Raw genomic sequence first — 57102 nt, forward strand, 5'->3', positions numbered from 1 at the left:
CACACGCTGGTCGGCCGGAAGCTCGCTGGCCAGCTGGATCGAGATGATCGGCGTGCGCTCGGCGGCATTCTCGTAGAAGCCCATCGGATCCGGGCCGCGGGTGATGGTGCTCAACAGCTCCATGCCCTTGAGCACGCGCCCGACCACGGTGATGTTGCGGTCCAGCTGGCGCGGCGATTGCCCGGTGACCACGTACAGCTCCGCGCCGACGCTGCTGTCGTCGTCATTGTTGCGGCCGGCACCCAGCGCACCATAGCAATGGGCCAGCCATGCCTTCTCGCCATCGCTGCCGACCGCGAAGTCACCGACGAAGCCGGTCTTCGCTGCCCAGCCGTCGCGGTCGGGCAGGGCGGTCAACGCCAGCCCCTGCGCCGGGCGCTGGAACTCGGCCGGCAGGTGCGGCTTGGCGCTGCCCATCGACTTGGCCTTGGCGGTGTCATCGGCATCGGCATCGCCGAACTGGACCACGAAGTTGTCCTGCGAACGGTAGATGCTGAGCCCGTCCCAGAAATGCTCGCGTGCCAGGGTGCGGATGTTGCCGGCATGTTCCGGGGCGAACGCCGGCGCCAGTTCGATGATGACCCGGCCACCGGCCAGGTTCATGTACAGCAGGTTCTCCGCGGCCGGGGTGTGCCAGTCGCTGGCAGGCGAGGCGTCGATGATCTCCTGCGCGCTGCGGTACTTGGCGGGGGCATCGGCGGCCAGCAGCGGCAGCGGGGACAACATCAGGGCCAGGGCCAACAGCGAGGGGCGAAGCGTCATCGGGCGCATTCCGGATTGGGTGTGGGCCGATTCTGCGCGATTGCCCGCGCCGCCGGCCAGCGGCATGACGCAAGGTGGGATGACTACCGGCACATTCGCTATACCGAACTCAGCACTAGTATTCGATTCAGGCTAGTTGGAAGGAGTGGGGCGATGAGTGACCTGGATGCCCAGCTACGCAAGTTCCAGAAGGAACTGAGCTCCGGCACGGTCTCGCTGGCGCTGCTGGCGGTGTTGGCCAAGGCTTCGGAGCCGCTGTACGGCTACCTGATCGCCAAGGAGCTGGAGCGCGTCGGGGAGGGCGTGCTCAGTGGCAAGCAGAGCGCCCTGTACCCGGTGCTGCGCAACCTGGAAGGCGCCGGGCTGTTGGAAAGCCATGTCGAGCCCTCGGTGTCCGGGCCGCCGCGACGTTACTACCGTATCAACGATGACGGCCGCGCCGCGCTGCGGCAGTGGATCGCCGCCTGGGATGCCACTCGCAACTCTTTGCAGTACGTACTGGAGGGAATCCACTGATGAACGCTGACAACCACGCAAGGCCGCTTCCCACCACCATCCCCGAGTACCTGGAGCAACTGCGCGCGGCGCTGGCCGGTGCCGATCCGGCGATGATCCAGGACGCGCTGTACGACGCGGAGGAGTACCTGCGCTCGGAACTGGCCGAGCAGGCCGGCAAGACCGAGGCGGAGGTCATCGCCGGTGTCGCCGGCAGCTACGGCGCGCCGGAGGAAGTGGCCGAGATCTACCGCGAGACCGAAGTGACGGTGAACCGCGCGCTGCGTGCGCCGGGCATGCGGATCACGCCGGCGGCGGTGGCCGCCGCAGCGGCCGCTGGCGGCGCGCTTCTTCGGCGTCGTGCTCGACCCGCATACCTACGGCGCGCTGTTCTACATGCTGCTGTCGCTGGCCACCGGCACGTTCTTCTTCACCTGGGTGGTGACCGGCCTGTCGCTGTCGGTATCGCTGCTGATCCTGATCGTCGGTATCCCGATCCTGCTGCTGTTCCTGGGGTCGGTGCGGGTGCTGTCGCTGGTGGAGGGCCGCATCATCGAGACCATGCTCGGGGTGCGCATGCCGCGTCGCCCGGCCTACACGGACAAGAGCCAAGGCTGGCTGGCGCGCATCGGGGCGATGTTCGCCGACGGGCGCACCTGGCTGACGATGCTGTACTTCCTGCTGATGCTGCCCTTGGGCGTGGCCTACTTCACCATTGCAACGACCTTGTTGTCGCTGTCGTTGGCACTGATGTTCGCGCCGCTGGGTGACCTGTTGTTCGACCATCCGGCCGGCATCTGGATCGATGGCGTGAACGTGGCCACCGCCTTCTGGGTGTGGCCGGTATCGGTGGCGGTGGGTGCATTGCTGCTGTTCGGCACGCTGCACCTGGCACGGGGCATCGGCAAGCTGCATGGCGCGATGGCCAAGCATCTGCTGGTGCGCCTGTAAGCCACATGCCAGCCGGAACAAACGAACGGGGCGCCCTTGGCGCCCCGTTCGTTTGTGGCATGACGGTGGAGCCCTGCGCGGATGCTCAGGGCGAGCGCACCAATGCGGCGGTTGCCCGGCGCACCACCGGCAGGAGCAACAACAGCACGGGGAAGGCGATCAGCCAGGAAACGCCCCAAGCGCCCAGCCACTTGGACGTGAGCTGCGGCGACAGGCCGATGCTTTTCAGGGTGCTGATCAACGACACGATGCTGGTCATCAGCAGGGACAGCAGCAACGGCATGACCAGGGCGCCGTAACGCACGGGAAGCTTGGGAATGCCGAGGAAAATGGTGGGTTTGTGTGAAGCGTTCAAGAGCGATCTCCAGGATCCGGTCAAGCAAAGGCGCCTATCGCCCGCGAGCGGGCAAACAGCCCCGGCAGGGCCGGAGTTGATGGGCGCGTTGGTTGACGTGAACGCTTACGGTCGCCACGAGAACCGGGACGACGGCGCGCATGTTAGGGGCCGCGCCGGCCGCTGGCAAGCGATCTTGTCTGGTGGAGCCGGGTGTTCCTTCCGGAACGCGGGCAAGGGGTTTTTCTAAATCGTGGTTCAGCCCCGGCGCGGGTCCGGGTTGACCTTGCGGAGCGGACGCCTAAAATGACTGACAGTCAGTCAGTTGAGTTCGCCATGGACAAGCGCGCCGCCATCATCGATGCCGCCATCGCCGTGTTCGCCGAAAAGGGCGTCGAAAAGGCAACGGTATCGGACATCGTCAAGCGCGCCGGCATCGCCCAGGGCACGTACTACCTGTACTTCCCGTCGCGGTTGGCGGTGATGGGCGGCATCGCCGAGCGCGTGCTGACCCAGCTGCTGGCGCGGTTGCATGCGCAGCTCGATGGCCTGCCGGCCGGCGCGCAGTTGGACCGGTTGGCGGCGGTGATCTTCACCGAGGTCGGCGCGCAGCACCAGGAGGTCGCACTGCTGTACAGCGGCATGACCCAGACCGACCAGATGCGGCGTTGGGAGCAGATCTACGCGCCGCTGTACGCGTGGCTGCAGCAACTGCTGGAACAGGCGCGCGCGGACGGTGCGATCGCCGCCGGCGTGCAGCCGCGGCATGCCGCGCGGGTGCTGGTCGGTGCCATCGAGGCCGCCGCCGAGCAGGTGCACCTGTATGCCGATACGTCGGCCGACGAGGCGCGGGCGCATCTGGCCGAACTGGAGCGTTTCATCGGCGCCGGACTGGGGCGCGCGCCGGCGGTCTGATCACGGCGGTGCCGATGCGCACCGCACACAACAACGAGAAGCAAGGAGAACGACATGGCCGGGAAAGGCTGGCTGTTTGTTGCCCTGACCTGCGTGTTCGAGCTGGTCTGGGTGTATGGGTTCAACGTGGCCTCGGCCTGGTGGCACTGGATACCGATCATCGCGGTCATTCTGGTCGACTTCCAATGGCTGGCCCGCGCCTGCGAAACCTTGCCGACCGGCACCGTGTACGCGGTGTTCGCGGCAGTGGGTACGGTGGGCGCTGCATTGATGGACATCTTCCTGTTCGGTGGCAGCTTCAGCGTCGCCAAGGGTGCCTTCATGGCGCTGCTGGTGGCGGGCGTGATCGCGCTCAAGCTGGCCGATGGCAAGGAAGCAGAAACTGCCGGTGCGACCGGCAAGGACGGTTGAGATGGGTTGGTTCCTGGTGGTGATCGCCGCGCTGATGGAAACGCTGGGCGTGGTTGGCCTGAAGCGTTACAGCCAGCGCAGGAATGCGCTCAATGCGCTGCTGTTCTTCGGCGGCTTCGGTGCCTCGTTCGTGCTGCTGTACCAGTCGTTCCGCTACCTGCAGCTGAGCGTGGCCTATGCGGTATGGATCGGCCTGGGCACCGCGGCGGCGGTGCTGGTGAATATGCTGTTCTTCGGTGAGTCACGCAGCACCGCGCGCCTGCTGAGCCTGGGCGTGATCGTGGCCGGTGTGGTCGGGTTGAAGGCAGTGTCGTAAACGCAGAAGGCCCCGGTGATTGCCGGGGCCTTTGTATTGAATGAGGCAGGCGCTGATTGCCTCCCTTCTCCCGCGAGAGGGAGGCGGTGCCCCGCCAGGGGCGGATGAGGGGATTCTGAGCACTTGAGCATTTGAGGCTTCTGCCTTGGCCCTGACAGCGGGTTCTGGGCAGTACGCTGCCAAGCGCATTGCCATCGTTTCGATCTGCACTCACCCCAACCCCTCTCCAGCAGGCGGGAGAGGGGCTGCAAAGGTCCAAATGTACTTAGCGCTGCGCGCGACGGCGCAGCGGCGTGACGTTGCTCGCCGCTGCCTTGCGGCTCTTCTTCGCCGCGGCCGGCTGCGACTGCGCGCTGAAGAAGTCGCGCATCTTCGGGTAGACCACTTCGCGCCAGCGGCGACCACTGAAGATGCCGTAATGGCCGGCACCCTCGACGATGAAGTGGTTGCGGCGCGACGCCGGGATGCCGGTGCACAGTGCCTGCGCCGCTTCGGTCTGGCCCAGGCCGGCGATGTCGTCCAGCTCGCCCTCGATGCTCAGCAGCGCGGTGTCGCGGATCGCCGACGGGTCCACGCGCTCACCGCGTACGTACCATTCACCGCGCGGCAGCAGGAACTCCTGGAACACCACGCGGATGGTGTCCAGGTAGAACTGTGCCGGCATGTCCAGCACCGCGTTGTACTCGTCGTAGAAATGACGGTGCGCGTTGGCATCGTCCAGGTCGCCCTTGACCAGGTCGGTGTAGAAATCCCAGTGCGACATCAGGTGCCGGCTGGGGTTCATGGCGACGAAGCCGGCGTGCTGCAGGAAGCCCGGGTAGACCCGGCGGCCCTGGCCCGGGTACGGGGCAGGCACGGTGTGGATGACGTTGTTCTCGAACCACGACAACGGGTTGCGCGTGGCCAGGTTGTTGACCGCGGTGGGGCTGTGGCGGGCATCGATCGGGCCGCCCATCATCACCAGCGAGCGCGGCGTGGCCTCGCCACGGCTGGCCATCAGCGACACCGCCGCCAGCACCGGCACGGTCGGCTGGCACACGCTGACCACGTGCACGTTGTCGGCGCCGAGGTGGCGGATGAATTCCTGCACGTACTCGATGTAGTCGTCCAGGCCGAACTCGCCCTGTTCGACCGGCACCATGCGCGCATCCACCCAGTCGGTGACGTAGACGCGGTGGTCGCGCAGCAGCGTGCGCACGGTGTCGCGCAGCAGGGTGGCGTGGTGGCCTGACAAGGGCGCCACCACCAGCACGATCGGCTGGGCCAGCAGGGCTTCGACCTTGGACGTCTCGTTGCTGTGGCGCTTGAAGCGCAGCAGCTTGCAGAACGGCTTCTCGACCTCGGTGAGCTGGGCGATCGGCACGATCTCGCCGTCCAGCTCCAGCTCGTGGATGCCCCATTCCGGCTTTTCGTAATCCTTGCCGAGGCGATGGAACAGCTCGTTCATCGCGGCCAGGCGGTCGGCGCCGGGCATGGACGACCACCAGTGCCCGCCGTTGTTGAAGAACGCCGCGTTGGCCTGGGCCTGGTGAACCCACGGGGCAAGCAGGTTGCGGGTCAATTCATGCAGTTGATAAAGCATGACGTCCAAATATGTATGGTCATATGGTGCTGCGCAGCATACTCCAGTCTGGCGGCGATGGCGTTAAGGCCGGCCGGACTGGCTCAGCGGGGGCTTTCGAGCGCGGCGACGTCGTCGCTGAATGCGGGGCCGAGCCAACAGTGCGAGCCCACCGCGCGGAAGCCGGCCTCCTGCAGCTGCCGCCGGTACCAGCGCGCCGGGCGCTTCTGGAAGCCGTCATGGTCGCCGTGGAAGTCGTCCTCGGCGGTGAAGGTCTCCAGGAAGGCGACCCCGCCGCACAGCTCGGCCAGGCCTTCCAGCCCGGCCTTGAGCTCGCGGCTGGGCACGTAGTGCATCACGTCCGAGCAGACCAGCAGGTCCACCGGCGCGCACGGGCGCAGCCACTGGAAGTCGCCGAAACGCGCCAGGTGCAGATCGCGGGTGCGGCCATAGCGACGTACCGCGTATTCGCTGCCGTCAAAGCCCATGTACTGCAGCTTCGGGCGCAGCTTGAGCAGAGGCGCGCGCCAGGCGCCTTCACCGGCGCCGATGTCCAGCACGCTGCGGATCGGCCGTTCCAGGTAGTACTCGGCGCTGGCCACCGCCAGTTGCACCTTGCGCGCCAGGCGTGCGGCGCCACCGATATCACCACGGCGGTACCAACGCTGGAAGTAGGCGGCGTCGTACTGTTTTTCCTGCATGTGCGTGTCTTGTGCGGATGGGCGAAAATGGCGCACATCCTACGCCGCCGCCGGAGCCAGTGCATGCAGTCCTATTTTTGGGTCAAGACCTTCCACCTTGTTTTCGTGGTGGCGTGGATGGCGGCGGTGTTCTACCTGCCGCGGATCCTGGTCAACCTGACCGAGACCGCCGGGCAGGCGCCCGTGCAGCAGCGCCTGCAGTTGATGGGCATGCGCCTGTACCGCTTCGGCCATATGATGTTCGGCATCGCTTTCCTGCTGGGGCTGGTGTTGTGGCTGGGCTACAAGGTGCTGCCGGACTTCCCGACCATGGTGGCTCCCGGCGGGGCGGGCTGGTTGCACGCCAAGCTCGGGCTGGTGGTGCTGCTGATGGTCTATTACACCGTGACCGGTCGCTGGTTGAAGGGCGTGGCCAAGGGCAGGGGGCTGCCGTCCTCGCGCGCGCTGCGTTGGTTCAACGAACTGCCGCTGGTGCTGTTCATCGCCATCGTGTACTTCGTGATCGCCAAGCCGTTCTGATGCACGGGGGTATCAAGCAGAAAGGCCGGCAATGCCGGCCTTTTTTGTACCCGCGATGCCATTGCGGCGTCCGCGCGCATGAAAACCGCCCGCCAGTGGGCTGCCATGGCGGGCATTCTTGCGAGGGGAGGGGTTCCCTGTTTCGCGGCCGAGGCCGCTGCTACGCGGTGAGCTGGCGCAGTTCCTTGCGGGCCAGGTCGGTCCATTCGCGCTGGGCGCGCTGGTAGTACTTCGGTGAGAGCTCGGCACGGTCCAGCAGCTTGCGCAACTGTGCGGCCGCCTCGTCGGGGCGGCCGGCGCGCTTGAGCAGCAGGGCATAGCGCAGGCGTGCTTCCTCGCCGGCGAAGCCGTCGACCATGGCCTCGTACTCGTGCAGGGCGGCATCGACATCGCCGCTGTCCTCCACGGCGCGGGCATACAACAGATGACCATCCTGCGAGCGGAAGGACGGATTGGCGGCGATCAGCGCGTCCAGTGTCTGCCGGGCCTGTGCTGCCTGGCCGAGCCCGTACTGGGCCTTGGCCAGGCCCAGCATCAGGTCGGGGTCTTCGCGGTGGATGCCACGCAGGGCGCTTTCGAACAGCGTGGCGGCCTCGGCGTACTCGCCATGGTCCAGGTGCTGCTGCGCCAGTTGCCGGCGGTTCTCGGCGGTGTCGGACACGCGCAGGCGCTGGTCGGCCTGGCGCTTGCCACGGGACGGATCAAGCTGGTCACGCACCTGGCGCAGGCCGCGCCGCGCGCTGGGGTTGTTGCGCAACCCCGGCAGGATCTCGGCGATGAAATAGATCAGCACCGCCAGGTACGAGAACATCAGGATGATGACGATCCAGTACAGCGGCCGCCCGTTGCGCACGACGTGCACGCAGCAGGCAACCTGCAATACCAGCGAAAGCAGAATGATCGGGCTCATCCCTGTGTCCCCGTGGCGGCGTTGGCTCAGGCGGCCTCGTAGGCACCGTAGCTGCGCAGGCGCTTGTAGCGCTGCTCCAGCAATGCTTCCACGCTCAGCTTGTCCAGCGCGTCCAGTTCATTGAGCAGCACGGCCTTCAGGCGGGTGCCCATCTGCTTCGGGTTGCGGTGGGCGCCGCCGATCGGCTCGCGGATCACCTTGTCGACCAGGCCCAGGCTCTTCAGGCGCGGGGCGGTCATGCCCAGCTGCTCGGCGGCGTCCTTGGCCTTGCTGGCGTCCTTCCACAGGATCGAGGCACAGCCTTCCGGGCTGATGGTCGAGTACACGCTGTACTCCAGCATCAGGGTGCGGTCGCCCACGCCCAGTGCCAGCGCGCCGCCGGAGCCGCCTTCACCGATCACGGTGCAGATCACCGGCACCTTCAGCTCCGCCATTTCCATCAGGTTGCGGGCGATGGCCTCGGACTGGCCGCGCTCTTCGGCGTCGATGCCCGGCCATGCGCCGGCGGTGTCGATCAGGGTCAGCACCGGCAGCTTGAAGCGCTCGGCCATCTTCATCAGGCGCAGCGCCTTGCGGTAGCCCTCCGGCTTGGGCATGCCGAAGTTGCGCTTGACCTTTTCCTTGGTGTCGCGGCCCTTCTGGTGGCCGATCAGCATCACTGCGCGGCCGCCGATGCGGGCCAGGCCGCCGACGATGGCCTTGTCATCGGCGAAGGCGCGGTCGCCGGCCAGTTCCTGGAACTCGTCGCAGAAGATGCGGATGTAGTCCAGCGGGTACGGGCGCGACGGGTGGCGGGCCACCTGCAGCACCTGCCAGGGGGTCAGGTTGCGGAAGATCTGTGCGGTACGCAGGCGCAGCTTGTCTTCCAGCGCCTTCACCTCTGCATCGACATTGACCGCCGGCCCGGCGCTGGCGCTGCGCAGATCCTTGATCTTGGTTTCCAGATCAGCGATGGGTTGCTCGAAGTCGAGGTAGTTCGGATTCATCGGAAACCGTCATGAATTAAAGGGGGGAAGTGTAGCCGAACGCGTCGAATGAACCCGTACGCGTCCGTCCGGTTCAGTTCGCCCAAGGCGGGCTGTACTTGACCTTGACCCGGCGCACGGCCGGGTCCTCGCGCAGGGTATCGAGCAGCTGCGGGCTGACCCGCACCGCCCCCTGGCCGCCCAGGTCGAGCATGCCGGCCACGCTGCCGTTGGGCTTGCCGTTGAGCAGAAGGTCCAGGCGCAGCGGGGTGCGGCCGGGCCGGCTGCCGGCCAGCAGGGCGTCGATGCGCTGCCAGATCGGGCCGCCGCGGCCATCCACGCGCAGGAACATGCCGGTGGCATGGTCGGCGCTGAGCTGTTCATAGTCCCAGCACTGGCGGATGCGCAGGGCATAGCCGCCGTTGAATTCGTCCTCGCGCAGGCCGCCCTTGACCACCAGGATGCGGTCCTTGGTCATCAGGTGCCCGAATTCGGCCAGGCCGTCGGAGAAGGCGCTGCACTCGACCCGGCCCTTGCCGTCCTCCAGCGTCACGAACACCTGGCTGTCGCCCTTGCGGCGCACGCCGATGACCATGCCGGCCAGGATCACCTGCGCCTCCTGCCGCCAGGCGCGCTTTTCGCCGTCCTTGGACGGCAACGCCGGGGTGACCATCTTGTCCAGGCCGCCCAGGTCGGTGCCGACCAGTTCCTTGACGTCCTCGGCGTAGGGGTCGAACGGGTGGCCACTGAGGTAGAAGCCCAGCGTCTCGCGCTCGCCGCCGAGCAACTGCGCCAGCGGCCATTCCTTGCTTTCGGGCAGGTCCAGCTGGTTGGCGGTGCTGACCGGGTCCGGCGCGCCGAACAGCGAGTTCTGCCCGGAGGCCTTCTCGCGCGCCATCTGGTCGGTGGCCTTGAGCACTTCCGGCAACTGCAGCATCAGCGTGGCGCGGTTCTTGCCCAGCCCGTCAAGCGCGCCGCAGTTGATCATCGCTTCCAGCGTGCGGCGGTTGAGCTTGCCGGACTCCACGCGGGTGCAGAAGTCCAGCAGCGAAACGTACTCGCCGCTGCGCAGGCGCTCGTCCACCACGGCCTCGCAGGCCCCCTGGCCGACGCCCTTGATCGCACCCAGCCCGTAGCGGATGGTGTCGGCGTTGGCGGCCTCGAACATGTAGGCCGAGTCGTTCACGCGCGGCGGCAGCACGGTCAGGTTGAGGTTGCGCACCTCGGCCAGGAAGCCGACCACCTTGTCGGTGTTGTCCATGTCCGAGGACAGCGTGGCCGCCATGAACTCGGCCGGGTAATGACGCTTGAGCCACGCGGTCTGGTAACTGACCAAGGCATAGGCCGCGGCGTGCGACTTGTTGAAACCGTAGCCGGCGAACTTCTCCATCAGGTCGAAGATTTCATCGGCCTTGGGGCCGTCCACGCCGCCCTTGGCCGCACCCTCGCGGAAGATCTCGCGGTGCTTGGCCATTTCCGCCGGCACCTTCTTGCCCATCGCGCGGCGCAGCAGGTCGGCGCCGCCCAGCGAGTAGCCGCCGACGATCTGCGCCATCTGCATCACCTGCTCCTGGTACACCATGATGCCGTAGGTGTCCTTGAGGATGGCTTCGGTGCGCGGGTCGGGATAGATGATTTCTTCCTGGCCGTGCTTGCGCGCGTTGAAGGACGGAATCAGGTCCATCGGGCCGGGGCGGTACAGCGACACCAGTGCGATCAGGTCTTCGAAGCGGTCCGGGCGCGCGTCCTTCAGCAGGCGGCGCATGCCCGAGGATTCGAACTGGAACACCGCGCCGGTGTTGCCGTTGGCGAAGATGTCCTTGTAGGTCGGGGCGTCGTCGAGCGGGATCTGGGTGATGTCCACCGGCGGGATGCCGGCGCGTTCGTGGCGCTTGTTGATCGCCTTCACCGCCCAATCGATGATGGTCAACGTGCGCAGGCCGAGGAAGTCGAACTTCACCAGGCCCACTTCTTCCACGTCGTTCTTGTCGAACTGGGTGACCGGGTTCTTGCCGATGCCGCCTTCGTCGTGTTCGGCGTACAGCGGGCAGAACTCGCTCAGCGGCTCGGGGCCGATCACCACGCCACCGGCATGCTTGCCGGCGTTGCGGGTGAGGTCTTCCAGCTGCAGCGCCAGGTCGATCAGGTCGCGGACGTCGTCCTCGGTCTCGTAGCGCTGGATCAGCTCGGCCGAGGCCATTTCCGAATCCACGCCTTCTTTGCCCTTGCCCAGCGCATCCTTCAGGTGGATGCCCAGGATGTTCGGGATCAGCTTGGACACGCCGTCGACCAGGCCGTACGGGAAGCCCAGCACGCGGCCGGTATCGCGCACGACCGCCTTGGCCGCCATGGTGCCGTAGGTGATGATCTGGCTGACGCGCTCGCGGCCGTACTTGCGCGCGACGTAGTCGATCACCTCGTCGCGGCGGTCCATGCAGAAGTCGATGTCGAAGTCGGGCATCGACACGCGTTCGGGGTTGAGGAAGCGCTCGAACAGCAGGTTGTACGGCAGCGGGTCCAGGTCGGTGATCTTCAGCGCCCAGGCCACCAGCGAGCCGGCACCCGAGCCACGGCCCGGACCGATCGGGATGCCCTGGTTCTTGCCCCACTGGATGAAGTCGGCAACGATCAGGAAGTACCCCGGGAACCCCATCTTGATGATGGTGTTGAGCTCGAACTCCAGCCGCTCGAAGTAGTCCTCGCGGCTCATGCCCGGCGCCAGCGGGTTCTTCTCCAGGCGCTCGGCCAGGCCGTCGCGCGACATCTTCTGGATCCAGGTATCCAGGGTCTCGTCGTCGGGCACCGGGTAATTGGGCAGGAAGTAGGTGCCCAACCGCATCTCCACGTTGCAGCGCTGCGCCAGCGCCAGCGTGTTGTCGATCGCGTCGGGGATGTCGGCGAACAGCTCGCACATCTGCTCGGGCGTCTTCAGGTACTGCTCGCGGCTGTACTCGCGCGGACGCTTGGGGTCATCGAGCACGCGCCCGGTGGAGATGCACACGCGCGCTTCGTGTGCGTCGAAATCCTCCGGCGACAGGAAGCGCACGTCATTGGTGGCGACCACCGGCAGGCCACGCTGGCCGGCGGCCATCAGCGCGAACTGGTTGAAGGCTTCCTCGCCCTCGCGCTGGGTGCGGGTCAGCTCCAGGTGCAGGCCGTCGCCGAACACGCGCTGCCAGTCGGCCAGCTGCTGCTCGGCCAGGTCGTGGCGGCCTTCGGCGGCCAGGCGGCCGGCCAGGCTGTGGCGGCCGGCCAACGCGAACAGGTGCTGGCCGCCGTCCTTGAGCCATTGCGGGTGCACCGCCACGCCGCCTTCGTTGCGGTGGCCTTCCATCCAGGCGCGGGTGAGCAACCGCGACAGGCTCAGGTAGCCCTCGCGGTCACGGCACAGCAGCGTCATCCGCCACGGGTCCTGGTTCTCCTCGGCGATCAGCAGGTCGGCACCGGCGATCGGCTTGATGCCCACGCCTTCGGCGGCCTTGTAGAACTTCACCAGCGCGAACATGTTGTTCAAGTCGGTGACGGCCAGCGCGGGGGCCTGCATCTCCACCGAACGGCTGAGGATGTTGGCCTGCTTGGCCTTCTTCGGGTCCGCCTGGTCCGGCTTGGCCGGCACGCGGATGGTGGAGTCCACCATCGAGAACTCGGTGTGGACGTGGAGATGGACGAATCGGGAAGAAGTAGACATGCCGGGCCAGAAGTGTGCCGAAGCAGGGTAGCGACGGGGGAACGGGGGAACAAGGGCTCAGGGGTGAACAGGGGGCGGGGCGGCTGCCGGCACGGTTTCGCTCCCCCTTGCAGGAACGAAGGCCAGGAGCAGGAGCGCGGCCAGGTTGCGCCGTTGTCCTGCCGTTGCCGCCTTGCGCAGCCCTCCGGCGCTAGCCGAGGGCGTCCCGGACCGGCGCGAACGACCTTCGGTGTTCGGCGCAGGGCCCGTGGGCTTTCAACGCGGCCAGGTGGAACGGCGTGCCGTAGCCCTTGTGCTGGTCGAAGCCGTATTCAGGGTGTCGCTGGTGCAGCTCCAGCATGTAGCGGTCGCGGCTGACCTTGGCCAGGATCGAGGCGGCCATGATCGCGCGGTCGATGGCGTCGCCGCCGACCAGCGCTTCGGCCGGGCAGGGCAGCCCCTTGGGGATCTTGTTGCCGTCGATGCGGGCGAACTGGGCCACGTGGCCGACGCCTTCCACCGCGCGGCGCATGCCCTGCATGGTGGCCTGGAAGATGTTCAGGCTGTCGATCTCGGCCACGTCGACGAAGATGATCGAATAGGCCAGGGCGCGCTCGACGATGCGGTCGTACAGCAGTTCGCGCTTGCCGGCGGTCAGGGCCTTGGAATCATCCAGTCCGTTGATGCGCGGGCGTGCCGGGTCGAACACCACCGCGGCGACGGCCACCGGGCCGGCCAGCGGGCCGCGGCCGGCTTCGTCCACGCCGGCGACCAGGCGCGGGCCCTGGCGTTGCGCCAGCGCGGCATCGTCGAACAGGGACAGCGAAAGGTCCGCTGTCCTGGCAGGAACACGGCGGGCGTTCACGGCTGGGCTTGCCGGGCCGGTGCATCCAGCAGGCCGGCCACCGCATCGGCGGCGCGGGCGGAAGCGTCCTGGCGCAGTTGCTGGTGCAGGCGCAGGTAGTCGTCCTGCAGTCCGGCCACGCGGGCCGGGTCGTCGAACCAGTCACGCACGGCGCCGGCCAGGTTGTCGGGCGTGCAGTCGTGCTGGATCAGCTCCGGTGCCAGGTCCTTGCCGGCCAGCACGTTGGGCAGTGCATAGCGGTTGACCTTGATCAGCCCCAGGCTGCTGACGATGCGGTAGGTCAGCTCGGACACCCGGTAGCCGACCACCATCGGTCGCTTGACCAGCATGGTTTCCAGCGTGGCGGTGCCGGAGGCCAGCATCACCACGTCGGCGGCGGTCATGGCCTCGCGGGCGCGGCCATCGAGCAGGTGCACGCGCGCGCTGGGCAGCGCCGCGGCGCGGATCTGCTCGACCAGCATCGCCTTGCATTTGGCATTGGCGGCCGGCACCACCAGGTGCAGGTCATGCCGGTCCTCGCACAGCTGCCAGGCGGCGGCGAAGAACGGCGGGCCGAGGCGGCTGACCTCGCCCAGCCGGCTGCCGGGCAGCACCGCAAGCACCGGTGCCTGCGCGGGGATGTCCAGTGCGTGGCGTGCCTGCAGGCGGTCGCTCTGCAGCGGGATGTCATCGGCCATGGGATGGCCGACGAAGCGCGCGTCGATGCCGTGCCGGGCATAGATCGGCGGCTCCATCGGGAACAGGCACAGCACCAGGTCGGCGCTGGCACCGATCTTCTCGGCGCGCTTCTCGCGCCATGCCCAGACCGACGGGCTGACGTAGTGCACGGTGCGGATGCCGCGTTGCTTGAGCCACTTCTCCACGGCCAGGTTGAAGTCCGGCGCATCGATGCCGATGAACACGTCCGGCTGCCATTCCAGCACGCGCTGGCGGAACGCCTTGCGCAGCTTCAGCAGGCGCGGCAGATGGCGCAGGATCTCGGCCAGTCCCATCAACGCCAGTTCACTGGCATCGAACCAGGTTTCGCAGCCGGCGTTGCGCATGGCATCGCCGCCGATACCGGCGAACTCGGCGTCCGGATAGCGCGTGCGCAGCGCCTTGATCAGGCCGGCGCCGAGGCCGTCGCCGGACGCCTCGCCCGCGACCAGCGCGATGCGGACCCTGCGGCGGGAAACAGGGAGCAGGGAGGCGGGAAGGGCCGTTGGCTGCGCCGTGGGTGGCGCACTTGCTGCCGCCAGCTCCCCGTTCCCCGGGCGGTTCCCCATGCTCATCGCTGCAACGGACGCTCGCCGCTTTCGATGAAGTCCAGCAGCTGCTTCACGTCGTCGCTGTCGCGCGCCTGTTCGGCCAGTTGTTGCTTGGCCTCGGCCAGCGGCAGGCCGGCGACGTAGATGGTGCGGTAGGCGCGCTTGATCGCGCTGATGCGCTCGGCATCGAACCCGCGGCGCTTGAGGCCCTCGCTGTTGATGCCGCGCGGGCGGCCATGGCCATCGATGCCGACCATGGTGAACGGCGGGATGTCACCGGTCACCAGCGAGCCCATGCCCAGGAAGGCGTGGTCGCCGATGCGGCAGAACTGGTGGGCACCGGCAAAGCCGCTGATGATCACCCAGCTGCCGACGCTGACATGCCCGGCCAGCGTGGTGTTGTTGGAGAACACGCAGTGGTCGGCCACATGGCAGTCGTGGGCGATGTGGGTGTAGGCCAGCATCCAGTTGTCGCTGCCGATGGTGGTCACGCCACCACCGCCGGCGGTGCCACGGCTGAGCGTGACGAACTCGCGGAACACGTTGCGGTCACCGATGACCAGCTCGGTGCGTTCGCCGGCGAACTTCTTGTCCTGCGGCTCGCCGCCGACGGCGACGTGGCCGATGAAGCGGTTGTCGCGGCCGATGCGGGTCGGGCCGTGGACGCTGCAGTGCGGGCCGATCTCGGTGCCGTCGCCGATCTCCACTTCCGGCCCGATCAGGGTGAACGCGCCCACGCGCACGCCGCTACCCAGCTTGGCGGAAGGGTCGATGACCGCGGTCGGATGGATCAGGGGGGCGCTGTCACTCATGCAAAGACTCCGGCTGGATTACTCGCGGGTGCCGGCGCACAGCACTTCGGCGTGCGCGACCACTTCACCGTCGACCTTGGCTTCGCCGTAGTACACGGCCATGTTGCGGATCACGCGCTTGACCTGCACATGCAGCTCCAGCACGTCGCCCGGCACCACCTGCTTCATGAAGCGCACGTTGTCGACCTTGACCAGGTAGAACAGCTTGGACTGCGCATCACGGCCCAGGCTCAGCTGGGTCAGCACGCCACCGGCCTGCGCCAGTGCCTCGATGATCAGCACGCCCGGCATGATCGGCTGGCCGGGGAAGTGGCCCTGGAAGAACGGCTCGTTGATGGTCACGTTCTTGTGCGCAACGATGCGCTTTCCTTCCACGTCCAGCTCGACGACCTTGTCGACCAGCAGGAAGGGGTAGCGGTGCGGGATCAACGTCTGGATGGTGTTGACGTCGACGGGCAGCTGCAGCGGTGCGTTCATTCCTTCTCCTTGCTCACAGCCAGGATGCGCCGCGCGAGCGCATCGAGCTGCTTGAAGCGCGCGGCGTTCTTGCGCCACGTGCGGTTATCGGTCAATGGGGTGCCGGACGAGTACTCGCCCGGTTCGGTAATGGAGTTGCGGACCACCGACTTGCCGGTGATCACCACGTGGTCGCAGATTTCCAGGTGGCCGACCACGCCGACCGCACCGCCGAGCAGGCAGTAACGGCCGATCTTGGCGCTGCCGGCGATGCCGGTGGAACCGGCGATGGCGCTGTGCGCGCCGATCTGCACGTTGTGGGCGATCTGCACCAGGTTGTCCACGCGCACGTCTTCGTCGAGCACGGTGTCTTCCAGCGCGCCGCGGTCCACGCAGCTGTTGGCGCCGATCTCGCAATCGTCGCCGATGCGTACGCCGCCCAGCTGCGGCACCTTGATCCAGTGGCCGTTGTCCATCGCCAGGCCGAAGCCCTCGGCGCCAAGCACCGCGCCGGGATGGATACGCACGCGCTTGCCCAGCTTGACCCGGGCGACCAGGGTGACGCGGGCCAGCAGTTCGCTGCCGGCCTCCACGATGCAGTCATCGCCGATCACGCAGCCCGGGCCGATGATGGCGGCCTCACCGATCACCGAGCGTGCGCCGATGCAGACGTGGGGGCCGATGTGCGCGCTGTCCGCCACCGTCGCGCTGGGATCAATCACCGCGCTGGGATGGATGCCGGGCTCGCGGACCGGCACGGTTTCGAACAGCGCACCGATCTTGGCGAAGGTGGTGTAAGGATCCTTGGCGATCAGCGCGGTGCCGGGTGCGGCCTCGGCATCATCGGCGCGCAGCACCACGATCGACGCCTTGCTGTCGGCCAACTGCGCGCGATAGCGGGGATTGGCGAGGAAGGTCAGCTGGCCGGGGCCGGCATGGGCGAGCGTGGCCACGCCGGAGATGGCGGCAGCCGGATCGCCGTGCACCTGCAGGCCGAAGCGGTCGGCAAGTTCCTGTGCGGTATGGGTAGGAATATTCACGTGGCGAGTTTACAGCCTGTGCAGGTGGTGGTCATGCGAGCGGCCCGGCCGACGTGGCGCGAGCCAGACGGACGTGGACCGGCCAACAGCGGTCAAGGCGTGGACCGGAAAGGAAGCCAGCGCCCGCCACCGCCCATGCTGGCCGGGAAGGGGGCAGTAAACCGGAAACCTTAAACGACCAGAACCGCACGTCGGCGGTTCTGGAGGAAAGCCCCTTTGGTAAGGGCGCGCGGGGATCTGGAAGTCCCGGAGCGCGCCCCGGCAGCGCGCCCATGGCGTGATGCCGGGTACCCCGGGTCGCCCCGGGGTCAGCGCGGCAGTTGCTTAGAACTGCCCACCGAAGGTGAACTGCAGGCGTTCGATCTCGTCGCCGTCTTCCTTCTTCAGCGGGATCGCGTAGCTGATCGAGATCGGGCCGACCGGGGCGCGCCACAACAGGGCGACACCGGCCGAGGCACGCAGCTCGTTGGCCTTGAAGTTGTCCACGCCGTTGTAGACGTTGCCGAAGTCGACGAAGGCCGACACGCGCGCGGACGGGCTGTCGAACAGCTTCGGGAAGTAGGCTTCGATCGAGCCGACGGTCTTCACCGAGCCACCCAGCGGCTGGCCGTTGTAGTAGCCGGCCATGACTTCCGAGCGCGGGCCCAGGGTGTTGTCCTCGAAGCCGCGCACCGAGTTGGTGCCGCCGGCGTAGAAGTTCTCGAAGAACGGCAGGCCGGTGGCCTTCACCTGACGGTGGTTGGCGGTCGGGTTGGTGGCGCAGTCGACGACCTGGGTGGTGTCCGGGGTGCCCGGGACCGCCGGCGTGCTGCCGTTGGCCGGCGTGCCCGGCGTACCGGGGATCACGTTCCAGCAGATGTCACGGACCTTGTCGCTGCCGTACGAATCACCGTAGCCCAGTTCCAGGCGGGTGTTGATGACCAGCGACGGGATGATCGGCCAGTACTTGGAGAACTGGTAGCTGAGCTTGTAGTACTCCACGGTCGAACCCGGCAGCGTGGCTTCCAGGCCCACGCGCTGGTAGGTACCGGCGGTCGGCATGAAGTAATCGTTGCGGGTGTCGCGCGCCCAGCCCAGCTCGGTACGCCAGGAGTGGAACGTCTTGGCGCCGACGGCCTCGATGTAGTTGATGATCGCCGCCGGCGTGTAGCCCGGGTAGGTCGTGATCTGGTTGCTGTCGATGCCGAACATCAGCGAGAACGCATCGTTCTCGGTGATCGGCACGCCGAACACCACCTGCGCCGCACCGTTGGTGCTGTTGTACTGGGCGGTGTTGAAGTCGGAGTAGTCCAGCTCGCGCCAGGACAGGTTGTAGCCCAGCGACACGCCGTCATCGGTGAAGTACGGGTTGGTGTAGGAGAAGCCATAACGCTGCAGGTAGCTGCTGCGCGAAGCCTCGACCGACACGCGGTTGCCGCCGCCCAGGAAGTTGTTCTGCGACAGCTGCACCGAGGTGGTCATGCCGTAGGACTGCGAATAGCCCAGGCCGAACACGAAGGAGCCGGAGGTGGTTTCCTTGACGTTGTAGACCACGTCGACCTGGTCGTTGCTGCCGGTGACCGGGGTGGTTTCCACGTCCACCGACTCGAAGTAACCCAGGCGCTGCAGGCGGATCTTGGAGCGGTCGATGGCGGCCTGCGAGTACCAGCTGTTCTCGAACTGGCGCATCTCGCGGCGCAGCACCTCGTCGGCGGTGCGCGAGTTGCCCTTGAACACGATGCGGCGCACGGACACGCGCGGGCCCGGCACGACCTGCATGTTCACCGCCACGGTGCGGTCACCGCGGTTGCTGGTCGGGATCGGGTTGACCTTGGCGAAGGCGTAGCCGATGTTGGACAGGCTGTTGGTGATGCTGTCCGCGCTCAGCTCCAGCAGGCCGCGCGAGAAGATGTCGCCGGACTTCTGGAACACCATCTTCTCCACCGTTTCCTGCGGCAGGATGGTGTCGCCGGTGACCTTGATGTCGGAGATCTTGTACTGCTCACCCTCGGTCACGCCGGTGGTGATGAACATGTCGCGCTTGTCGGGGCTGATCGAGACCTGGGTGGAATCGACGCTGAAGTCCACGTAGCCGCGGTTGAGGTACCAGGAGTTCAGCTTTTCCAGGTCGCCGGACAGCTTTTCCTTGGAGTACTGGTCGTCGCGGCGGTACCACGAGGCCCAGTTGTGCTCCTTGGACTCCCAGGTTTCCAGGATGTCCTCGGCCGGGAACTTCTCGGTGCCGATCAGGTTCACGTGGCGGATCTTGGCGGCCTTGCCTTCCTTCACGGCAATGGCCACGTCCACGCGGTTGCGGTCCAGCGGGCTGACGGTCGGGGTGATCTCGACGTTGTACTTGCCACGGTCGTTGTACTGGCGGCGCAGCTCCTGGGTCACGCGGTCCAGGCTCAGGCGGTCGAAGGTGCCGCCCTCGCTCAGGCCGATGTCGGCCAGGCCCTTGAGCAGCTGCTCGCTCTTGATGTCCTTGTTGCCGGTGACGGTCAGCTTGTTGATCGCCGGGCGTTCCTTGACGGTGACGACCAGGATGTCGCCCTGGCGGTCCAGCTGCACGTCCTCGAAGAAGCCGGTCTTGTACAGCGCACGGATGGTGTCGCCGACCTTGGCATCGTCGACCACGTCGCCACGCTCCACCGGCAGGTAGGTGAACACGGTGCCGGAGGAGATGCGCTGCAGCCCGTCCACGCGGATGTCGCTGGCGGTGAACGGCTCGGCCGCCTGTGCGAGCGCAGGCAGTGCCAGGCCGGCAGCAAGGGCGAGGGCTAGCAGGCGGCGATTGGGGAGTCGCGTCATATCACGTCCGGTTGGAGTCGATTTCAGAGTTGCGTGGGTGCCGGCGCATGACGACGTCAGCGGGAAAAAGTTCATCGCGGGACCAGGCTGAGGATGTCGTTGTAGAACGCCAAGCCCATCAGCCCGGCCAACAGCGCCAGGCCGATGAATTGACCCGTCGCCATGGCACGCTCGCTCAGCGGGCTGCCCTTGACCAACTCGATAAGGTAATACAGCAGGTGCCCGCCGTCCAAGACAGGGATGGGCAACAGGTTGATGATGCACAGGCTCAGCGACAGCAGGGCCAGGAAATACAGGAACCAGTCCACCCCGCGCTCGGCCGAGGCATTGGCCACGCGGGCGATGGTGATCGGGCCGGAAACGTTCTTCAGCGAGGCGTGGCCGGTGAGCATCCGGCGCATCATGCCAAGCGAATCTGACGCCAGTTTGCCAGTCTCGCGCACCGCGGCCGGCAGGGCGGCCAGCACGCCGTACTGCTGGCGGGCGTCATAGGCAGGGGCCTGCCCCTGCTGGAAACCCACGCCCAGCAGCCATTGCGGCTTGCCGTCGGCACCCTGCCCGGGCTTCGGGGTCAGTTCCAGCGCCAGGCGCTCGCCATTGCGCTCGACCTCGACCATGCCGGGGCCGCCGCGCTTGCCCAGCGCCTGCACCAGCGGGGTGACCTGGTCCATGCTGTCCACGCGCTGGCCATCGACGGCCAGGATCAGGTCGCCGCTCTGCAGCAGGTTGGCGGCGGCCGAGCCGGTGACCACGCTGTCGACCCGGGCCGGCTGCAGCGAGAACTGCCAGACCAGGCCGGCCTGGGCCGGAACCTGGCGCTCGTCGAAGCCGGCCGGCAGCTGTGACAGCGGCAGCACCCGGGTGCGCTCGTTGTCCAGGGCGTCGCGGACGCGCACATGGGCGTCCTGGCGGTCCATGGCCGCGGTGGTCAGCGCCATGCTGGCCTCGGCCCAGGTGTCGACCTTGCGCCCATCCACCTCCAGCACGCGGTCGCCGCTGGCGAAGCCGGCGCTGGCAGCGATGCCGGTGGTGCGTCCGAGGGTGGCTGAATAGTCCTGCCGGCCGATCACGAACATCACCCACAACAGGGCGATGCACAGCAGCAGGTTGGCGGCCGGGCCGGCGGCGACGATGGCGATGCGCTGCCAGACGGTCTTGTTGTTGAACGCGACCGCGCGCTCCCCGGCGGGGACCTCGACCTCGCGCTCGTCGAGCATCTTCACGTAGCCGCCCAGCGGGATCGCGGCGATCGCGAACTCGGTGCCGTCCTTGTTGTAGCGGCTCCACAGCGGCTTGCCGAAGCCGACCGAGAAGCGCAGCACCTTCACCCCGCAGCGGCGGGCCACCCAGTAATGGCCGAATTCATGGAAGGTCACCAGCAGGCCAAGGCTGACGATCATCCACCACACGGAACCGAGGAAGTCAGCCATGTGCAGCGCTCGGTTGGGGGAAGGGCTCAGACATGCGGCAGGTGGGCGATGGCGGTGCGGGTGGTATGGCGGGCCTGTGCATCAGCGGCCAGCAGGGCCTCCAGTGTATCGGCGGCCGCGTGAGGCAGGGTGGAGAGGGCATGTTCCACCAGCGCAGGGATCGACAGGAAGCCTATGCGGCCCTGAAGAAAGGCTGAAACCGCTTCTTCATTGGCCGCGTTCAGGATGGCCGGGGCGGTGCCGCCGGCGTCCATCGCCTGCCAGGCCAGGCGCAGGCAGGGGAAGGCGTCCAGGTCCGGGGCCTCGAAATCCAGCCGGCCCTGGCTCAGCAGGTCCAGCCCGGCCACGCCGGATTCGATGCGGCGCGGCCAGCCCAGGCCCACGGCCAGGGTGGTGCGCATGTCCGGCAGGCCCATCTGGGCCAGGGTCGAGCCGTCGATGAACTCGACCAGCGAATGCACCAGGCTCTGCGGGTGGACCAGCACGTCGATGCGCGAACCGGGCACGTTGAACAGGTGGTGGGCCTCGATGACCTCCAGCCCCTTGTTCATCAACGTCGCCGAATCCACCGAGATCTTCGGCCCCATCGACCATTTCGGGTGGGCGACGGCCTGGGCGACCGTGACCGTCTCCAGCGCGGCCCGGCTGCGGCCGCGGAACGGGCCACCGGAGGCGGTGAGGATGATCCGGCGCACGCCGGCGTCCAGGCTGGCATCGCGCGAGCGCAGGCACTGGAAGATGGCGTTGTGTTCGCTGTCGATCGGGATGATTTCAGCGCCGGCGGCGGCCGCTTCCCGGGTCAGCAGGGTGCCGGCCAGGACCAGCGATTCCTTGTTGGCCAGCAGCAGGCGCTTGCCGGCGCGGGCGGCGGCGAGCGTGGAGGCCAGGCCGGCGGCGCCGACGATGGCGGCCACCACGGTGTCACAGGCGGCGCTGGCCGCCAGCGCCTCGATGGCGGCATGCCCGGCATGAGCTTCGGTCGCCAGCCCGGCGTCGGCCAGCCCGTCACGCAGGCGTTCGAACAGGGCCGGGTCGGCGATCGCGGCGTGGTCGGGGCGGTGGGTGCGGCACAGCGCGAGCAGCGCATCCACGTTGCTGCCGGCGGCCAGCACGCTGGCGCGCATCTGCTCCGGGTGGCGGGCGATGACGTCCAGCGCCGAGGTGCCGATGGAGCCGGTGGCGCCGAGGATGGCGACCTGGCGCGGGGTCAAGGAGGAGGACATGGTCAGAAACCGAAGATTTCCTTGCCCAGCGCGAACACCGGCAGCGCGGCCAGCACGCCGTCGATGCGGTCCAGCACGCCGCCGTGGCCCGGGATCACGTGGCCCGAATCCTTGGCGCCGGCGTGGCGCTTGAGCAGGCTTTCAAACAGGTCGCCGAGCACCGAGGCCAGCACGGCGATGGCCGCCACCAGCATCAGCCAGCCGAACTGCGACATCTGCACCCCGGCGATCCAGCCGAACACGCCCGCGGTGACCATGCCGGCGACCAGGCCGCCAAGCAGGCCTTCGATGGTCTTGTTGGGGCTGATGCGCGGGGCCAGCTTGTGCTTGCCGAAGGCGCGGCCGGCGAAGTAGGCGCCGGAGTCGGCCGCCCAGACCAGGGTCAGGGCGGTCAGCAGCCAGCGGTGTCCGTTCGGCTCGCTGCCGTGGATGAGCACCAGCGAGGCCCAGGCCGGCACGATCGCCAGCGTGCCGGCCGCCAGCTTGAGCGGGCGGGCGCCGCTTTCCTCGTGCGCGCCGAAATTGAAGAAGCGCAGCCACAGCAGGGCCAGCAACCAGAAACCGACGCCGATCAGCGCGGTCAGCTGGAACAGCACGTCATAGCCGGCCGAAGCCCAGACCAGCAGCACCATCAGCAGCAGGTTCAGGACCAGCAGCACGGTGCGCGGCAGGCCGTCCACGCCGGACAGCTTCAGCCACTCCCACAGCCCGACCAGGAACACCAGCGCGGCCGCGGCCGCCAGCCATTGGGTGGGCAGCAGCAGAATCGCGCAGATGGCCACCGGGGCCATGATCAGCGCGGCGATCACTCGGGTCTTGGTCATGGAAGGGCGCTCTCGGCCGCCTTGCCGGCGGCGATCTGGGCGCTGGTCAGGCCGAAGCGGCGTTCGCGCCCGGCATAGTCATCCAGTGCCTGTTGAAGGATGGCAGCATCGAAGTCCGGCCACAGCACCTCGGTGAACCAGAGTTCGGTATAGGCCAACTGCCACAGCAGGAAGTTGCTGATGCGGGTGTCGCCACCAGTGCGGATGAACAGGTCCGGTGGCGGCATGTCGGCCAGGGCGACGTGTTGCCCGAGCAGGGTCTCGTCGACCTGGTCGGGGCGCAGCGTGCCCGCGGCGACCTGCTCGGCCAGGCGTCGGGCGGCCATGGCGATGTCCTGGCGGCCGCCGTAGCTGGCAGCGATGCTCAGGGTCATCGTGGCGTTGGCCGCGGTGCGCTGCTCGGCCTTGTCCATGCGCTGGACGATGCTGGCGGCGAAGCGGGAGCGGTCGCCGATGAAGCGCACGCGCACGCCGCGCCGGTGGAGTTCATCCACCTCGCGGTCCAGCGCGCCGAGGAACAGCTTCATCAGCGCGTCCACCTCGTCCTGCGGGCGACCCCAGTTTTCACTGGAGAACGCGAACAGGGTGAGCGCGGCGATGCCGCGTTCCAGGCAGAAGTCGATGGTGCGGTTGACCGCGCGCGCGCCGGCGCGGTGGCCGATCATGCGCGGTCGACGGCGTTGCTGCGCCCAGCGCCCATTGCCATCCATGATGATGGCAATGTGGCCCGGCAGGCGCGGTGCGGGTGTGCCGCTGGGCAGGACGGATGGCACCGGTCAGACCGCCATCAGTTCCTGTTCTTTCTGCTTGACGATGTCGTCGACGTCCTTGATGGCCTTGTCGGTCAGCTTCTGGATGTCGTCCTGGGCGCGACGGTCGTCGTCCTCGGTGATGGCCTTGTCCTTGAGCAGCTTGGCCACGTCCTGGTTGGCATCGCGACGGATGTTGCGGATGCCGACCTTGGTCTCCTCGCCTTCCTTGCTGACCGACTTGGCCAGTTCCTTGCGGCGCTCCTCGGTGAGCGGCGGCAGGTTCAGGCGGATCACCGTGCCCATGGTGGTGGGGGTGATGCCGATGTCCGAGGCGTAGATGGCCTTCTCGACTTCCTTGATCATGTTCTTGTCGAACAGGGTGATGACCAGCGAGCGGCCTTCGGACACGCTGATGCTGGCCACCTGGTTCAGCGGGGTGTCGGTGCCGTAGGCCTTGACCTTGATGCCGTCCAGCAGCGCCGGGGAGGCACGGCCGGTACGGATGGTGGTGAGGGTGTGGCGCAGAGCGTCGAGGCTCTTTGCCATGCGCGTCTGCGCCGTGGTTTTGATGTCGTTGATCATCGCCCGAATCCTTGATGGTGCTGGAACCGGGCGATTATAGGCGAAGACCCCCCTCCATCGGACCGGAACCGTGGAAGGTCAGTGTGCGTCGCGGCCGTGGACGAGGGTACCGATGTTCTCGCCGTGCAGGATCTTGAGCAGTTCGCCCGGCTGGCCCATGTCGAACACGCGCAGCGGCAGGTCGCTGTCGCGGGCCAGGGCGAAGGCGGCGGTGTCCATCACTTCCAGGCCCTGGCTGATGACCTGGTCGTAGCTCAGGGTGTCATAGCGGATCGCGTCGGCGTGCTTGTTCGGGTCCTTGTCGTAGACGCCGTCGACCTTGGTGGCCTTGAGCAGCAGGTCCGCGCCGATCTCGATGGCGCGCAGCGCGGCACCGGAGTCGGTGGTGAAGAACGGGCTGCCGACGCCGGCGGCGAAGATCACCAGGCGGCCCTTTTCCAGGTGGCGGATGGCGCGGCGGCGGATGTAGTCCTCGCACACGTCGTTGATCTTGATCGCGCTCATCACGCGCGCCTTGGCGCCGAGCTTCTCCAGCGCGTCCTGCATGGCCAGCGCGTTGATGACCGTGGCCAGCATGCCCATCTGGTCGCCGGTGACGCGGTCCATGCCGCCGGCGGCCAGGCCGGCGCCGCGGAAGATGTTGCCGCCGCCGATCACCAGCGCCACTTCGGCACCGGCCTGCTGGGCTTCGATGACCTCACGCGCCAGGCGGTTGATGATCTTGGGGTCGATGCCGTAGTCCTCATCTCCCATCAGCGCCTCCCCGGAGAGTTTCAGAAGGATGCGTTGGTAGGCGAGTTTGGACATGACGACCTCTGGTGGCTGGAAAACGCGGGAATTCTAACGGAACCCGGGTCGTACAGTCAGAGCTTTGTTGCAGTGCGGCGACAATTTGCGGGAATTGCCGTCCGCCGGTTCAGCAGGCGGACGGTTGCGACACCGGGGACGGTGCGCGGGCGATGACCCGGTTGCGCCCCAGGTTCTTGGAGCGGTAGAGCACGTCGTCGGCGGCCTGGAGCAGGCCGCGGGTGTCGCTGAAGCGCTCGTAGGCGCCATGGGTGGCCACCCCGGCGGAGAAGGTGACGTACAGCGGCGCCTCGTTGACGATGGCCATCGGGGTCTGGGTGATGACCTGCAGCACGCGGCGGATCACTTCCACCGCGATCTGCTCGTTCGCGCCCGGGAACAGCACCACGAACTCCTCGCCGCCGAAGCGGGCGACGGTGTCGGTGCCGCGCAGCTGGCCCTGCAGCCGGCTGGCGAAGGCCTGCAGCACCTGGTCGCCGACCAGGTGGCCGTGCTGGTCGTTGATCTTCTTGAAGTCGTCCAGGTCGATGAAGGCCACCGACAGCGGCCGGGCGGCGGCGCTGGCGCGGGTGAACTCCTGTTCCAGCACGACTTCCAGCTGGCGCCGGTTGAGCACGCCGGTCAGGGCATCCAGGTGGGCCTGTTCGGACAGGCGCCGGGCCTGGGCCTCGAAATCGTCGGCGCGGCGGTGCGAGGCGCTGGCGTCCTGCAGTTCGCGCAGGTTGCGCAGGGCCATCAGCTCACTGGCGTGGTCGAGCAGGTAGGTGATGCGTGCCGGCGAGGGGACCGGGATGTCGAACAGTGCGCTGATCTCCGGCAGCATCTGGCTCATCTGCTGCAGGACCTGCTCGAACTGGGCGCTGTCCAGGCCCAGCTGGGTGTGGACCAGGTTCAGCGCGTGGGCACGGGCTGCGTCGACGTCGTCGGCCAGCCACATCTCGGCCAGCGCGCCGGACAGCGCCACGCAGCGTTCGAACGGGTCGGCCGGTTCGGCCGGGGGTTCACTGTGCGCGATGGCATGGGTGAGGTAGTGGGGCAGGCCCCACATCTCCACCAGCCGGGAACCAATGTCGGCGTGGGTGCAGTCGAACAGGGCGCGCTCGTGGTCGAGCAGGCCGTCGTTGCTGGTGGCATCGGCAAGGATGGCCGGGTAGCTGTCGGCCCGGACCTGCAGCAGGGCCAGGATGCCGATGTCCTGCAGCAGCCCGGCCAGCATCAGTTCCTCGAGGCGGCGCACGCCGATGGCCAGGCCCAGGTAGCGGGCGCCCAGTGCGCTGAGGATGCCGCGGCGCCAGACCGCCTCATGCAGTTGCGCGTTGCGTGCGTCGTCCTCCAGGGCTCGCGAGAGACTGAAACCCAGTGCGAGCTGCAGGGTGGCGTTGAGGCCGAGCATGGTCAGCGCCTGGCCGAGGTTCTCGATGCGGCGGCGGCTGGCGTAGAGCGGGGAGTTGGCGATGCGCATCATGCGCGCGCTCAGGCCCATATCCAGTGCAATGACATCGGCCGCGGTGGCGATATCGGTCTCCGGATCCTGCGCCAGCTCGATCAGGCGGACGGCGATGGCAGGCGGCGAGGGCAGGTTGCGGCAGAGGGACAGTGCAGCGTTGAGCTCGGGCGACATGACAGGCAGGCAGGAGGCAATCCCTCAAAGCATACAGACACCCCTCGAATATGAAAGGGGCGTCATGGTTTTGCATGAAAGTGGTTGCACTTCCCGTGTGCTTCGGTTTGCGGAAAAACAAAGAAGCCGCGGAGGTCCGCGGCTTCTTCGGGTGTTGCGGGCTCAGGCAGGGATCAGACCTGCATGGCCTTGGCAACTTCGGCGGCGTAGTCTTCCACCACCTTCTCGATGCCTTCGCCGACCATCAGGCGCTGGAAGCCGACGACGTCGCCACCGGCGGCCTTGACGGCCTGCTCGACGGTCTTGTCGCTGTCCAGCACGTAAGCCTGGCCGTACAGGGTCACTTCGCTGATGATCTTGTTGATCTTGCCGCTGATGATCTTTTCCAGGATTTCGGCCGGCTTGGCCTTGTCCTTGTCGGTCATCTTGGCCAGCTCGATTTCCTTTTCCTTGGCAACGAACTCGGCCGGCACGTCGGCGGCCTTGTTGTGCGGCGGGTTCATCGCGGCCACGTGCATGGCCAGGCCGTTGGCCAGCTCGGCGTTGCCGCCGGCCAGGTCGACCAGCACGCCGATCTTGCCGTTGGAGTGCACGTAGGCGCCCACGGTGTTGTTGCCGTCAACCTTGACCAGGCGGCGGATCTGGATGTTCTCGCCCAGCTTCTGGATGGCGGTGGCGCGGGTTTCCTCGACGGTCTCGCCGGTCGGCAGCTTGGCCGACTTCAGGGCTTCCACGTCGCCAGCGCCGGAGGCCAGGGCGGCCAGGGCGACGGAATCAACGAATGCCTTGAAGTTGACGTCGTTGGCGACGAAGTCGGTTTCCGAGTTCACTTCGACCAGCACGGCCTTGCCGCCGTCGACGGCGACGCCAATGCGGCCTTCGGCGGTGACGCGGTCAGCCTTCTTGTCGGCCTTGGCGGCGCCGGACTTGCGCAGGGCCTCGGCAGCGGCGTCGATGTCGCCGTTGGTTTCGGACAGAGCCTTCTTGCACTCCATCATGCCGGCGCCGGTGCGCTCACGCAGTTCCTTGACCAGGGAAGCAGTGATTTCCATGGAATTTCCTCACGAATAGAAAGGGGCAGGCCGGCAATGGTCGCCGGCCGTTGTTACGTGGCCCTGTCAGAAGCCGGCGCGCTGGGCTGCCGGTACAGGGAGAGCGGGCGCAGGGGCTGCGCCCGCCGGGTGCATCAGGCCGAAGCCTCGTCGCCCTTCTTGGCGCCCTTCTTGGCCGGAGCGCGGCGAGCCGGCTTGGCTTCTTCGCCGGCGTCGGCGTCAGCGAACTCTTCCTCGCGCACCGAGGCGGCGTTCGGAGCAGCGGCCTTGCCTTCCAGCACGGCGTCAGCGGCGGCGCGGGCGTACAGCTGCACGGCGCGGATGGCGTCGTCGTTGCCCGGGATGGCGTAGTCCACCAGTTCCGGGTTGTAGTTGGTGTCGACCACGGCGATCACCGGGATGCCGAGCTTCTTGGCTTCCTTGATGGCGATGTCTTCGTGGCCGATGTCGATGACGAAGATGGCGTCCGGCAGGCGGTTCATTTCCTTGATGCCGCCCAGCGAAGCTTCCAGCTTGTCGCGCTCGCGGCGCAGGCCCAGCACTTCGTGCTTGACCAGCTTGTCGAAGGTGCCGTCGGTTTCACCGGCTTCCAGTTCCTTCAGGCGGGCAACGGACTGCTTCACGGTGCGGAAGTTGGTCAGGGTGCCGCCCAGCCAACGCTGGTTCATGAACGGCATGCCGCAACGCTCGGCTTCTTCCTTGATGGCTTCGCGCGCGCTGCGCTTGGTGCCCAGGAACAGGATGGTGCCGCGCTTCTGGGCAACGGATGAGATGAAGTTCATCGCATCGTTGAACAGCGGGACGGTCTTTTCCAGGTTGATGATGTGGATCTTGCCGCGGGCGCCGAAGATGTACGGAGCCATCTTGGGGTTCCAGTAGCGGGTCTGGTGGCCGAAGTGGACGCCGGCTTCCAGCATCTGACGCATGGTGATCTGGGGCATTGCAAAAACTCCTGACGGGGAACCGGCTGCCGGGTAAAAGGAAGGGCAGTCCGCATTGAAGCGGTAGGTTCCGGGGTTGGGCTTCCCCGACGCCTCCGTGGCCGAACCCTGACTGGCAGGGCACCCCGGCACGGATGGGGGCGAAGGGTGTGGATTCACCGATGACGCACGGCGTGGGCGGCATTTGACAGGGCAGGGCCCGGCAAAGCCCGCGAAGTATAGCGGTAGCGGGTGTCGGCCGCAAATTGCCAGGCCCGGCGGCTCCTGGGGGCGGGCAGATGGGCGGATCAGTAGGTCAGGGTCACGGTGACGGTGTCCGTGTAGCTGCCGGCGCGGGTGCCGGGCTGGGCGGGGATGCGGCCATACACGATCAGGAGGCTGGGATTGTCCGTGCCTATGCCTGCAACGCCGGTGGCGGGGGAGCTGCCCCAGCGTTCCAGCCGGCTTGCATCCCGGTACAACTCGTAGGTGATGCGGTTGCCTGCCGATGCCATCCGGCGGGTGCCGCCGGCGGCATTGGCACCGTCATTCAGCGTGACGCTCCAGGGGGCGCCGATCGGGCATTGCAGGCTGATGGTGGCGGTTTGTTCGCGGGGGGTGGCCAGGCCATCGCTACGGCCGAAATCCATGTCGCTGGCAGCGTTGAGGCGACAGCTGTTGGCGTAGTTGGCAGTTACCCCGGTCCAGGTGAAGGCGGTTTGGCCGGCGCCGCCACCGGCACCGGCCGCCCCGTTGCGGCAATCGTCCACGCTTGGGGTGAGCACGTAGCCGTAGCTGTAGCGGACCACGGAGGCGCCGGGAGTGCCCAGGTATGGGAAGGCGGCCGGCAGGTTCTGTCCCGCGGGCACGCGGCCGTAAAGTGGGATGCTGAGCTGCCGCGACTGACGGACGCCCACATCGAAGCTGAGGCTGTAGACGGGATAGGCGCTCCCCAGGGGGCCGACCAGTTGGGTGCGTGCCGGATCCGCATACAGGTCGTAATTCATGAAGGCGCCGTTGCCATTGCTCATGCGCCGGGGGGCGATGCCAGCGGGCGTGCCTTCACCGACGAACACGCAGACGTTGAACTGCGCGGGCAGGATCGACCACAGGTCGGCGGGGCCCTGGCAGGTAAGTTGCAGAGTGGTTTGCGCGTCACTTCTGGCCGCCGCGGTAACGGTGCCGAAATTCAGCTGTAACGGACCGGTGACCGTGCAGCTCTGGGCAAGGACCGGCAGCGGGAGACTGGCCAACAGGAAAGCAGACAACCATACCGTCCGGCCTGGCGACCGGCGGGATGCCCGGCGATGCCAGCGGCTCATCGGCATATCACGTCGGCAAGTTCGAAGTGGCCTTCGCGGGCCGGGACAACCGGCAGCGCGGCGTGGCACGCGGCATCGCCGCCATCGAAATGGAGGCGTGCCTGTGCGGGGGGATCCTGCACATAGACCTTGCCTTCGTGACCCACGCTGAGCGCAATGGGCGCACTGCCCTCGGCTTGCAGGATGATGTGGCTGCCGGCCGGCAGCCATTGGCCGTGGCGGTCGCGGATGCCGAATTGCAGGGACAGGGTGCGGCGCATCGCGAAACTCACCTTGGCCCCGCTGCGGGAGGCGGGGACGACATCAATGCGGGTCACCTTGATCAGCATGTCCGCCGGCAGTTGTTGGGGGTCGATCGAGAGCTGGTTGTGCTGCCAGGCATTCAGCGGCGTGACCAGCAAATAGCCGCGGGCGTCGGTGGTTCCGACCAGACGGTTCTCCAGCTGTATCGGCACATGGCCGATGCCATCGGTGGAGACCAGGGCGAAAGCATCGTCGACCCGTCGTAGCGCCCGCAGGTATCCGCCCAGCCAGACCACGCCGCCGCTGGCGCTGGCATAAAGCAGGGTCGAGTGGGCACCGCTGCTGTCGGTGCGCTCCAGGCCGGCGCTCCATTGCCCGTACTCGCCGAGTCGGGTGACTTCGGCGCGCGCGCTGCGGTAGTCGCCCTCGCTGGCCTGGGCGTGCCATCCCCAGCCGCCCAGGTCGCTGGAAACACCACGACCGGCCTCCATGGACACGCTGTTACCGTCCAGGCCATGGCGGGCCGAGGCGGCGATGCTGGTGTGACGGTCAAGGGGCAGTGACCAATACAGGAAGGCGCTGTCGCTGCGGCTGCTTTCCAGGTTGCGGTTGTAGCTCAGGCTCAACAACGCGTTGCCGCTGGAGCTGCGGGACCAGTTGAAGCTGGCGTAGCGGCTCGGATCGACACCGGGCAGCCGTTGGGACACGTAACTCAGTCCGAACTGGCCGAAGCGGGTGCTGAAGCCGGCATACGCCTGATCAGTCCGGCGCGGCAGCGTCGCCTGCTCAAGAACCGCCGGGACATCGCGGAAGCCTTGGGTGCGGCGCAGCGTGCTGGCGGCCAGGGTGAGCCATGAAGAAGCCCATTGATAGCCCAGTCCGTATTGGCTTCCCTGGCGTGGGCCGGCCTGACTGGCTGCCAGCGAGGTGCTGAGCACGCCGCCACGTTGACCCAGCAGCATCTGCATGCCGGCACCGGCCTGGACGATTCCCGCACTGGCCTCGGCGTGGGCTTCCACCGTGAGCCATTCCTCCAGGCCGCGGCGCGTGCTGGCACTGGCCACCGGTTTGTTGCCGTAGACGAACGAGCGCTGGCCATAGTCGCGGCGCAGCGTGCCGAGTTCCAGCGACCAGTCGGACAGCCCTGCCTGCAGCAGGCGCGGGCTGGCGTACAGCGCGAAGTCCATGGTCCGGCGCCGGCCATTGATGTCGGTGACCACCAGTTGTGCCTGGCCTGCGCCGTTGATCGAAGGTGCGGCGTCGAGTTGGAAGCTTCCAGGCAGCACCTGTTGGCTGGACTGGCGGATGCCATCGATGTACAGGTCGACGGTGGACGGCAGCACGGCTTCGCCCGCGAAGGACGCCAAGGGTGTGGTGACCCGGTACGGCTGCAAGGCGAAATTTCGCGACAGGCGGATGCCGCCGATGCGCGTGGCGCGCGACCAGTCGAGCGCGCCGCTGAGGGTGTCGCCGATGCTCAGCGTGAGCATGGTGTCGGGAAGGTCCAGTTGCCAGCGGCTGTCCAGGCGGGTGTTGCGGATGCCGGCGCCGCCGCTGCCGGTGTGGTGTTCGCTCGACATCGTGGTGCTCCATTGGCCGGGACCCACGCCGAACAGAAGCAGTTCGCTGTAGGCGCTGTAGGTGCCGGTGCCAGCGAAGCGCTGGCCGTACAGGTCGTAGTTAAGCAGGACTCCCGGGCTGCGCTGGCCGGGATCGGGATGTGGTCTGGGCCGTTGCGCCAGATCAATGTGCGTGAGTGGGCGATCGAGCATCTGCACCGGCACCTGCAGGTCCAGGTGCTGCAGTGAGGCGTCGAAATCGATGCGGATGCCGGCCAGCGCATGCAGGGCGATCAACCCGGTTGCATCGGCCACGGCGGTTGGACGCAGGCCCAGCGCGTGCAGGGTGGATGGGCTGGCCAGCAGCGCGCCATCACGCGCGATGAAACGTGCCAACCGAGTGTTCGGCTCGTGGTTGATCCGGGTGGCGAGGAACAGCACCTGCCCGATCGGCGCCGTTTGGTCGGCGGGGGGTGTGGTGGTGTTGTCCGAGCGGGCGTCCACGGACATGGCTTTGCCGGCAGACATGGCAAGCGCGACGCTAATGATCGGTGCCGGCCAGCGGCAGTGCCTGCGCGGTGGCGTCGTCGTTGAGCTTGGCGTGGAGGGTGCCATGGGCGGCAAGGACCTCGGGCAGGGAAAGGGTCCAGCGCATCTGCTGTCCCGCCAGTACGTAGCCCAGCAGCCCCGGGATGATGTCGACGCGATGCCCATTGGCCGACCGCCATGACACCTGGCTGATGCGGATGCGGCCGGCGCCGTTGTTGCGCAGGGTCAGGCTGGCGCTATGGCCCTGTGGCTGCCAGCTGCCCTGCAACAGGCCGACGTCGGTGTTGACGGCCTTGCCGGCCGGCGCCCGTTGCGCCTGCGTGCCGGCCGGCAGTACGAACACCGGAATCGAATGCCGTAGCAGAAACTGCAGCCCGCCTGCCGAGGTGGGGACGGGCGCAACGTCGGGCAGTTCGTCGACAACCAGCCGGAAGGCCTGTTCGCCAGCGGATGGGATCACTGGTTCGCGCACGATCCGTACCAGTTGGCGTTGCCCGGGGGCGATCTCGCTCATGGGCGGGCTGGCCAACAGTGCGTTGCTGGGGAGCAGTTGCTCCTGGCCATCAGCCTGCAGCCACTGTTGGATGCGCACCTGCGCGTGCAGCGGTTGCGTGCCGTTGTTGCTCAGCCACAGGATCTGCGCGGGCTGGGTGTGTTCGAACTCCAGCAGGATGGGTTCAACCTGCAGGTTTCCGGCGCCAGCATGGCCGGCGGCCCCCACGAAAGCCAGGATCGCCGCGCTGAACCGTCGCCGGCCGTTGCCTGTCCATTGCCCAAGCGCATGGGTGCACATGGCTGTCCGCCGTTCAGTAGGTGACAGTAGCGACCACGGTATCCACATAGCTGCCGGCCGCGGCATCGGTGGAAGGCACCCGGCCGAATACCGGAATCAGCTGGTCGGTGGCCGTGCCGGTGCCGGCCAACGTATTGCTGCCCAGTACATCGCCCCAGACGTCCTGGCGGCCGGCATCGCGGTACAGGCCATAGGCCACGTACTGGTTGTTGGCATCGGCCATGCGCCGATTGTCACCCGCGGCGGTGGGGCTGCTGGCGTTGGTGCCTGCATTCAGGCCGATGGCATAGGGCGTGCCCAGCGTGCAGTTCACCTGCAGGGTGCCCTGTGCATCGACCGGCGTGCCGGTGGAGCGCGCATGGCTGGAAAAATCGATGTCGCTGGCACTCACCGATTGGATGAGGCACGACTCGGTGATCACGATCCGTACCTGGAACTGGGTCGTGGCGGTGGCTGTCTGCGCGTGGCTGGAGAAACTGGCGACCGCCAGAGCACCCGCGGCCAGGAATGCATTGAAGGTGTCGATGACCGTCTCCTTGCAGGTTGGGCCGCAGTAGCGCCATCGGACATGCCGGGTGGGCGCGCGTCAGCGCTGGGATCTGCGATCGAATGGGTGTGCGCGGCAGGCGCCATCCATGATGTGCCGCATGTTGGCTACGCGGAAATCGCCGTGTTCCGAAGGCGAGCTGTCGAAAAAAAGCCAGAAATATCAATGCTGGCGTGAATCGTGTGTGCGTCATTTCTGGGTACAGCGACGCGACCGCCTGCCCATCCCTGCCTATGGGGTGGGCAGGACAGGAGCGTCGCGCGGCACCTTCAGAAGGTGAGCGTGACCGTGATGGTGTCGCGGTAGCTGCCTGGTGCGGCGGCGGGGTCGCTGAAGACACGGCCATGGACCGTCAGTGATTGTTCGACATTGGTGCCGATGCCACTGACCCCGGTGGCCCGGGTATTGCCCCAGCGTTCGAGCAGCGCGGGGTCGCGGTACAACTCGTAGCCGAGGCGTTTGCCGCCGGCGTTCATGAAGCGCCGGCCCGCCTGGGCGTAGGCGCCGTCGTTCAGGGTGATGTGCCATGCCGCATTGGTTGGGCACTTGAACCGGATGGTCGAGGTCTGCTCCAGTGCGGCAGCCAAACCACCGACCGTGCCGAAATCCATGTCGGTGGCGGTGGAGATCCTGCAGGTGTTGGCGACGCGTGCGTGGATCCCGCTCCAGGTGAAATCGGCGATACCTGCACCGCCATGAAGGCCCGGCTGCCCGGAGTGGCATTCATTTTCCGTCGGGGTGAATAAGTAGCCATAGCTGTAGCGCACCATCGAATTCGTTGGCAGTCCTTTGTAGGCCGAGGTGGCGGGCAGGTTCTGCCCCGCTCGTACCCGGCCATAGATGGGAAAGTCATGGTAGTAGGTCGTTCGCGGGGCGACGCCGAACGTGGCGCTGTGCAAGGGATGGTTGGATCCCGGCGTGCCGATCATCAGTGTGCGACCGTAATCGGAGTAAAGGTCGTAGTTCATGTAGGCGTCAACGCCGTTGTACATGCGCCGTGGTGCGATGCCGGCAGGCGAGCCTTCGCCGATGAACAGGCAGACCCGGAACAGGGCGGTGCTGACCAGGGTGTTGGTGTCACCGCTGCATTCCACGCGAAGGTAAGCGCTGGCATCGCGCGCACCGCTGCCGGAGACGGTGCCGAAATCCAGGGAGGCCTGCTGGCGGACAGTGCACACCGGGTAGGCGGCAAACGACAGGCAGGGCGCCAACAGGATGGCCAGGGCCAATAGCGCCCGCGTTGGCCATGCGTGGGCGTGGCTCCTGGAATGGATGCACATCAGGGAGCCAGGACGGCGCAGGGGAGTGCAGGAATGGCTCATTGGCAGACCACATCGGCCAGGTTGATGCGCCCTTCGCGCAAGGGGGCTTCGGGCACGGCGGCGCTGCAGGCGTCGCTGTCGGAACGGAAGTGCAGGTGCGCCAGCGGGAGCGGATCGAGCAGGTAGACCATGCCTTCGTGGCCCACCAACGTGGTGGTCGGTGGAACGCCGGGTGCCTTGAGGGTGAGGCGGCTGCCGGCCGGCAACCATTGACCGGCCCGGTCGCGCACGCCGAACTGGATGGCCAGGGTGCGGCGCATCGCAAACGCCACCTGGATCGCGCTGCGTGTTTCCGGTACGGCGTCATGCCGGACGGTCTCCAGCAGCATGTCGGCCGGCAGGTCCAGCGGGTCGATGGACAGTTGATTGCGTTGCCAGGCAGTGAGGTGCGGGATCAACAGCTGTCCATGCTTGTTGGTGACGCCGACGGTGCGGTTCTCCAGTTGCACCGGGACGCCGGCCACGCCGCTGGTGGATACCAGGGCGAAGGCGTCATCGACACGGGGCAGGGTGTGCAGGCGCCCGCCCAGCCAGGCCAGTCCGCCGTTGGCACCGGCGTAGAGCAGCGGGCTGTTGCCGCTGCGGTTGTCGTGGTCCAGGCCGGCCGTCCATTGGCCATGGTTGCCGTGCTGACTGATTTCCCCGCGCGCGCCGTAGCGGCGATTGCCCACGCTGGCCTGCGCGCGCCAGCCCAGTTCGCCCTGCTCGCGGCGGGCGCTGCGATGGGCTTCCACGGACAGGCGGTTGCCGCCGCGGTCATGGCCGATGGCCGCGGCCGTGGCGGTGTGCCGGTCCAGGGGCATCGACCAGTACAGAAACGCGTTCTTGCCGCGGTGGTCGGTGAGGTCGCGGTTGACGCTGAGGTTGAGCAGCGCACCGCCGGGGGACGTCATGGACCAGTTCAGTCCTGCATGGCGGTTGCGCGAGTTATCCGGGTGCTGCTGCATCACATAACTCAGGCCCAGCTGTCCGGCCGGGGTGCTGATGCCGAGGGAGGCCTGTTCGGTCCGGCGCGGCAGGATGGCGCCCTCATGCACGGCGGCCACGTCGCGATAGTCCGCGCTGCGGCGCAACGTGCTGGCCGCGGCGGCAAACCGCGGTGACGCCCATTGGTAGCCCAGCCCCCGTTGCTGGCCCGTCCTGGCACCGGCGCGACTGCTCGCCCACGAGCCGTTGACTACCCCGCCACGCTGGCCAAGCAGCAGGACCGCACCGGCTCCGGCCTGGCCGATGCCGTGACTGCCCTCGACATGGGTCTGCAGGGTCAGGTGCTTGCTCATGCCATGGCGAAGGCTGGCGCTGGCCAGGGGGACGCCGCCGTAATGGAAGGAGCGCTGGCCGTACTCGCGTCGGATTACCCCTCCCTCCAGCGACCAGTCCGACAGCCCCGCCTGCAGCAGGCGGGGGCTGCCATACAGGCTGAAGTCCAGAGTGCGACGTTGTCCGTTGATATCGGTGATGACCAGCTGCGCCTGTCCGGTGCCGTTGAGCGAAGGGCTGCCATCCAGCTGGAAGCGGCCGGGGAGCAGGGAATGGGTGGATTGCCGGACGCCGTCGATGTACAGGTCCACCGTGGAGGGCAACACCGCCTCACCGGAGAATGCGGCCAGGGGAGTGGTGATGCGGTAAGGCTGCAGGGCGAAGTTGCGCGACAGTCGAATGCCGCCGATACGCGTCGCGCGTGACCATTCCAGCGCACTGGTGGTGGTGTCGCCCACGGTCAGGGTGATCATGGATTCGGGGAGATCCAGCTGCCAGCGGCTGTCCAGACGCGTGTTGCGGGCGCGGACGTCCGCCTTGGTGGGCCCGGCATGCAGGCGGCTGCGCATCGTGTTGCTCCAGACGCCACGGCCCACGCCGAACAGGCGCAGTTCGTTGAAGCTGCTGAGGTTGCTTCCCTCGCCGGAGCGCTGGCCATACAGGTCGTAGTTGAGCACCGCACCGGGCACGCGTTGGCGTGCATCGCGCGGTGCGGCTTCGGTGCGGGTCAGGTCGATATGCGTCACCGGGTGGTCGAGCATCTCCACCGGCGCCAGCAGGTCGAGGCGTTGTCGTGGTGCGTCGTACTGCACGCTGAGCCCCGCCAGCGAGGGCAGTTCGACCAGGTGCCGGGTGGCAACCGCGGCCGGCAGTCGGAGTCCCAGTTTCCACAGGGTGGCCGGGCTGGCCAGCAGCACGTCACCACGTCGTACGAAGCGTGCCAGCTTGCCGGTGGTGGCCTCGTTGACGCGGGTGTCCAGGTAAAGCACGTGCTCGTCGACCGCGATATCCATCGCATCATTGGCAGGGGCGTCGGCCAGGGCGAGCCCGGTGACCGCGGCGGCAACGGCCTGCCGAAGCCTACTGGCCGGCAGTGATCTGCGGCAGCGCTTGTGGGTCGGTGTCGTCATTGAGTCTTGCGTGAAGCGTGCCGTTGCCGTGCAGGGGCGAAGGCAGGGGCAGTGTCCAGCGCACGCCGGCACCCGGCAGCACGTAGCCCAGCAGGCCCGGGGACAATTCGATGTCCGGGCCCGTGGGCGTCACCCAGCTCAGCTGGCTGATGCGGATGCGTTGTGTGCCGTGGTTGTGCAGCGCCAGGGAGAGGTTGCCGCGTTCCTTCGTCCAATGGCCCTGCAGGTGGTGCGCGTCCGTTGGCAGGCGGCCGCCGCTGTGCTCCAGTTGGGGCACCGCACCGGGTGGCAGTACGAACACGGGGATGGAATAGCGCAGCAGGAACTGCAGGCCAGGGGCGGGGGTATCCGCGTCGCCGGGCAACTCGTCGACGATCAGGCGGAACGCTTTCTCCAGGTCATTGATGCCGGGTTCGGCCTGTACCAGCCGTACCAGTTGGCTGTGGCCCGCCGCGATCTCGATCAGTGGCGGACTGGCGAGCAGGGCGTCGGAGGAATGCAACACGTCCTGCTGACCCGCTTGTGTCCACTGCTGGACGCGGATCTGCGCGCGCAGCGGGTGCTGCCCGGTGTTGGCCAGCCAGAGCGTCTGCGAGTGCTGGCCATGGGCAAACTCCAGCAGGATCGGGGCGACCTGCAGGTTGCCCGCATGTGTGTTGGCCGCGGCGATCAGCAGCAACGCAAATGCGGCGGTGGCGAGCCCGCGCAGGCTCGCCACCCGCGACGCGGGCGGGTGGCGTGGGGACATGAGGGGCCCGCTCAGTACATGACGGTGGCAGTGACCGTGTCCACATAGGTGCCGGCGGGGGCGTCGGTACCCGGGACGCGCCCATATACCGGAATGGACTGGGTGGCCGCGGTGCCCGTGCCGGCCAGGGTGTTGGTGTTGCTCACATCGCCCCAGAAGTCGGTGCGCGCTGCGTCGCGGTATAGGCCATACCGGATGTAGCGGTTGTCGGCGCTGACCATCCTGCGGTTGTCGGCCGATGCCGTGGGGCTGGTCGGGTTGGCGCCGGCATTCATGGCGATCTGGTAGGGCGTGCCTTTGGTGCAGTTGAGCTGCAGGGCGCCCTGCTTGTCGATCGGGGTGGCGTCGGTGGAGCGCGCGTGGGTGCCAAAGTCGATGTCCGTGGCGCTGATGGTGTGCACATCGCAGGACTCGGTGATGACGATCTTGACCTGGAACTGCGTGGTATCCGTGGCGGCGAGGGCGGCGCTGGGCAGGGAGGCGGCCAACAGGCCGGCGAACAGGTGAGCGGTACGAGCGTTCATTGGGATCCTTGCACGGGGGGAGTGGGGCACCGGCTGCCGCGTTGGCGAGCCCTTGCAGCAAGGCAGGAATGTGGGAGCAGGTGCGGGATCCAGTGTGCTGTCTGGCCGCCGGGCCAAAGGATGAGATATGGCCGGATCCGGGATTTTTGTGATGTTTGTCGGCCAAATTGCCGCCAATTCGACAGGGCTGCTGTCAGCAGGGCCTTGGCGGCAACCGTGGGCTGGCGGAGCGGGCGCGGGCCTTGACGGCAAGGTCGGCCGGTCCGGTCGGCTGCCGGGGCACCTAAACGTTTAATAATGTGAAAGGTTCAGCGATCTCCCCAAATGCGCGATAATCCGCCGATGGCAATCCAACTGAAAACCCCTGAAGAAATCGAGAAGATGCGCATCGCCGGCCGCCTGGCTGCCGAGGTGCTCGACATCATTGGTCCGCACGTCAAGCCCGGTGTCACCACCGAGGAACTGGACCGCATCTGCCACGATCACATCATCAACGTGCAGGGTGCGATCCCGGCCAACGTGGGCTACCGCGGGTTCCCCAAGACCGTCTGCACCTCGGTCAACAACGTCATCTGCCATGGCATCCCGAGCGAGGCCAAGGTGTTGAAGGACGGCGACATCGTCAACATCGACGTGACCGTCATCAAGGACGGTTGGCACGGTGACACCAGCCGCATGTACTACGTCGGCACCCCGTCGGTGATGGCCAAGCGCCTGGTGGAGACCACCCGGGAAGCCATGTGGCGCGGCATCCGTGCGGTCAAGCCGGGCGCGACGCTGGGCGACGTGGGCCACGCCATCCAGGAATACGCCGAATCCGAACGCTTCAGCGTGGTGCGCGAGTACTGCGGGCATGGCATCGGCAAGGTCTACCACGACGAGCCGCAGGTGCTGCACTACGGCCGTCCGGGCCAGGGCCTGGTGCTCAAGCCGGGCATGACCTTCACCATCGAGCCGATGATCAATGAAGGCACCCGCTACACCAAGGTACTGCCCGACGGCTGGACCGTGGTGACCAAGGACCGCAAGCTGTCGGCCCAGTGGGAGCACATGATCGCGGTGACTGAAGACGGCGTGGAAGTGCTGACGCTGTCGCCGGCCGAATCCGCGCAGGCATGAGCCAACTGCCGGCGGGTCAGGTCGATTCCGTACCGGACGCGCCGGCAGATCCTGCCGGTGATGCGCAGTGGGCCGCGCAGGCGCGGCAATCACTGGCGCATACCGATGCGCGGTTGTGCAAACGCTTCGAGCAGGGCGACAACGTCGAGCGCCTGCTCGGGCTGCGCGCGCGCGCGGCCGACCTGCTGATCCGCCAGGCCTGGCTGCGCTGCATCGGCGATGCCGCGTTGTCCCTGTTCGCGGTCGGCGGCTACGGGCGGGGGGAGTTGTTCCCGCGCTCGGACATCGACCTGCTGGTGCTGGGCGAGGTGCCGGCCCAACAGGCGCATGAGGCGGGACTCGCGCGCCTGTTCGCGCTGCTGTGGGACGCCGGCCTGCCGGCCAGCCATGCAGTGCGTTCGGCCGAGGAGTGCACCCGGGCCGCCGCCGACCAGACCGTGTTGACTGCGTTGATCGAGGCACGCCCGTTGTGCGCCGGCAACGCCGCGCAGCAGGCGCTGGCGCGCGCGGTCGCCCCCGGGCTGGTCTGGCCGGCGCGCGAATTCTTCCTGGCCAAGCGCGAGGAACTGCAGCGGCGGCACCAGCGCTTTGGCGACACCGCCGACAACCTGGAGCCGGACATCAAGGACGGTCCGGGCGGGTTGCGCGACCTCAACACGCTGGGCTGGATGGCGCTGCGCGCGTTCGGGGTGAGCAACATCGACGCGCTGGTGGGCCTGGGCCACCTGGGTCTGGACGAGGCCGCCGCCCTCAAGCGCGAGCGGCTGGTGCTGGCGCGGTTGCGCTTCGGCCTGCACCTGGTCGCCCAGCGTGCCGAGGAACGGCTGCGCTTCGATCACCAGAAGACGCTCGCCGCGCGCATGGGCTTCGTCGATGACGCCGAAAGCCTGGGCGTGGAAAAGATGATGCAGGGCTTCTACCGCAGCGCCGCGGTGATCCGTCGCATCAGCGACCGCCTGCTGCAGCGCTTCGAGGAACAGTTCGACGGCGAGGCGAGCCCGGAGCCGGTGGGCGATGGTTTCTCGCTGCGCCGCGGTTACCTGTCCGCCGACGACCCCGCCTGGCCGCATGGCGACATCCGCAGCCTGTTTGCGCTGTTTGCCTGCTGGGCACGCACCCCGGACGTGCGTGGCCTGCATTCGATGACCGCGCGTGGCCTGGCCGAGATGCTGGACGAGATCCCCGCGTACACCGAGGTGGACGTGGCCGTGCGCGACCAGTTCATGGCGCTGCTGCGCGGCCCGCGCGCGGTCGACACGCTGGCCCGGATGGCACGCCTGGGCGTGCTCGGCCAGTGGATCCCGGCGTTCGCGCAGGTGTCCGGGCGCATGCAGTTCGACCTGTTCCACGTCTACACGGTGGACCAGCACACCTTGATGGTGCTGCGGAACATCGGCCTGTTCGCTTCCGGGCGCGCGGATGAGCGCTTCTCCATCGCCCATGAAGTGTGGCCGCGCCTGCGCAAGCCCGAGTTGCTGCTGCTGGCCGGCCTGTTCCACGACATCGCCAAGGGCCGCGGCGGCGACCATTCCGAGCTGGGAGCGGTGGATGCACGCGGGTTCTGCGCCGCACATGAGCTCAGCGCCTCCGACACCGAACTGGTGGCGTGGCTGGTGGAACAGCACCTGCGCATGTCGGTGACCGCGCAGAAGCAGGACATCACCGACCCGGACGTCATCCAGCGGTTTGCCGCGCTGGTGGGCGACCGCGACCGGCTGGATTACCTGTACCTGCTGACCTGCGCCGATATCGCCGGCACCAGCCCCAAGCTGTGGAATGCCTGGAAGGACCGCCTGCTGGCCGACCTGTACTTCGCCACCCGTCGCGCGCTGCGCGAAGGTGGCGAGCACACCTTGCCCGAAGCCGAGCGCGTGCAGGAAGCACGTGACAACGTGCGCGAGCAGATGCGGCTGCTCGGCCATGCCGACGCGGTGATCGACCGCCAGTTCGCGGCGATGCCGGACGAGAGCTTCCTGCGCTTCCGTCCCGAACAGCTGGTGTGGCAGGCAGCCTCGCTGGTGGAGGTGCGCAAGGGCGGCACGCTGGTGAAGGTGCGCCGCATCACCCCGGAGAGCGATGCACTGGAAGTGTTCGTGCATTCGCCGGACCGCGATGGCCTGTTCGCCGCCATCGTGATGACGCTGGACCGCGCCGGGTACGGCATCCACCGCGCGCGCGTGCTGGACGGCCCGGACGACACCATCTTCGATACGTTCGAAGTGACCCCGGCGGTGAACTTCGCCGATGGCGATACCGCGCGGCTGGAGGCGGCGCTGCGCAAGGCACTGGCCGGCAATATCCAGATCCTGCGGCCGGCGCGGCGGGTGATGCCACGCCAGCTCAAGCATTTCCGCTTCGCGCCGCGGATCGAGTTCATCGAGTCCACGCATGCCGACCGCACCTTGCTGAACCTGGTGGCGCCGGATCGCCCCGGCCTGCTGGCCGACGTGGCGCATGTCCTGCGTGACCAGCAACTGCGCGTGCAGGATGCGCGCATCGCCACGTTCGGCGAACGCGCCGAAGACCAGTTCCAGTTGACCGACCGGCACGACCAACCCCTTACCGAATCCTCCCGGCAGGCCCTGCGCGAAGCGTTGCTGGCCAGCCTGGAGCCTGAAAAAACGCCAGGAGACCCCCACTGATGGCCACCCGGAAACCCGCCGCCAAGAAGGCTGCACCGACCAAGAAGACCGCCGCCAAGCCGGCAGCCCCCGCGCCCGTTGCAAAGAAGCCGGTGGTGAAGAAGCCCGCTGCAGCGGCCAAGCCAGTCGTGAAGAAGGCGGTGGCCGCCGCCAAGCCGAAGACCATCGAATCGGTGGGGCCGCGCAGCCTGCGCAAGCCACCGGCGCCGGGCGTGGCGGAAATGAAGTTCAGCATCGAGAGCGCGTTCGAGCGCCGCGCGATGCTGACCGTCGACGAGATCGAAGGGTCGACCCGCCCGCTGGTCAACCGCGTGATCGATGGACTGGAGTCGGGTGAGTTCCGCGTCGCCGAGCCCGATGGCAATGGCGGCTGGAAGGTCAACGAGTGGTTGAAGAAGGCGGTGCTGCTGTACTTCCGCGTCAATGACATGGCGGTGATGGAAGGCCGTCCGGCACCGTTCTGGGACAAGGTCGAATCGCGCTTCGAAGGCTATGACGAAACCCGCTTCCGCCAGGCCGGCGTGCGCGTGGTGCCGGGCGCGATCGCCCGCCGGGGGACGCACTTCGGCAAGGACGTGGTGCTGATGCCGAGCTTCACCAACATCGGCGCGCACGTGGGCGAGGGCACCATGGTCGACACCTGGGCCACGGTGGGTTCGTGCGCGCAGATCGGCAAGCACTGCCACCTGTCCGGCGGTGCCGGCATCGGTGGCGTGCTGGAGCCGCTGCAGGCCAGCCCGACGATCATCGAGGACCACTGCTTCATCGGCGCGCGTTCGGAAGTGGTGGAAGGCGTGGTCGTCGGCCATCACAGCGTGATCGGCATGGGCGTGTTCCTGAGCCAGAGCACCCGCATCTACAACCGCGCCACCGGCGAGATCAGCTACGGCTACATCCCCCCGTACAGCGTGGTGGTCAGCGGTTCGCTGCCGTCCAAGGACGGCACCCATTCGCTGTACTGCGCGGTGATCGTCAAGCAGGTTGATGCCCGGACCCGCAGCAAGACCAGCGTCAACGACCTGCTGCGCGGCCTGGCCGACTAACGCAGCAGCCCCTGGCGTTCCCTTCTCCCGCGAGCGGGAGAAGGTGGTGCGAAGCACCGGATGAGGGCGCTTCTGTGCTGTTGATGCACGCAAACCTGGAGCTTGCCCTCACCCCCACCCCCTCTCCCGTACACGGGAGAGGGGAGTACATCATCGCGAGCATTGAACAATGACCACCGTTTTCGGTTTGAAGAACTGCGACACCTGCAAGAAGGCCACCAAGTGGCTGGACCGCTTCAACGTCGCCTACACCTTCGTCGATTACCGCGACAACAAGCCCAGCCCGGAAACGCTGCTGGAATGGGCCGGCAAGGCCGGCGGTTTCGAGGCGATGATCAACAAGTCCTCGACCACCTGGCGGCAGCTGCCGGACAACCGCAAGGGCGCCGCCTCGGACGCGGAATGGAAGTTGTTGCTGCGCGAATACCCGCAGCTGATCAAGCGCCCGGTGGTGATCACCGAGGATGGCCAGTTCAGCCAGGGCTTCAGCGACAACGGCTTCAAGAAGCGCTTCGACATCGCCTGAATCCAACGTAGGCGCGGCCTCGGCCGCGAAACCACCACCGCCGAAACAACCGTGGCGCAAACCCCGGCGCACCCTCGAACGAGGCCCCCATGAGCGACGTATTCGACCTGACCTGCGCGTTGATCGCGCGCCCCTCGGTAACCCCGGACGATGCCGGTTGCCAGCAGTTGATCGGCGGGCGCCTGGCCGCCGCCGGTTTCCACTGCGAGCACCTGCGCCTGGGCGAAGTCGACAACCTGTGGGCCACCCACGGCAGTGGTGCGCCGGTGCTGGTGCTGCTCGGTCACACCGACGTGGTGCCCAGCGGCCCGGCCGAGCAATGGGCCGGTGAACCGTTCACCCCGGTCGTGCGCGAAGGCGTGCTGTATGGGCGTGGTGCGGCCGACATGAAGGGCAGCGTGGCCGCGTTCGTGGTCGCCGTCGAGCAGTTCGTGGCCGCGCATCCGCAGCATCCGGGCACGTTGGCGGTGCTGCTGACCAGCGACGAGGAGGGCGATGCCATCGATGGCGTGCGCCACGTGGCGCGCCTGTTCCGCGAGCGCGGGCAGGGCATCGACTGGTGCATCACCGGCGAGCCTTCTTCCACCGCAAGGCTCGGTGACCTGCTGCGCGTGGGCCGGCGTGGCAGCCTGTCGGCCAAGCTGCGGGTGAAGGGCGTGCAGGGTCACGTGGCCTATCCGGACAAGGCGCGCAACCCGATCCACCTGGCCGCTTCGGCGTTGGCCGAGCTGACCGCGCGGCATTGGGACGATGGCTATGAGAGCTTCCCGCCGACCAGCCTGCAGGTGTCCAACATCAACGCCGGCACCGGCGCCAACAACGTGATCCCCGGCGAGCTGCAGGTGATGTTCAACCTGCGCTACAACCCGCATTGGAATGCCGACCAGCTGGAGGCGGAGATCACCGCGTTGCTCGATCGCCATGGCCTGGACTACGAATTGAACTGGCATCGCAGCGGCGAGCCGTTCTACACGCCGGAAGGGCGCCTGCGCAGCGTCGCGCGCGAGGTGCTGGCCGGGTTCGCCGGCGCGCCGCCGGAAGAAAGCACCGGCGGTGGCACTTCCGATGCCCGCTTCATCGCGCCGCTGGGCGCGCAGTGCATCGAGGTCGGGCCGGTGAACGCCAGCATCCACCAGGTGGACGAGAACGTGCGCGTGGCCGACCTGGAAGCCTTGCCGGCGCTGTACCAGCGGCTGATCGAGCGCCTGCTCGCCTAGCTGCTGCCCGCCGGCGGCGACGCGGCGGCCGGTATTCGAAGATGCAGGACCCGCGCGCGGGGCAGGCGCCCTATTCGAAGATGAAGAAGGGCGGGGCGATGGCCTTGCGCCAGTAGGCCTCTTCGGCCAGATAGAACTGCTGGGCTTGCGCCTGTGCGAACCACGCGGCCGCAGCGTCCACGTCGGCTTGCAGTCCCTTGCTGCCGCGTCCCAGTGCCAGTCCGGCGAAGTACTGCCCGTAGACGTTGCCCTGTGCGCCCGCGCGCTGGTACCAGCGCAGGGCTTCGGCGGTGTCTTCGGCCACGCCCAGTCCGGCTTCGTGCAGCGCGCCGAGATCGACCTGCGCCTCGGCGTCGCCACGCGCGGCGTCGCGCTGGATGCGCGCGATCACGGCGTTCAAGGATGGCCCGTCCAGGCGCAGGCGGCCGACCGATGCCGGCTCAACCGCCGCCGCGCGCAGGGGCGCGAGCTTGTACAACTCGCGCATGTAGACCGCGTGGCGCATCCGCCACCGCAGCGCGCCGGCCATGTCACCGCGATCAGCATGCCACCGCCCCAGGTCGGCCATGGCATAGGGCGAGCCGTGGTTGGCGGCGCTGCGGTACCAGCGGTAGGCCTTGCGTGGCGATGGCTTGAGCACGACGTGCCCGGGTTCCTGCGGGGCATCGCCACTGTCGAGCCGGCCACGTTCCAGGATCGTCCCGAGCTGTTCCTCGGCGCTGGCGCTGTGGTGGGTGCGGGGCGGGATCGCCGCGGCGCGTGCGTACCAGTCCAGTGCCCGCGGATCGTTGCGGGACCGGTACAGGCGCGCCATGCGCAGGGCCGAATCGAACTGGCCATCGGCGGTGGCGGCCAGGGCCTGGCGTTCGCCGTTGTCGCTTGGCCGGTGTGTCCGGGTGGACGCGCAGCCGGCCAGGATGAACAGGGCGAGCGCGCCCAGGAGCAGGCGGGGAGCGTGGGGGATCATCCGTGAAGTCCTAGCAGGGCAGGGGATTATCCGGGACCGTGGCGGCCCACCCGCTGAATCGGTTGCGCGAGCAACAGTTGCGCGGTCGCCAAAACAGGGATACGGTCAGCGCCATGTCCTCGTTCCTGGCCACCGCCGTCAACAACAACAACCGCAATAATCTGCGCGCGAATAATCGTGCGCGGCCGATGCGGGACTGCGACCAGAGCTAGAACAGGCAACACGCTCAGGACACCAGAAAACCCGCATCGGTCGATGCGGGTTTTTTTGTGGCCGGGCGGGAATACCAAGCGGCTGCGCCGTCCCCATGCCGTTGCTTCGAATGCTTGTCCCCACACAACCCCAGGAGCTTTCCCATGTGTTCCATCTTCGGCATTTTCGGCCTGCAACCGGGCGATGACCTTCAGGCGCTGCGTCGCCAGGCGCTTGACCAATCCCAGCGCCAGCGCCACCGCGGCCCGGACTGGAGCGGTGTCTACGTCGACACCGGTGCCATCCTGGTGCACGAGCGCCTGGCCATCGTCGACCCGGCCGGCGGCTCGCAGCCGCTGCTGTCCGAGGACGGCGAACTGGCGCTGGCGGTGAACGGCGAGATCTACAACCACCAGGAGCTGAAGAAGGAACTCGCCCAGCCCTACGCCTTCCAGACCGGTTCGGACTGCGAGGTGATCAACGCGCTGTACCGGCAGGACGAACCGGCATCGTTCCTCAACCGCCTCAACGGCATCTTTGCCTTCGCGTTGTGGGACAAGGCCAAGGGCCGCGCGATCATCGCCCGCGACCCGATCGGCGTGGTGCCGCTGTACTGGGGGCATGACAAGCAGGGCCGCCTGTGCGTGGCCTCGGAGATGAAGTCGCTGTCCGATACCTGCGCCGACGTGGCGCAGTTCCCGCCGGGCCACTGGTACGACAGCAGCACCGATACCCTGACCCGCTACTACGAGCGGCCGTGGCGTGACTATGACGCCGTCCAGGGCGTGGACGTGCCGGCGCAGGAACTGCGCGAGGCGTTCGAGCGCGCCGTGCACCGCCAGCTGATGACCGACGTGCCGTATGGCGTGCTGCTGTCCGGCGGGCTGGATTCGTCGCTGGTCGCGGCGGTGGCCGCGCGCTATGCACGCCATCGCATCGAGGACGGCGGCCAGAGCGAGGCCTGGTGGCCGCGCCTGCACAGCTTCGCCATCGGCCTGAAGGGTTCACCGGACCTGGCCGCGGCCAAGGTTGCCGCCGAGGCACTGGGCACCGTCCACCACGGGTTCGAGTACACCTTCGAGGAAGGGCTGGACGCGCTGCCGGAAGTCATCCGGCATATCGAGACCTATGACGTCACCACCATCCGCGCCTCCACGCCGATGTTCCTGTTGGCGCGCCGGATCAAGGCGATGGGCGTGAAGATGGTGCTGTCCGGCGAAGGCAGCGACGAGATATTCGGCGGCTACCTGTACTTCCACAAGGCACCGAACGCACGCGAGTTCCACGAGGAGCTGGTGCGCAAGATCGATGCGCTGAACTACTACGACTGCCTGCGCGCCAACAAGTCGATGATGGCCTGGGGCGTGGAGCCGCGCGTGCCGTTCCTGGACCGCGAGTTCATGGACGTGGCGATGAAGATGGACGCGCGCGCCAAGATGGTCGACAAGGCCAGCGGCCGCATCGAGAAGGCGGTGCTGCGCGAAGCCTTCGAGGGCTACCTGCCGAAGGAGATCCTGTGGCGGCAGAAGGAGCAGTTCAGCGACGGCGTCGGCTACGGCTGGATCGACGGGCTCAAGGCGCACGCCGAGGAGCAGGTCAGCGACCGCGTGCTGGCCGCGGCCGACAAGCGCTTCCCGTACAACCCGCCGCAGACCAAGGAGGCGTACTACTATCGCCACCTGTTCGAACAGTTCTACCCGAGCCGCGCGGCGTCGGAGACGGTGCCGGGCGGCAAGTCGATCGCCTGTTCCTCGCCGGCCGCGATTGCCTGGGATGCCAGCTTCGCCAACATGGCCGATCCCTCCGGTCGCGCCGTGGCCGGCGTGCATGAGCAGGCACTGGCCGGTTGAGCAGCGCGACGGGGCCCGCACGGATGCGGGTCCCGTCGTATCCATCGCCGGTGACGGCATTTCCATGACGGGGAGGAGGAATGATGCGCGCATTGATGCCGGGAATTGCCGGCCTGTTGGCGTGTGGCCTGGCGCAGGCGACGGAGGTCCCGCTGGAGCGGCATTCGCTGGGCAGCTGGGAGGCCGACATCGGCTACAGCGGCGTGGTCCGTGACGGCGACACGCTGCATATCTCCGGCGTGCCGTGCCGGGGCAAGGACATGCAGGAGGCGGTGCAGCGCTGCTACGGGAAATTGAACGAGATCCTGCAGCGTTTCGGTGCCGACAGCAGCCAGGTGGTGAAGGAAACCGCGTTCACCACCGACATGGATGCCTTGGTCAAGGCCATCCCGGAACGAAAGGCGTTCTTTGCCGATGGTCGCTATCCGGCCGCCTCCTGGGTACAGGTGGAGCGCCTGTTCAATGCCCAGGACATGCTGGAGGTGGAGTGGACCGTGCGGCTGAAGTGACCGCCGCATGAGGGATGGCCCGGCGGCGCATGGCCGGCCGGGCTTCATTGCAGTGGCCCCGCCGACCGGACGCGCTCCGGCCGGCCAGGGTCAACGTGGGCTCAGGCGCAGCGTGTGCACGCGTTCCCCGGGCAGGAACGGGGTCGGCGTGCCCTTGACCCAGTCCTCATGGCCCGCGCCCCAGAACGGCGACAACGGATGACCGCTCTGGCCGCCGGGCATGTGCACGATGCCGTCGGCTTCATGTCCGGGTGAGACCACCATGCGCTCGGAGGCGCCGAAGGAGGGGCCGACCACGCGCGGCATGTCGCCATCACCGGCCAGGGCTTGGCGCGGCATGCACAGCCAGCGCTTGAACAGTTCCGGGAGTGCGCGGCTGACCGGGTGGCAGATGGCCGCCGTGTTGCGTTCGCCCCAGGTGCGCTGGGTGAGGTCCGCCCCTTGGGCGGTGAGGTCCTTCTCCAGCTGGACGGCGCTCTCGGCCAGCAACGCATCCCAGCTCTTGAACGGTGGCGGCAGCAGGTGTACCGGCCGTTCGGTCAGCAGTGGCCAGGCCACGCCCTCCAGCTGCGGCAGGTTGGGCGCGATGAAGTCATCGCCCAAGGTGGCCTGCGCGGGTGCCAGCAGCGCGGCCTGCAGGTTGTCGAGCAGGATGCCGCGGAAGCCGCGGGCAAGCCGGTAGCTGACCGAGTCGACGCTGGCGTGGCCTTCCCAGCTGCGGGTGGCCGCTTCCAACCGTTGCAGCGAGGGATCGCTGCTGTGCTCGACGGTCTGCCGCAACAGCTTCCACCAGCGTTCCATCAGCAGGGCGCGGTCATCGAGCTGGATGGCGAGCAGGTCGCGTTCGGTGAACTGCTGGCGTGCGAACAGGCCGTCGCGGATCTGCCGGGCGCGTGCGCCGAAGTCGTAGCCCCCGTTGCCGGCCACCGCCAGCGCCGGGCCGTCGAGTACGCGCCCGTTCGCGGTCCACAGGCGGTGGTCCGGCGGGTCGACCAGTGACGGGGCCTGGTCGGAGCGGATCGCCCACGCGCTACACGTCGCCGGCATGGCGGGCACCGCCTGGGTGGGGGTGTCGATGCCATGCGAACAGTCCGGGCTCCGGTCCGGACGTGCGCCGATCAGCCGCCAGGCAATGCGACCCTTGCGGTCACCGACCAGCAGGTTCTGCGCCGGGATGCCGGAGCGGTCGGCCACGGCAAAGGCGGCATCGAGGTCGGCGGCCTTGGCCATGTCGGCGAAGTCCAGGCGTACCGCGCCGGGCAGCTGGCCCACCCAGCGCAGCGCCAGCAGCGAGCCATCGGGGGTGTCATGCAGCACCGGGCCCCAGTCGGATTCACGCACGAGCAGCCGTTCCGGTGCCTGCCCGGCGACGGCAATGGATTCCACGTGCTCGCGCAGCGGCGTGTCCGCAGGCAGCGGCGCGAAGTCGGCGGTGTCGATGTAGCTGTTGGTGAACGCCCAGGCCACGCGCGTGTTGCTGCCGACGATCACCGCCGGCAGGCCGGGCAGGGTGAAGCCGGTGACATCGATGTTGCCGTCCGGCGCGGTGGGTTCGGCATAGCGCAGGCGCGCGCGGAACCAGATGTTGGGTGCGCGCAGGGTGAGGTGCATGTCATCGGCGATGATCGCGCGGCCGTCGGCGGTGAGTGCCCCGGACACGGCGAAGTTGTTGCTTCCCGGAAAGTAATCGGCCGCCTCCGGCGGCCCGCCGAGGCCTCTCTCCCGCCGTGCGGGAGAGAGGGGGACCCTCTGCGACGCGGAGGGTGGAGAGAGGGCTGCCGTCGCGTCGCCCTGCGCGGGCGGCGCAACGCGCAGATCCAAGGCATCCGCCCCCGGCAGCACCGCATCGCCACGCGCGTTTCCGAACAGGGGCGCGTCCCAGCTGCTGCCGTCGTGGCTGATCAGGGCATACAGGGCCGGAGGCACGACCTCGCGGATGCGCCCCAGCGCCAGTTCACGGGTATTGCTGGTGTCCTGCAGGTCGGCATACATGGCCAAGCCGGTCAGGACCGAGTCTTCCAGTTCCCACGGCCGTGGCTGCTGGCGCAGCAGCAGGTACGGCCAGGGGCGCACCGGCAGGGCGGCCAGGCCGGCGTTGACGCCCTCGCGATAGGCCTCGATGACCGTGCGTTTGTCGCCCAGCGCCACGCCCAGGTTTTCATGGGTGCGTGCCCGCAGCCGGTGCACGCGCATGGCGCGGTCGCGGGGCAGGGCGGCGGCGCCGAACAGTTCGGACAGCTCGCCGGCGGCGGCGCGCCGCATCAGGTCCATCTCGAAGAAGCGCTCCTGCGCGTGCACGTAGCCCAGCGCACGCGCCATGTCCGCCTCATTGGCGGCCTGTACGGTGAGCATACCGTTGGCATCGCGATCAAGGCTGACCGGGGCGCTGAGCCCGGGCAACAGCAACTCGCCATCCAACTGGGCCAGGCTGCCGCGCAGCAGCAGCCACACGACCAGAACCAGAACAAGCAACAGACCCAGCAAGATCCCCAGTGAACGCATCAGCCAACGCAGCACAGGCCTACCCCCGGTCAGGTGTGTCCGGCGATTGTAGACAGCTTGTGAAGCCGGCAGGTGTCAAAAGGCGGGCCGGCGAGGGGAAGCGCAACTGAAAGTGATTCCGATTAGATCATTGCGCGGCGGGATAGGGCACCCTATGCCCATTCCGAACCATCAGGAGCACCCCCATGCAGGGCAAACCCGAAGTCATCGAATGCCTGAAGGAGCTGCTGCGCGGCGAGTTGGCTGCGCGCGACCAGTACTTCATCCATTCCCGCCGTTACGAGGACCAGGGCCTGCAGGCGCTGTACGAACGCATCGGCCACGAGATGGAGGAGGAGACCGAGCACGCCGACGCGCTGCTGCGCCGCATCCTGTTCCTGGGCGGCAACCCGGACATGCGCCCGCACGGCTTCGAGCCGGGCCTGACCGTGGTGGAGATGCTGGAGAAGGACCTGCAGGTCGAATACCAAGTGCGCGCCAACCTGGCCGCCGGCGTGAAGCTGTGCGAAGCGCACGGCGACTACGTGAGCCGCGACATCCTCATCGCGCAGTTGCGTGACACCGAGGAAGACCATGCCTGGTGGCTGGAGCAGCAGTTGGGCCTGATCAAGCGGATCGGCCTGGCGCTGTACCAGACCAGCAAGATGGACGCCAAGGGCACCCCGGCGCACTGATCGGGATGACGGAGGAGGGGCGGCGCAAGCCGCCCTTCTTCTTTCTGGGGTCTTTCCTTGAAGCGACCCTCACCCCACCCCCTCTCCCGCAGGCGGGAGAGGGGCTCGGAGTCCGTGGACTGGTCGTGACAAGCCCCTCTCCCGCTCGCGGGAGAGGGGGTGGGGTGAGGGCCGCTTTCAGCCGTGCAGCAAGCGATACACGGCCGTGGACAGCGCACTCACGCCCTGCGCGCGGAAGTCCGGTTGCTGGTCGAGGATGTCGCGGCGCTCTTCCAGCTGCACTTTCCAACCCAGTCGGGACAGCTGCTCCACCTCGGGCTGCTCGACCGAGAACGGTGGGCCCTGCTTTTCGTCCTGCGGGTATTCCAGGGTGATCAGCACGCCTTGGCAGCCCTGCGGCACGCGCGCATAGACGGTGTCGCGATAGCGCTCGCGCAGCGCCGGCGGGAGGGCGATCAGCGCAGCACGGTCGTAGAGAGCGGCGATGTCGGAGAGCAACGTTGCATCGAGCGCGAAGGCATCGCCGCAGATGATCTCGATCGGCCCGGCGACGTAGTGCTCGCCGCTGGCACTGCGGTGGCGCTGCGGGGTGAGGCCGGCTTCGGCGAAGAACTGCTCCACGGCCAGCGATGACAACTCCACGCCCAGCACCCGGTGCCCCTGCGCGGCCAGCCAATGAATGTCCAGGGTCTTGCCGCACAGCGGCACCAGCACACGGCTGCCGGTGGGCAGCTGCAGGTCGGGCCAGTGCTTCTGCAGCAACGGCATCACCTCATTGCGGTGGAAGCCGATCTGGCCGTCATGCCAGCGTTGGAGCCAGAAGTCGGGATGCATGGGGTTCGTCCAAGGGAAGAGGGCACCATTGTAGGAGCGGCCGCGGCCGCGATGCCGGGAATGCTGCAGATGCAGGCCGTGCCTGACCGGCGCGTTCATCGGCTTCGCGGCCGAGGCCGCTCCTGCGAAAAAAAAGCCGTGGGGTCCGCCCCGCTTTTTCGTGATTACTGGACTTCCAGCCCTTCGACCTTCTGCCGCGCCACGCACACATCCGGCAATCGCATTGCCGAACGCGCCGCCGCGCGCCAGTGAAGTGAATTACTTGACCTCCAGCCCTTCGACCTTCTGCCACCCCCTCGGCAGCAGGTGCCCGCGCGTGGCCCGGGTGCCCAGGTAGGTTTCCAGGTCCTTGAACGACAGGTTCATCGTGCGCTGGCCGCTGCGGACCAGCAGGGTGTTGCCCGGGCCCACCGCGACCACCGCCACCACGCGCTCGGTGGAGAGCTTGGCCTTGGGGATCTCGATGATCTTGTTGCCCTTGCCCTTGTCCAGCTCGGGCAGGTCGGCGGCTGGGATGGCCAGCATGTTGCCGGCGCTGGTCACCGCGACGATGCGGTCGGTCTCCGGGTTGGCGACCACGGACGGCGACAGCACCGCCGAGCCGGTGCTCAGGTTGAGCATCGCCTTGCCGGCCTTGTTGCGGCCGACCAGGTTCTCGAAGCGGGTGACGAAGCCATAGCCGTGCGAGGAGGCCAGCACGAAGCGGGTGTTGTTCTCGCCGCTGGCCACGGTGACGAAGGAGCTGCCCGCCGCCGGCGAGAAGCGGCCGGTCAGCGGCTCGCCGTTGCCGCGCGCCGAGGGCAGGGTGTGCACCGGCGTGGAGTAAGCGCGACCCTCGCTGTCGAGGAAGGCGACCTGCTGGGTGCTGCGGGTGCGGGTGGCGGCAAGCAGGCCATCGCCTTCGCGGTAGGACAGCGTGGCGCCGTCCACGTCGTGGCCCTTGGCCGCGCGCACCCAGCCCTTCTCCGAGAGCACCACGGTCATCGGTTCGCTGGCGACCAGCTCGGTCTCGTCGATGGCCTGGGCGGCAACACGCTGCACCAGCGGCGAACGGCGGGCATCGCCGAACTTCTTGGCATCGGCCAGCAGCTCGTCCTTGACCAGCTTCTTCAGCTTGGCGCTGCTCTGCAGGATCGACAGGATCTTGTCGCGTTCCTTGGCCAGCTCGTCCTGCTCGCCGCGGATCTTCATTTCCTCCAGGCGGGCCAGCTGCTTGAGCTTGGTCTCCAGGATGTACTCGGCCTGGTCCTCGCTCAGCGCGAAGCGGGCGATCAGCGCGGCCTTGGCATCGTCCTCGGTGCGGATGATGCGGATCACCTCATCCAGGTTGAGGAAGGCGATCAGCAAGCCTTCCAACAGGTGCAGGCGACGCTCGACCTTCTGCAGGCGGTGGGTCAGGCGGCGGGTGACCGTGTCCTGGCGGAAGCGCAGCCATTCGCCGAGCAGCATCTTCAGGTTCTTGACCTGCGGGCGCCCGTCCAGGCCGATCACGTTGAGGTTGACGCGGTAGCTGCGTTCCAGGTCGGTGGTGGCGAACAGGTGGCCCATCAGCTGTTCGGCATCGACGCGGTTGGAACGCGGGATCAGCACCACCCGTACCGGGTTGGCGTGGTCGGACTCGTCGCGGATGTCTTCCAGCCACGGCAGCTTCTTGGCGCGCATCTGCGCGGCGATCTGCTCGATCACCTTGGACGGGGAGACCTGGTGCGGCAGCGCGTTGACCACGATGTTGCTGGCCTCGCGCAGGAAGGTGGCGCGGGCGCGCACGCTGCCGTTGCCGGTCTCGTAGATGTTCCGCAGGTCCGACGGCGAGGTGATGATCTCGGCGGTGGTCGGGTAGTCCGGGCCCTTCACGTGCTCGCACAGCTCGGCCACGGTGGCGTCCGGGTCGTCGATCAGGTGCACCAGCGCGCTGACGATCTCATTGAGATTGTGCGAGGGCACGTCGGTGGCCATGCCCACGGCGATGCCGGTGGTGCCGTTGAGCAGCAGGTGCGGCAGGCGCGCCGGCAGCCAGCTGGGCTCTTCCAGGGTGCCGTCGAAGTTGGGCGTCCAGTCCACGGTGCCCTGGCCCAGCTCGCCCAGCAGCACTTCGGCGATGGGGGTGAGCTTGGATTCGGTATAGCGCATGGCCGCGAACGACTTGGGGTCGTCGCTGGAGCCGAAGTTGCCCTGGCCGTCGATCAGCGGGTAGCGGTAGGAGAACGGCTGGGCCATCAGCACCAGCGCTTCGTAGCAGGCGCTGTCGCCGTGCGGGTGGTACTTACCGATCACGTCACCGACGGTGCGTGCCGACTTCTTGGGCTTGGCCGAGGCGCTGAGCCCCAGCTCGCTCATCGAGTAGATGATGCGGCGCTGCACCGGCTTGAGCCCGTCGCCGATGAACGGCAGGGCGCGGTCCAGGACCACATACATGGAGTAATCGAGATAGGCGCGTTCGGCGTATTCACGCAGCGGCTGCTGTTCGAAGCCGTGGAACGCGGGGCGTGCAAGGTCGGTCATTGCGGGTGGTGCTACCTGTGAACGTTGAAGCCGCGGCGTGGCTGCCGGCTTCCAGCCGCCCGATTATCCGGATGGCGGCGGCGATGCCAAGCGTGTACCGCCGCGGCAACCGGCACGGCGCGGGATTCGATCCAAATCTGTAACACTGAATTCACTTCTTGTTGGAAATGTTCCATTGAGAATATTTCCAAATGGAAATAATATGCCGCCCCATGATTTCCTGCCTGTCCGTGCCCCCGATCGCCATGCCCCCCAGTTTCGGCCTGCTGTTGCGCCAGGTCGGCGACGGGCTGGTGCGCCAGCTCGATGCCGCCATGGCCGAAGAAGGCCTGGGCATCAATTTCACCCACTACGTGGGCCTGAAGGTGCTGGTCAACATGGGCCCGTGCACGGCGGCCGAGCTGGGCCAGGCCATCAACCAGGTGCCCAGCGCGGTCACGCGCCTGCTGGACAAGCTCGAAGCGCTGGGCTGCCTGCGCCGCGAGCCGCATGCGCAGGACCGGCGTGCATTGCAGATCGTGCTTACCGAAAAAGGCCAGGTGCTCTGGCAGCAGTTGAAGGTGCGCGGTGACCGGGTGATGGACCTGGCCATGCGCGACCTCGACGACGCCGAGCGCGCTCTTTTGACTTCCCTGTTGACCCGAGTCCGCGACTCCCTCTCTTCCCCATGAAAACTCATCCATTGCAATCAGCCCGCCCGCTGTTGGTGGGCGTTTTGGCGTTGGCGCTCACTGCCTGTGCCAGCAGCCGTGGGCTGCAGCCGCAGGGACGCCCGCTCGACATGGACGGCCTGCAGGCCGGCCGCAGCCTGGCCGGTGATGACCTGAGCGCCTCCGGTTTCCCTGCCGTGGACTGGTGGCGTGCCCTGGGCGATGCCCAGCTCGACGCGCTGGTCGCAGAAGGGCTGCGCAACAGTCCGTCGCTGGAAGTGGCCGATGCGCGCTTGCGCCAGGCCCAGGCGCAGGTGGCCGGCAGCAAGGCCGAGCGCATGCCCAGCCTGTCGGTCTCGCCGGGCTACACCGGCATGCGCCTGCCCGAATCGATGCTGGGCGAGGCCGGTGGCCACTACGCCGGCAGCGTGCAGACCGTGCTGAACTTCAGCTATGGCGTGGACCTGTGGGGCGGCAAGCGCGCCGCCTGGGAAGCGGCGGTGGACAGCCGGCATGCCGCGGCGGTGGACGCGCAGGCGGCACGGCTGGACCTGTCGGCGGCCATCGTCCAGGGTTACGCCCAGTTGGCCCACGCCGGTGCCCTGCAGCGGGTGGCCAATGAAGAGCTGGCGCGCTCGGAACAGTTGCTGCAACTGACCCGCCAGCGCCGCAGCGCCGGCATCGACAGCGACCTGCAGGTGCGCCAGGCCGAAGCCCGCATCCCGCTGGCACGGCAGCAGCAGTTGGCGGCGCAGCAGCAGATCGATGCCGCCCGCAACGGGCTGGCCGCATTGCTGGGCCAGGGGCCGGACCGCGGCCTGCAGATCACCGTGCCGGAGGCGCTGAGCCCGCTGGCGCTGCAGTTGCCGGGCGTGCTGCCCAGCGAACTGCTGGGTCGTCGTCCCGACGTGGTCGCCGCGCGTTGGCGGGTGGAAGCCTCGGACAAGCAG

At 67.5% G+C, this 57102-nt stretch carries 49 protein-coding genes and 1 pseudogene (2 of these 50 only partly in view); 16 read left to right on the top strand and 34 right to left on the bottom strand.

The window, feature by feature from the left end; translation table 11 throughout:
* Window positions 1–762: the 5' portion of a peptidylprolyl isomerase gene (locus ACIPR8_RS04370; protein ID WP_446540254.1), read on the bottom strand. The gene continues 153 nt to the left of window position 1, outside the view; the window shows 762 of its 915 coding nt (coding positions 1–762); it begins with the start codon at window positions 760–762; the stop codon falls past the left edge of the window.
* A gap of 153 nt (window positions 763–915) precedes the next feature.
* On the opposite strand from ACIPR8_RS04370, the gene ACIPR8_RS04375 reads away from it, so the two are divergent.
* A complete protein-coding gene (locus tag ACIPR8_RS04375; protein WP_132865156.1) occupies window positions 916–1278 on the top strand; it encodes a PadR family transcriptional regulator in 363 nt (120 codons plus the stop codon).
* Window positions 1278–2208 (top strand): annotated as a pseudogene (locus tag ACIPR8_RS04380) (sensor domain-containing protein). The gene ACIPR8_RS04375 and the pseudogene ACIPR8_RS04380 overlap by 1 nt, the downstream one beginning before the upstream one ends.
* 85 nt (window positions 2209–2293) lie before the next feature.
* Here ACIPR8_RS04380 and ACIPR8_RS04385 read toward each other — a convergent pair.
* The gene (locus ACIPR8_RS04385; protein ID WP_225591887.1) at window positions 2294–2563 is read right to left on the bottom strand and encodes a DUF2798 domain-containing protein; all 270 of its coding nucleotides are present in this window, start codon (window positions 2561–2563) and stop codon (window positions 2294–2296) included.
* A 285-nt stretch (window positions 2564–2848) separates the two neighbouring features.
* On the opposite strand from ACIPR8_RS04385, the gene ACIPR8_RS04390 reads away from it, so the two are divergent.
* The 3 genes from ACIPR8_RS04390 to ACIPR8_RS04400 are packed head-to-tail and all read left to right on the top strand — an operon-like array spanning window position 2849 to window position 4184.
* Window positions 2849–3457 carry a TetR family transcriptional regulator gene (locus ACIPR8_RS04390; RefSeq protein WP_446540255.1) on the top strand — a complete coding sequence of 203 codons (609 nt, stop codon included), beginning with the start codon at window positions 2849–2851 and terminating at the stop codon, window positions 3455–3457.
* Between the two features lie 54 nt (window positions 3458–3511).
* Window positions 3512–3868, top strand: coding sequence for a DMT family transporter (locus ACIPR8_RS04395; protein ID WP_446540256.1), 357 nt, complete (start codon window positions 3512–3514; stop codon window positions 3866–3868).
* A gap of 1 nt (window position 3869) precedes the next feature.
* Complete coding sequence (locus tag ACIPR8_RS04400; RefSeq protein WP_192287957.1) at window positions 3870–4184, top strand: DMT family transporter; 315 nt, start codon at window positions 3870–3872, stop codon at window positions 4182–4184.
* A 265-nt stretch (window positions 4185–4449) separates the two neighbouring features.
* Here ACIPR8_RS04400 and ACIPR8_RS04405 read toward each other — a convergent pair whose 3' ends face one another.
* Entirely contained in the window at window positions 4450–5766 is a 1317-nt protein-coding gene (locus ACIPR8_RS04405) for a polyhydroxyalkanoate depolymerase (RefSeq protein ID WP_446540257.1), read from the bottom strand.
* An 83-nt stretch (window positions 5767–5849) separates the two neighbouring features.
* Complete coding sequence (locus ACIPR8_RS04410) at window positions 5850–6446, bottom strand: class I SAM-dependent DNA methyltransferase (protein ID WP_446540258.1); 597 nt, start codon at window positions 6444–6446, stop codon at window positions 5850–5852.
* A 63-nt stretch (window positions 6447–6509) separates the two neighbouring features.
* Between ACIPR8_RS04410 and ACIPR8_RS04415 the strand changes: the two genes are divergently transcribed.
* Complete coding sequence (locus ACIPR8_RS04415; RefSeq protein WP_192287960.1) at window positions 6510–6965, top strand: CopD family protein; 456 nt, start codon at window positions 6510–6512, stop codon at window positions 6963–6965.
* 160 nt (window positions 6966–7125) lie between these two features.
* Here ACIPR8_RS04415 and ACIPR8_RS04420 read toward each other — a convergent pair whose 3' ends face one another.
* The 26 genes from ACIPR8_RS04420 to ACIPR8_RS04545 form a co-directional block, all read right to left on the bottom strand.
* Entirely contained in the window at window positions 7126–7875 is a 750-nt protein-coding gene (locus ACIPR8_RS04420) for a tetratricopeptide repeat protein (RefSeq protein ID WP_446540259.1), read from the bottom strand.
* A 26-nt stretch (window positions 7876–7901) separates the two neighbouring features.
* Complete coding sequence (locus tag ACIPR8_RS04425) at window positions 7902–8861, bottom strand: acetyl-CoA carboxylase carboxyltransferase subunit alpha (protein ID WP_132865147.1); 960 nt, start codon at window positions 8859–8861, stop codon at window positions 7902–7904.
* Between the two features lie 73 nt (window positions 8862–8934).
* Window positions 8935–12528 carry a DNA polymerase III subunit alpha gene (gene dnaE / locus ACIPR8_RS04430; protein WP_446540260.1) on the bottom strand — a complete coding sequence of 1198 codons (3594 nt, stop codon included), beginning with the start codon at window positions 12526–12528 and terminating at the stop codon, window positions 8935–8937.
* 190 nt (window positions 12529–12718) lie between these two features.
* Complete coding sequence (locus ACIPR8_RS04435; protein ID WP_225591900.1) at window positions 12719–13330, bottom strand: ribonuclease HII; 612 nt, start codon at window positions 13328–13330, stop codon at window positions 12719–12721.
* A gap of 38 nt (window positions 13331–13368) precedes the next feature.
* Window positions 13369–14637, bottom strand: coding sequence for a lipid-A-disaccharide synthase (gene lpxB, locus ACIPR8_RS04440; RefSeq protein ID WP_446540261.1), 1269 nt, complete (start codon window positions 14635–14637; stop codon window positions 13369–13371).
* A 2-nt stretch (window positions 14638–14639) separates the two neighbouring features.
* Window positions 14640–15431, bottom strand: a complete 792-nt coding sequence (gene lpxA / locus ACIPR8_RS04445; protein WP_446540262.1) for an acyl-ACP--UDP-N-acetylglucosamine O-acyltransferase — start codon at window positions 15429–15431, stop codon at window positions 14640–14642.
* Window positions 15432–15449: 18 nt separating this feature from the next.
* Window positions 15450–15908 (bottom strand): 3-hydroxyacyl-ACP dehydratase FabZ, encoded by a 459-nt coding sequence (gene fabZ / locus ACIPR8_RS04450; protein WP_132865142.1) that lies wholly within the window; start codon window positions 15906–15908, stop codon window positions 15450–15452.
* A complete protein-coding gene (gene lpxD / locus ACIPR8_RS04455) occupies window positions 15905–16927 on the bottom strand; it encodes a UDP-3-O-(3-hydroxymyristoyl)glucosamine N-acyltransferase (protein ID WP_132865141.1) in 1023 nt (340 codons plus the stop codon). The genes fabZ and lpxD overlap by 4 nt, the downstream gene beginning before the upstream one ends.
* Before the next feature lie 324 nt (window positions 16928–17251).
* Window positions 17252–19717, bottom strand: a complete 2466-nt coding sequence (bamA, locus tag ACIPR8_RS04460) for an outer membrane protein assembly factor BamA (RefSeq protein WP_192287967.1) — start codon at window positions 19715–19717, stop codon at window positions 17252–17254.
* 71 nt (window positions 19718–19788) lie between these two features.
* Window positions 19789–21147: an RIP metalloprotease RseP gene (rseP, locus tag ACIPR8_RS04465; RefSeq protein WP_446540263.1), complete on the bottom strand. Its 1359-nt coding sequence runs from the start codon at window positions 21145–21147 to the stop codon at window positions 19789–19791.
* A gap of 26 nt (window positions 21148–21173) precedes the next feature.
* Window positions 21174–22370 carry a 1-deoxy-D-xylulose-5-phosphate reductoisomerase gene (locus tag ACIPR8_RS04470; protein ID WP_446540264.1) on the bottom strand — a complete coding sequence of 399 codons (1197 nt, stop codon included), beginning with the start codon at window positions 22368–22370 and terminating at the stop codon, window positions 21174–21176.
* Between the two features lie 2 nt (window positions 22371–22372).
* A complete protein-coding gene (locus tag ACIPR8_RS04475; RefSeq protein ID WP_192287970.1) occupies window positions 22373–23194 on the bottom strand; it encodes a phosphatidate cytidylyltransferase in 822 nt (273 codons plus the stop codon).
* On the bottom strand, window positions 23191–23967 hold the full coding sequence (gene uppS, locus ACIPR8_RS04480) for a polyprenyl diphosphate synthase (protein WP_446540265.1): 777 nt from the start codon (window positions 23965–23967) through the stop codon (window positions 23191–23193). Before uppS ends, ACIPR8_RS04475 begins: the two co-directional genes overlap by 4 nt.
* A gap of 3 nt (window positions 23968–23970) precedes the next feature.
* Window positions 23971–24528 carry a ribosome recycling factor gene (frr, locus tag ACIPR8_RS04485; protein WP_132865135.1) on the bottom strand — a complete coding sequence of 186 codons (558 nt, stop codon included), beginning with the start codon at window positions 24526–24528 and terminating at the stop codon, window positions 23971–23973.
* 78 nt (window positions 24529–24606) lie between these two features.
* Complete coding sequence (gene pyrH / locus ACIPR8_RS04490) at window positions 24607–25335, bottom strand: UMP kinase (protein WP_446540266.1); 729 nt, start codon at window positions 25333–25335, stop codon at window positions 24607–24609.
* 109 nt (window positions 25336–25444) lie between these two features.
* Entirely contained in the window at window positions 25445–26956 is a 1512-nt protein-coding gene (locus tag ACIPR8_RS04495) for an HDOD domain-containing protein (RefSeq protein ID WP_446540267.1), read from the bottom strand.
* A 173-nt stretch (window positions 26957–27129) separates the two neighbouring features.
* Window positions 27130–28008, bottom strand: a complete 879-nt coding sequence (tsf, locus tag ACIPR8_RS04500) for a translation elongation factor Ts (protein ID WP_192287972.1) — start codon at window positions 28006–28008, stop codon at window positions 27130–27132.
* A gap of 134 nt (window positions 28009–28142) precedes the next feature.
* Window positions 28143–28949: a 30S ribosomal protein S2 gene (gene rpsB, locus ACIPR8_RS04505; RefSeq protein WP_192287973.1), complete on the bottom strand. Its 807-nt coding sequence runs from the start codon at window positions 28947–28949 to the stop codon at window positions 28143–28145.
* A 287-nt stretch (window positions 28950–29236) separates the two neighbouring features.
* Window positions 29237–30196, bottom strand: coding sequence for a Csu type fimbrial protein (locus ACIPR8_RS04510; protein WP_446540268.1), 960 nt, complete (start codon window positions 30194–30196; stop codon window positions 29237–29239).
* Between the two features lie 50 nt (window positions 30197–30246).
* Window positions 30247–32562, bottom strand: coding sequence for a fimbria/pilus outer membrane usher protein (locus ACIPR8_RS04515; RefSeq protein ID WP_446540269.1), 2316 nt, complete (start codon window positions 32560–32562; stop codon window positions 30247–30249).
* Window positions 32563–32593: 31 nt separating this feature from the next.
* Window positions 32594–33394, bottom strand: coding sequence for a fimbrial biogenesis chaperone (locus tag ACIPR8_RS04520; protein ID WP_446540270.1), 801 nt, complete (start codon window positions 33392–33394; stop codon window positions 32594–32596).
* A 13-nt stretch (window positions 33395–33407) separates the two neighbouring features.
* On the bottom strand, window positions 33408–33920 hold the full coding sequence (locus tag ACIPR8_RS04525; RefSeq protein WP_446540627.1) for a Csu type fimbrial protein: 513 nt from the start codon (window positions 33918–33920) through the stop codon (window positions 33408–33410).
* Window positions 33921–34210: 290 nt separating this feature from the next.
* Window positions 34211–35170 (bottom strand): Csu type fimbrial protein, encoded by a 960-nt coding sequence (locus ACIPR8_RS04530; RefSeq protein WP_446540271.1) that lies wholly within the window; start codon window positions 35168–35170, stop codon window positions 34211–34213.
* Between the two features lie 89 nt (window positions 35171–35259).
* Window positions 35260–37653, bottom strand: coding sequence for a fimbria/pilus outer membrane usher protein (locus tag ACIPR8_RS04535; RefSeq protein ID WP_446540272.1), 2394 nt, complete (start codon window positions 37651–37653; stop codon window positions 35260–35262).
* On the bottom strand, window positions 37604–38401 hold the full coding sequence (locus tag ACIPR8_RS04540; protein ID WP_446540273.1) for a fimbrial biogenesis chaperone: 798 nt from the start codon (window positions 38399–38401) through the stop codon (window positions 37604–37606). The genes ACIPR8_RS04535 and ACIPR8_RS04540 overlap by 50 nt, the downstream gene beginning before the upstream one ends.
* 11 nt (window positions 38402–38412) lie before the next feature.
* A complete protein-coding gene (locus ACIPR8_RS04545) occupies window positions 38413–38925 on the bottom strand; it encodes a Csu type fimbrial protein (RefSeq protein WP_446540274.1) in 513 nt (170 codons plus the stop codon).
* Between the two features lie 342 nt (window positions 38926–39267).
* Between ACIPR8_RS04545 and map the strand changes: the two genes are divergently transcribed.
* From map to dapE, 5 genes are all read left to right on the top strand, one after another.
* Window positions 39268–40044: a type I methionyl aminopeptidase gene (map, locus tag ACIPR8_RS04550; protein WP_132865122.1), complete on the top strand. Its 777-nt coding sequence runs from the start codon at window positions 39268–39270 to the stop codon at window positions 40042–40044.
* Window positions 40041–42686: a [protein-PII] uridylyltransferase gene (locus ACIPR8_RS04555; protein ID WP_446540275.1), complete on the top strand. Its 2646-nt coding sequence runs from the start codon at window positions 40041–40043 to the stop codon at window positions 42684–42686. Before map ends, ACIPR8_RS04555 begins: the two co-directional genes overlap by 4 nt.
* Window positions 42686–43729 (top strand): 2,3,4,5-tetrahydropyridine-2,6-dicarboxylate N-succinyltransferase, encoded by a 1044-nt coding sequence (dapD, locus tag ACIPR8_RS04560; RefSeq protein WP_446540276.1) that lies wholly within the window; start codon window positions 42686–42688, stop codon window positions 43727–43729. Before ACIPR8_RS04555 ends, dapD begins: the two co-directional genes overlap by 1 nt.
* Before the next feature lie 169 nt (window positions 43730–43898).
* Window positions 43899–44255 carry a Spx/MgsR family RNA polymerase-binding regulatory protein gene (locus ACIPR8_RS04565; RefSeq protein WP_132865119.1) on the top strand — a complete coding sequence of 119 codons (357 nt, stop codon included), beginning with the start codon at window positions 43899–43901 and terminating at the stop codon, window positions 44253–44255.
* Window positions 44256–44344: 89 nt separating this feature from the next.
* Complete coding sequence (gene dapE / locus ACIPR8_RS04570; RefSeq protein ID WP_446540277.1) at window positions 44345–45472, top strand: succinyl-diaminopimelate desuccinylase; 1128 nt, start codon at window positions 44345–44347, stop codon at window positions 45470–45472.
* A 70-nt stretch (window positions 45473–45542) separates the two neighbouring features.
* Here dapE and ACIPR8_RS04575 read toward each other — a convergent pair whose 3' ends face one another.
* Entirely contained in the window at window positions 45543–46439 is an 897-nt protein-coding gene (locus ACIPR8_RS04575) for a tetratricopeptide repeat protein (protein WP_446540278.1), read from the bottom strand.
* Window positions 46440–46795: 356 nt separating this feature from the next.
* Here ACIPR8_RS04575 and asnB point away from each other — a divergent pair, with 356 nt between their 5' ends.
* Together asnB and ACIPR8_RS04585 are read left to right on the top strand one after the other, a co-directional pair.
* On the top strand, window positions 46796–48481 hold the full coding sequence (gene asnB / locus ACIPR8_RS04580) for an asparagine synthase B (RefSeq protein WP_446540279.1): 1686 nt from the start codon (window positions 46796–46798) through the stop codon (window positions 48479–48481).
* An 80-nt stretch (window positions 48482–48561) separates the two neighbouring features.
* A complete protein-coding gene (locus tag ACIPR8_RS04585; protein WP_192287986.1) occupies window positions 48562–48990 on the top strand; it encodes a RidA family protein in 429 nt (142 codons plus the stop codon).
* Window positions 48991–49080: 90 nt separating this feature from the next.
* Here ACIPR8_RS04585 and ACIPR8_RS04590 read toward each other — a convergent pair whose 3' ends face one another.
* Window positions 49081–51492 (bottom strand): penicillin acylase family protein, encoded by a 2412-nt coding sequence (locus ACIPR8_RS04590; protein WP_446540280.1) that lies wholly within the window; start codon window positions 51490–51492, stop codon window positions 49081–49083.
* Window positions 51493–51677: 185 nt separating this feature from the next.
* On the opposite strand from ACIPR8_RS04590, the gene ACIPR8_RS04595 reads away from it, so the two are divergent.
* Window positions 51678–52166 (top strand): bacterioferritin, encoded by a 489-nt coding sequence (locus ACIPR8_RS04595; RefSeq protein ID WP_132865112.1) that lies wholly within the window; start codon window positions 51678–51680, stop codon window positions 52164–52166.
* 177 nt (window positions 52167–52343) lie between these two features.
* Here the strand turns inward: ACIPR8_RS04595 and ACIPR8_RS04600 are convergent, their stop codons facing one another.
* Both ACIPR8_RS04600 and parC read right to left on the bottom strand, forming a co-directional pair.
* Window positions 52344–53000: a thiopurine S-methyltransferase gene (locus ACIPR8_RS04600; RefSeq protein WP_446540281.1), complete on the bottom strand. Its 657-nt coding sequence runs from the start codon at window positions 52998–53000 to the stop codon at window positions 52344–52346.
* 258 nt (window positions 53001–53258) lie between these two features.
* The gene (parC, locus tag ACIPR8_RS04605; RefSeq protein WP_446540282.1) at window positions 53259–55502 is read right to left on the bottom strand and encodes a DNA topoisomerase IV subunit A; all 2244 of its coding nucleotides are present in this window, start codon (window positions 55500–55502) and stop codon (window positions 53259–53261) included.
* A gap of 245 nt (window positions 55503–55747) precedes the next feature.
* On the opposite strand from parC, the gene ACIPR8_RS04610 reads away from it, so the two are divergent.
* On the top strand, window positions 55748–56173 hold the full coding sequence (locus ACIPR8_RS04610) for a MarR family winged helix-turn-helix transcriptional regulator (protein WP_446540283.1): 426 nt from the start codon (window positions 55748–55750) through the stop codon (window positions 56171–56173).
* On the top strand, window positions 56170–57102 hold the 5' portion of the coding sequence (locus tag ACIPR8_RS04615; RefSeq protein WP_446540284.1) for an efflux transporter outer membrane subunit. It continues 546 nt past the right edge of the window; only the first 933 of its 1479 coding nucleotides appear in the window; the start codon lies at window positions 56170–56172; its stop codon lies off the right edge, out of view. The genes ACIPR8_RS04610 and ACIPR8_RS04615 overlap by 4 nt, the downstream gene beginning before the upstream one ends.

Source organism: Stenotrophomonas sp. LARHCG68, assembly GCF_052871705.1.

Coding starts and splice junctions, on each gene's coding strand:
- ACIPR8_RS04520 (WP_446540270.1), bottom strand. CDS start 33,394: ATGTGCACCCATGCGCTTGGGCAATGGACAGGCAACGGCCGGCGACGG.
- ACIPR8_RS04495 (WP_446540267.1), bottom strand. CDS start 26,956: ATGTCGCCCGAGCTCAACGCTGCACTGTCCCTCTGCCGCAACCTGCCC.
- rpsB (WP_192287973.1), bottom strand. CDS start 28,949: ATGCCCCAGATCACCATGCGTCAGATGCTGGAAGCCGGCGTCCACTTC.
- ACIPR8_RS04410 (WP_446540258.1), bottom strand. CDS start 6,446: ATGCAGGAAAAACAGTACGACGCCGCCTACTTCCAGCGTTGGTACCGC.
- ACIPR8_RS04415 (WP_192287960.1), top strand. CDS start 6,510: ATGCAGTCCTATTTTTGGGTCAAGACCTTCCACCTTGTTTTCGTGGTG.
- ACIPR8_RS04590 (WP_446540280.1), bottom strand. CDS start 51,492: ATGCGTTCACTGGGGATCTTGCTGGGTCTGTTGCTTGTTCTGGTTCTG.
- ACIPR8_RS04420 (WP_446540259.1), bottom strand. CDS start 7,875: ATGAGCCCGATCATTCTGCTTTCGCTGGTATTGCAGGTTGCCTGCTGC.
- rseP (WP_446540263.1), bottom strand. CDS start 21,147: ATGGCTGACTTCCTCGGTTCCGTGTGGTGGATGATCGTCAGCCTTGGC.
- ACIPR8_RS04540 (WP_446540273.1), bottom strand. CDS start 38,401: ATGTCCCCACGCCACCCGCCCGCGTCGCGGGTGGCGAGCCTGCGCGGG.
- ACIPR8_RS04575 (WP_446540278.1), bottom strand. CDS start 46,439: ATGATCCCCCACGCTCCCCGCCTGCTCCTGGGCGCGCTCGCCCTGTTC.
- ACIPR8_RS04595 (WP_132865112.1), top strand. CDS start 51,678: ATGCAGGGCAAACCCGAAGTCATCGAATGCCTGAAGGAGCTGCTGCGC.
- parC (WP_446540282.1), bottom strand. CDS start 55,502: ATGACCGACCTTGCACGCCCCGCGTTCCACGGCTTCGAACAGCAGCCG.
- dapE (WP_446540277.1), top strand. CDS start 44,345: ATGAGCGACGTATTCGACCTGACCTGCGCGTTGATCGCGCGCCCCTCG.
- ACIPR8_RS04405 (WP_446540257.1), bottom strand. CDS start 5,766: ATGCTTTATCAACTGCATGAATTGACCCGCAACCTGCTTGCCCCGTGG.
- ACIPR8_RS04585 (WP_192287986.1), top strand. CDS start 48,562: ATGATGCGCGCATTGATGCCGGGAATTGCCGGCCTGTTGGCGTGTGGC.
- ACIPR8_RS04395 (WP_446540256.1), top strand. CDS start 3,512: ATGGCCGGGAAAGGCTGGCTGTTTGTTGCCCTGACCTGCGTGTTCGAG.
- asnB (WP_446540279.1), top strand. CDS start 46,796: ATGTGTTCCATCTTCGGCATTTTCGGCCTGCAACCGGGCGATGACCTT.
- ACIPR8_RS04555 (WP_446540275.1), top strand. CDS start 40,041: ATGAGCCAACTGCCGGCGGGTCAGGTCGATTCCGTACCGGACGCGCCG.
- ACIPR8_RS04400 (WP_192287957.1), top strand. CDS start 3,870: ATGGGTTGGTTCCTGGTGGTGATCGCCGCGCTGATGGAAACGCTGGGC.
- dapD (WP_446540276.1), top strand. CDS start 42,686: ATGGCCACCCGGAAACCCGCCGCCAAGAAGGCTGCACCGACCAAGAAG.
- map (WP_132865122.1), top strand. CDS start 39,268: ATGGCAATCCAACTGAAAACCCCTGAAGAAATCGAGAAGATGCGCATC.
- ACIPR8_RS04390 (WP_446540255.1), top strand. CDS start 2,849: ATGACTGACAGTCAGTCAGTTGAGTTCGCCATGGACAAGCGCGCCGCC.
- tsf (WP_192287972.1), bottom strand. CDS start 28,008: ATGGAAATCACTGCTTCCCTGGTCAAGGAACTGCGTGAGCGCACCGGC.
- ACIPR8_RS04600 (WP_446540281.1), bottom strand. CDS start 53,000: ATGCATCCCGACTTCTGGCTCCAACGCTGGCATGACGGCCAGATCGGC.
- bamA (WP_192287967.1), bottom strand. CDS start 19,717: ATGACGCGACTCCCCAATCGCCGCCTGCTAGCCCTCGCCCTTGCTGCC.
- lpxA (WP_446540262.1), bottom strand. CDS start 15,431: ATGAGTGACAGCGCCCCCCTGATCCATCCGACCGCGGTCATCGACCCT.
- ACIPR8_RS04535 (WP_446540272.1), bottom strand. CDS start 37,653: ATGACGACACCGACCCACAAGCGCTGCCGCAGATCACTGCCGGCCAGT.
- ACIPR8_RS04515 (WP_446540269.1), bottom strand. CDS start 32,562: ATGTCCGTGGACGCCCGCTCGGACAACACCACCACACCCCCCGCCGAC.
- ACIPR8_RS04545 (WP_446540274.1), bottom strand. CDS start 38,925: ATGAACGCTCGTACCGCTCACCTGTTCGCCGGCCTGTTGGCCGCCTCC.
- ACIPR8_RS04610 (WP_446540283.1), top strand. CDS start 55,748: ATGCCCCCCAGTTTCGGCCTGCTGTTGCGCCAGGTCGGCGACGGGCTG.
- ACIPR8_RS04425 (WP_132865147.1), bottom strand. CDS start 8,861: ATGAATCCGAACTACCTCGACTTCGAGCAACCCATCGCTGATCTGGAA.
- frr (WP_132865135.1), bottom strand. CDS start 24,528: ATGATCAACGACATCAAAACCACGGCGCAGACGCGCATGGCAAAGAGC.
- pyrH (WP_446540266.1), bottom strand. CDS start 25,335: ATGTCCAAACTCGCCTACCAACGCATCCTTCTGAAACTCTCCGGGGAG.
- ACIPR8_RS04475 (WP_192287970.1), bottom strand. CDS start 23,194: ATGACCAAGACCCGAGTGATCGCCGCGCTGATCATGGCCCCGGTGGCC.
- ACIPR8_RS04470 (WP_446540264.1), bottom strand. CDS start 22,370: ATGTCCTCCTCCTTGACCCCGCGCCAGGTCGCCATCCTCGGCGCCACC.
- ACIPR8_RS04565 (WP_132865119.1), top strand. CDS start 43,899: ATGACCACCGTTTTCGGTTTGAAGAACTGCGACACCTGCAAGAAGGCC.
- ACIPR8_RS04375 (WP_132865156.1), top strand. CDS start 916: ATGAGTGACCTGGATGCCCAGCTACGCAAGTTCCAGAAGGAACTGAGC.
- fabZ (WP_132865142.1), bottom strand. CDS start 15,908: ATGAACGCACCGCTGCAGCTGCCCGTCGACGTCAACACCATCCAGACG.
- lpxB (WP_446540261.1), bottom strand. CDS start 14,637: ATGGGGAACCGCCCGGGGAACGGGGAGCTGGCGGCAGCAAGTGCGCCA.
- dnaE (WP_446540260.1), bottom strand. CDS start 12,528: ATGTCTACTTCTTCCCGATTCGTCCATCTCCACGTCCACACCGAGTTC.